The sequence below is a fragment of the Methylobacterium sp. CCH7-A2 genome, from assembly GCF_001557075.1.
GTDB lineage: Bacteria > Pseudomonadota > Alphaproteobacteria > Rhizobiales > Beijerinckiaceae > Allobosea > Allobosea massiliensis.
The window spans coordinates 1-54,356 of record NZ_LSKN01000039.1; the positions used below are offsets into that span (position 1 = coordinate 1).

Genomic DNA, 54,356 nt, shown 5'->3' on the forward strand with positions numbered 1-54,356 from the left:
CCCCCAGCCCCCCAGGCCCCCCAGCCAAACGGGAGCGGACTTAGAACCGGTAGGTGACACCGGCGCCGATCAGCCACGGATCGATCTTGACCTTGCCGGCGATGAGGCCGTTGTTGACCTTGACCTTAGGCTCGAGGAAGATCTTCTTGACGTCGAAGTTGAAGCCCCAGTTCTTGTCGATCATGTAGTCGAAGCCGGCCTGCAGGGCGAAGCCGAAGCTGTCCTTCAGATCGAAACTGGTGAAGCCGCCTTTGGCCTTCTCGTTGAAGAAGACGGTGTAGTTCACGCCGACGCCGACATAAGGCTTGAAGGCGCCGAAATCGGTGAAGTGATACTGCAGCATTAGGGTCGGCGGCAGCAGCCAGGCCGAGCCGATCTGCGCTCCGGCGAGCGCCCCAGCGCCCTTCACCTTGTGCGGGGTGACGCCGAGGATCAGCTCGACGGCGATGTTCTTGGTGAAGAAGTAGCTGATATCGAGCTCGGGGACGACCGAGTTGGAGATATCGACGTCGCCGCCGACAATCGGCGCGCCACCGAGCCGGAGCTTGGCGCTCTCCTGCGGCACCACCGCCAGCGCACGGCCGCGGATCATCCACGGGCTCCACTGCGTCAGCACCGGCGCGATCGGCGCGGTCTTGGCGGAAGGCAGGTCGGCCGCACCGGCCGAGGTCAGGGCGGTGCCGGCGAGCAGCGCGGCGCAGGCGGCGAGACGAAGTATGCGTGACATGGCGAAGGCCCCCAGAAACGAGACCGTGGCACGTCTGCGTGCTCGCGGCTCCCGTCCTCCAGAAGCCTCGATCCTGTCAACTTCGATTTGATCGGGATCAAATCCGGCGACAGTCCGGCCTGCTGTGGCCTCGACGCAACAGCCGCTGAGGCTGCTCAGCCGCGCGCGACCTTCTGATAGTCCTTGATGTCCGAGAAGGTGACGTCGGGCACGCGCTCGGCGTCGTATTTCAGCGTGAACTGGCTGGACGCCATGAAGACCGGATCCCCGTCGAGATCGTCCGCCATGGAAGAGGGCTTGGAGGCGACGAATTTCTGCAGTGCCGCCTTGTCCTCGGAGGAGACCCAGCGCGCAATCGAGAACTGGCAGGGCTCGAAGTCGACCGGTAGCGAGTACTCCACATCCATGCGCTCCTTGAGCACGTCGAGCTGGAGCGCGCCGACGACGCCGACGATGGCGGGGGCGCCGTCATGGGGCAAAAAGATCTGGACGACACCTTCTTCTGCCATCTGCTGCAGGGCCTCGCGCAGCTTCTTGGCCTTCATCGCGTCCTTGAGCTTCACGCGGCGCAGGATTTCCGGGGCGAAGCTCGGCACACCCTTGAAGACGACGTCCTCGCCCTCGGTCAGCGTGTCGCCGATGCGCAGCGTGCCGTGGTTCGGCAGGCCGACGATGTCGCCGGCGAAGGCCTCCTCCGCGATCGAGCGGTCGCGCGCGAAGAAGAATTGCGGCGCATTGAGCGGCATCGGCTTGCCGGTCCGCACGAGCTTCGCCTTCATGCCGCGCGAGAGCTTGCCCGAGCAGACGCGCATGAAGGCGATGCGGTCGCGGTGGTTGGGATCCATGTTCGCCTGGATCTTGAAGACGAAGCCGGTCATCTTCGGCTCGTCCGCCTGGATGGCGCGCTTGTCGGCTACCTGGGCACGCGGGCTGGGCGCCAGCGCGCCGAGCGCGTCGATCAGGTCGCGCACGCCGTAGTCGCGCAGCGCCGCGCCGAAATAGAGCGGCGTCAGATGTCCCTCGCGGAAGGCCTCGAGGTCGAAGGGCTTCAGCCCTTCGCTGGCGAGGAAGACCTCCTCGCGCCAGGTCTCGGCGGCACCGTGCGGCAGGAGCTCGTCGAAAAGCTTGTCGTCCGGGCCGGAGACGGCGAGATCCTCGGCGCTCTCGTCGCCCTTCTGGTTGCGGCGGAAGCTGTTGGCCTTGAGATCATAGGTGCCGACGAACTCGCGGCCGCGGCCGACCGGCCAAGTCATGGGCGCGACATCAAGGGCCAGCGTGGTCTCGATCTCGTTGATCAGGTCGAACAGGTCGCGGGTCTCGCGGTCGACCTTGTTGATGAAGGTGACGATCGGGATGTCGCGCAGGCGGCAGACTTCGAACAGCTTCTTGGTGCGCGCCTCGATGCCCTTGGCGGCGTCGATCACCATCACCGCGCTGTCGACCGCCGTCAGGGTTCGATAGGTGTCTTCCGAGAAGTCCTCGTGGCCCGGCGTGTCCAGGAGGTTGAAGACGTGGCCGCCATATTCGAAGGTCATCACCGAGGTGACGACCGAGATGCCGCGCTGGCGCTCGATCTTCATCCAGTCCGAGGAGGTCTGGCGCCGGCCCTGCTTGGCACGCACCTCGCCCGCGAGCTGAATCGCGCCGCCAAAATAGAGCAGCTTCTCGGTCAGCGTGGTCTTGCCGGCGTCGGGGTGGGAGATGATCGCGAAGGTGCGGCGGCGCGCATGCGGGGCGGCGTCGCCTGCCGGCGCGGCGGAGGTCTGAATGTCGGTCATGGCGGTGTGAGAACAGGATGGGGCGGGCGAAGTCAATCGCCGCGGCGGGTCCGGTGTCGCCATCGCGCGAGAAGCCGTGAGGTTAGCCCCCGTTAACCCTTTGATCCCATCATCCCGCCGAACCGGGGGAGCGTGATTCCCTTACGGAAGGCGTCTCGATGCTCGGCCCGAGGAAAATATCGACCCAGATCTTCGGCGCCTTTGCGGCGTTCGCGGTGGCCGCCATGCTGGCCGTCGGCATCGGAGCCCATGCGCTGTCGCGCTATGCCGCCATGACGAGCGAGATGGAGACGGTGACGCAGCGCACCATCCTGGCCGAACGAATGGACAGCCTCGTCAACGCGGTGGTGATGGAATCGCGCGGCATCTACATGGCGGCGGACGCCCGTGACGCCGAGCGTTTCGCGCTGCCGCTGCTCGCCGATCTCGTCCAGATCAAGCGGCTCGCGGCCGAGTGGCGCAACCTCTACGCCGCCCACGAGCTTGCGGCCTTCGAGGTGGTCTCGCGCCAGCTCGATGACTTCGTCGCCTTCCGCACCGAACTCGCTCGGCTCGGGCGCGAGCAGGGGCCCGCCGCCGCCAATGCCTTCGGCAACAACGAGACCAACCGCAACAACCGCAAGGTTCTCAATGCGGCGCTGAGGAATGTCGCCCTGCTCAACGAAAGCCGCGCCGCCGTGACGGATGCCGAGCGCGAGGTGCTGCAGAACCACAGCCTCTGGCTCCAGATCGTCGGCGGGGCCCTGGTGGTCGTCGGCTTCCTTGGTGCGCTCGCCCTCGTCCATCTGCGCGTGTCGCGGCCGCTGCGACGCCTCGCTACGACGATGCAGCGCCTGGCCGATGCCGAGGACGTTACGGAGATCCCCTCGATCCGCCAGCGCGACGAGATCGGCGATATGGCGCGCTCTGTGGCCGTCTTTCTGAAGACCGCGACGGAGCGCGCAGGCCTCGAGGCCGAGGCGACGGCGTCCGATGCGGCGCGGCTGCGCCGGCAGGCCAAGCGCGAGGAGCTCACGGCGGATTTCAATGTCAGGATCGATCAGGTTCTCGACACCGTTCGGCTCAGCGCCGACGAGATGGAGGAGACGGCGCGCAGCCTGAACGCCGTAGCAACGAGTGCGACGGCCCAGGCCAACGAGGCGCGCGCGGCCGCACTCGACGCTTCCGACAATGTCCGCTCCATCGCCGCCGCCTCGGAGCAGCTGTCGGAGTCGATCTCGGATATCGCGGAGCGGATCGGGCACACCGACAATGTCGTCCGGAGCGCAGCCGGAGACGCCGCACGGGCGCGAACCAACGTCGGCAATCTGCTCGGTGCGTCGGAAAGCATCGCGCGGGTCATCGGCCTGATCCGCGAGATTGCGGCCCAGACCAATCTGCTCGCGCTCAACGCGACGATCGAGGCGGCTCGCGCGGGCGAGGCGGGGCGCGGCTTTGCGGTCGTCGCCGGGGAGGTCAAGCTGCTGGCGGACCGGACTGCCCAGGCGACCGACGAGATCGCCGAGCGCATCGCCGCTTTCGAGAGCGAGACCAAGGGTGCCGTGGCCGCGATCGAGACGATCGCACGGGTCATGGGCGAGGTGGCGCAGCAGACGGTTGCCATCGCCGGTGCGACCGCGCAGCAGATGGGCGCGACCTCGGAGATCGCCAGCAGCGCCCAGGCCACCGCCGACGGCACAGCGGGCGTCGCCCGCCAGATGCAGGAGGTGACGGCGACTTCCCAGGCCGCGATGCTCTCGGCCAATCGCGCGCTCAGCACTGCGGAAAATCTGGCGCGGGAAGCCCATGCGCTGCGCAGCGCCGTCGGCACGTTCTTCGCCGAGATGAAGGCCGCCTGACGACCCAAATCATCTCCGACATCGTTCGAAAGCGCAGGTTCACGGGTCCGTGATCGCTTCGGACGGCTTCGTGACGCACTCTGTGCTGTCATATCGGCCCGTCATGCGTTTCCCTCGCTGCGCCAAACGCAGAAGGGGACAGGATGACCGAGCCGCACCGCAGCGACCCACAGCCGACGCTGTCGGTTTTCGACGCCGTCACGATCATGGTCGGGATCGTCGTGGGCATCGGCATCTTCAAGACGCCATCGCTGATCGCGGCCAATGTCGGCAGCGAAGCGGCCTTCCTCGGCGTCTGGGTCGCGGGCGGCCTCGTCACCCTGATCGGCGCACTCTGCTATGCCGAACTCGCGGCGGCCCATCCCCATGCCGGCGGCGAGTATCATTTCCTCGGGCGGGCCTATGGCCGGCCCGTCGCGGTGCTGTTCGGCTGGGCCCGCGGCTCGGTGATCCAGACCGGTGCGATCGCGGCGGTCGCCTTCGTCCTCGGCGACTATGCCGCGCAGGTGGTGCCGCTCGGCCCCTATGGTCCGGCGCTCTATGCGGCACTGGCGATCGTGGTGCTGACCGGCCTTAACGTCGCCGGGACGATCCAGAGCAAGACGCTGCAGATCGCGGTGACCTTCATCGAGGTCGGGCTGATCGCGGCGATCATCGGCTGGGGCTTGTTCGGCAGCGTGGGCGCAGCCGCCCCCGCCGCCGCGGCCGCGGCGACGCCGAATGCCGGCGCTCTCGGCCTGGCGATGATCTTCGTCCTGCTGACCTACGGCGGCTGGAACGAGGCGGCCTATCTCTCGGGTGAATTGCGCGATCCAGGCCGCAACATGGTCCGCGTGCTGGTGATCGGAACCGCGGTCCTGGTGGGTCTCTATGTCGCCGCCAATGCGGCGCTGCTGGCGATCCTGGGTCTCGACGGGCTGCGTGGATCGCAGGCGGTCGCGACCGACATGATGCGACGTGTCGCCGGCGAGTCGGGTGCGCTGATCGTCAGCCTCGCGATCGTGGTCGCCGCGCTGTCGACCCTGAATGCGACGATCTTCACCGGGGCTCGGGTCTATTTCGCAATGGCACGCGACATCACGCTGCTGCCGCGCGTCGGAGACTGGAACGAGCGCGGCCGTGCGCCGGCCAATGGGCTGATTGCGCAGGGGGCTGTCGCGCTGCTGCTGGTCGCGCTAGGCGCGGCCAGCCGCGACGGGTTCCAGGCCATGGTCGACTACAGCGCGCCGGTGTTCTGGGCCTTCCTGCTGCTGGTCGCCCTGGCGCTGCCGATCCTGCGCTGGCGCGAGCCGGATCGTGTCCGTCCCTTCAAGGTGCCGCTCTACCCGCTGACGCCCGCGCTCTTCGCGCTGACCTGCGCCTACATGCTCCACGCCAGTCTCGCTTACACGGGCAAGGGCGCCCTGATCGGACTCGGCGTCGTGCTGGCCGGCCTGCCTCTGCTGCTGTTCCAGAGCCGGCGCAGCGAGGACGAGCGCAGCCCCGCTTCCCCGCCGGCCGACGTCGCCCTCGCCGCGTCGCCTGCGCCGATCCTCGTTCAACCAGGAGAGAGACGATGAAAACGTTCCGGACATTTGCGGCCGCCTGCGCGGTCTCGATGCTCGCGCTGGGCACCGTCCCGTCGCATGCGCAGCCGGCTCAGGCCGGCAAGGACACGACGACGACGGCGCCGGCCTATGTCCCCCAGTCGGGCCAGGCCGGCAAGGACGTGGTCTGGGTGCCGACGCAGGACGCGCTGGTTCAGCGCATGCTCGACATGGCGAAGGTGACCAAGGAGGACAAGCTCGTCGATCTCGGCTCCGGCGACGGACGCACCGTCATCGCCGCCGCGAAGCGGGGCCTCACGGCCCGGGGCATCGAGTACAATCCCGATCTCGTCACGCTGTCGCAGCGCAACGCCGAGGCCGAAGGCGTTTCCGACCGCGCTCGGTTCGAGCGGGGCGACATCTTCGAGGCGGACTTCTCGGAGGCGACGGTGGTGACGCTGTTCCTGCTGCCGGAGCTCAATCTGCGGCTCCGGCCGACGCTGCTGAACATGAAGCCGGGCACCCGCGTCGTCTCCAACACCTTCACCATGGATGAGTGGACGCCGGACGAGACGGCCGTCCTGGCCGAGAACTGCGTCAATTTCTGCCGGGCGCATTTCTGGGTCGTCCCCGCCAAGGTTGCCGGCACCTGGCGTCTGGGCGATGGCGAACTCAGCCTGAAGCAGAGCTTCCAGATGCTCGAGGGCACGCTGACGCGCGGCGGCAAGGCGCTGCCCATCACCGAGGCGCGGATGCGTGGCAGCGAGATCAGCTTCGTCGCCGACGGCCGGCGTTACACGGGCACCGTCACGGACGGACGCATGAGCGGGCGCAGCGAGGGTGCTGGCCAGGCACAGGACTGGCAGGCGACGCGCAGCGCGAGCTGAATTTTCGACCGGCTACCGCCTCAGTTCTTGAGGCGGTAGCCGGTGCGGAAGATCCAGGCCGTGGCGACGGTGCAGACGAGCAGGAAGGCCAGCGTCATGCCCAGGCTGATGCCGACGCCGACATCGGCGACGCCGAAGAAGCTCCAGCGGAACCCGCTGATCAGATAGACGACCGGGTTGAACAGCGCGACCGTGCGCCAGAAAGGCGGCAGCATCTCGATCGAGTAGAAGGAGCCGCCGAGGAAGGCGAGCGGGGTCACCACCAGCAGCGGAATGACCTGCAGCCGCTCGAAACCGTCCGCCCAGATGCCGATGATGAAGCCGAACAGGCTGAACGTCACCGCCGTCAGCACGAGGAAGAGCAGCATCCAGAGCGGATGTTCGATCCGCAGCGGCACGAAGAATGTTGCTGTGAGCAGGATAATCAGGCCGAGGACGACGGATTTGGTCGCCGCCGCGCCGACATAGCCGATCACCACCTCCCACCACGCCACGGGCGCCGAGAGCAGCTCGTAGATCGTGCCGGTGAATTTCGGGAAGTAGATCGCGAAGGAGGCGTTGGCGATGCTCTGGGTGAGTAGCGTCAGCATGATCAGCCCCGGCACGATGAAGGCGCCATAGGCGACCCCGTCGATGGCCTGCATGCGGGAACCGATCGCGGCGCCGAAGACGACGAAATACAGCGAGGTCGACAGCACAGGTGAAACGACGCTCTGCAGCGGCGTGCGCAGGGTGCGCGCCATCTCGAAACGATAGATCGCGGCAATGGCGCGCCAGTTGAAGCGCGGAGCCACCGCATTGTCGAACGATGTCATGAGCGGCTCCTGACGAGACTGACGAAGATGTCCTCGAGCGAGCTCTGGCTCGTCCGCAAATCCTTGAAGCGGATGCCGGCCTCGCCCAGCGCCTGCAGCAGCGCGGTGATGCCGGTGCGCTCGGCCTTCGTGTCATAGGTGAAGACGAGTTCCTCGCCGCCGGCGGCGAGCGCGAGATCATAGGCCGCGAGGCTGTCTGGCAGGGCGGCGAGCGGCGCCTGGAGGCTGAGGGTGAGCTGCTTGCGGCCGAGCTTGCGCATCAGCTCCGTCTTGTCCTCGACGAGGATGATCTCGCCCTTGCTGATCACGCCGATCCGGTCGGCCATTTCTTCGGCCTCCTCGATGTAATGCGTGGTCAGGATGATGGTGACGCCGTTATCGCGCAGGCGGCGCACGAGCTGCCACATGTCCTGGCGCAATTCGACATCGACGCCCGCCGTCGGCTCGTCCAGGAAGAGGATGCGCGGCTCATGGGCCAGCGCCTTGGCGATCATGACGCGTCGCTTCATGCCGCCCGAGAGACGGCGGATCTGGGTGTCGCGCTTGTCCCAGAGCGAGAGGTCCCGAAGAATCTGCTCGATCAGGGCGGGGTCCCTCGGCCTGCCGAAGAGGCCGCGGCTGAAGGAGACCGTGGCGCGCACCGTCTCGAAGGCGTCGGTGGTCAGCTCCTGCGGGACGAGACCGATCTTGGCGCGGGCGGCGCGATAATCGCCAAGAATGTCATGGCCATCGGCACGGACGGTCCCTGTGCTCGGATTGACCAGTCCACAGATGATGCTGATCAGCGTCGTCTTGCCGGCGCCATTGGGACCGAGCAGGGCGAAGATCTCGCCGCGGCGGATGTCGAGATCGACGGTCTTCAGCGCTTGGAAGCCGGAGGCATAGGTCTTGGACAGGCCGGAAACCGAAATGATGGATGTCATGGGCGGCATATAGGTCGGGTCCTGCGACGGGGCGATGGCGCACGGACGCAGACCGGCAATGCGTCCTCGCCGCTCCTAGCACCCTCCTGCTGCCGCCTCCTGTCGGGAACGGCGATCGCCAACGCAAAATGGCCGGGCGAACCCGGCCATCTCGTCAGCGTGACGGGAGACCGTCAGCGCATGAAGAACCAGAGCAGGATGATGATCGGAATCGGAACGCCGAGCAGCCAGAGAGCAATCGAACGCATGGAAATCAGCCCCGGAAATTGGTGATGACGATGCGGATGCAACGCCGGCCGCGCGCCGAAGGTTCCTTGCCGGGGCTTGGGCGCCGCCGCCTATTTGAACGCGATGCTGTCGATCATGGCCTGCATCGCCTTGTCGTGCTTCACATGGCCTTCTTCCGAGGCCCAGTAAGTCATCATGATGATCTTGCCGCTGGCGACCTTGGGATTGATGGCGAGATAGCGGACGATCGAGGGGCCGTCGCTGCTCGTCGCCTTGAGTTCGGTGAAGGACCAGGGGCGCCCGTTGATCTCGCGTGTCAGGGTCTCGGTCGAGCCGGTGAACTTGACGCCTTCGCGGGCGAAATAGGCGTCGTGCTCCTTCTGGAGGGCGTCGAGCTGGTCGGCCGGGACCAGTTCGAACCAGACATAGATCTCCTCGTCGGGCGTCTTGATCTGGACACCGCGATCGACCTTGGACTGAGCCCAGCTGTCGGGGATCGTCACCACGGCCACGGGCTCCGCCGCGGTAATGGAAACCGCGCCGGCCATGGCCGCGCCGATCGCGGCCGGGCCGGCGAGAGCCGTGGCCAGTGCAAGCGCCCAAACGAGTTTCTTCATCGCGTTTCCCCCTGTCGTCCTGCGGTCATTCCGCTATGCGGGCGCTGATGGGGCAGGCGGTGCCGTAAATCAATGTCTTAGCCGGTGCTTCCCAAAAATGGTCAGGGCGCGGACCGGGCGCTCGGATGCCAGAGCGGGCTATAGCCCCACGACAGGGCGGCGAGCGAGGCCGGCGGCGTCAGCACCGACACCGGTCCCGCCGGCCGGAGCTGCTGGCCGACATAGCCGTCCGGCGACCAGAGCAGTGCCGCATCGGCGCGCAGCGCCAGGAAGCGACCCTCCTCGGCGATCATCGCGCCGTCCGGCAGGGTCTCGGCCGGCAGCCGATGCAGGCGTTTCGCCCGGCCGTCGCGGCGCTCGTCGTCCAGCAGCCGGTCGATCTCGGGAAAGAGCGGTGTCTCGTGCAGGCCCAGCCCCTGGACCAGCGCGGCTCGGTAGGCCAGCGCATCCTTACGGCGACATTCCATGCAGGGCCGATGCCCGGCCGCAAGCGCGGTGACCTCGTCGCAGAAGAACAGCTCGGTGTAGCCCCGACCCCAGACCTGGCGGAGGCGGTTCCTGAAGAACAGGACACAGCAGATCCATTGCCGGCTCGCCTGGATGCGGCGCGGCAAGGCGCGGGTCTGCGGATCATGGAAGCGCCCGCCGCGATTGCCCATGAGCAGGCCCCGGGCCGGCACGGCGAGCAGGCCGCCATCGGGCGCGACGCGATTGGGCAGGGGCATGACGGTCTCCTTGTCCGGTGCCCTATTCTAGGAGATCGGCTGGCCCGATCGCGACAGCAGGCTGCGCGCCTCAGGCTGCGGCGGTGCGTGGGGTTGGCAACCCGCCCCGCGATGACGCAAGCTTCCTGTGGGAGAGGGCGCAGACCCGCTCCGGAGGGGTGGAGCATGGCGGCCAGCAGTTTCGACGATCCGGCGTCGCTCGTTCCGCATCCGGAGCGCGGTGCCATCCTCGCGGAGGTCCATGCCCGGCCCTTCGCGCCGCTGGAGACGCCGCGGCGGCTTTTGCACTTCGCCTTCATGACCGATTCCCGCCAGGCGGCGGCCGACCGCGTGGCACTCTCCCGTTTCTGCGCCGAGCGCGGTGTGCCGGGGCCGCTCGACGACGCCAAGCATCACCGCGTCCGCTTCGGCGAAACCAGCCTGCGCTGGGAGCAGCACAGCGAGTTCACGACCTATAGCTGGGAGTTGCCGGGCACGGAGGCGACGCCTTTCCTGCCACCGACCGGCGCTCTGCCGCATGGCATGCGCGGCCTGCCGCAGCCGGGGCCGCATCTGGTCGCGGCGGATCTGCATCTGATGCCGGTCGCCGCCGAGCCCGATCTCGGGGCGCTGTTCGACCCCGCCAGCCTCGCGGCCTCGCTGGTCGACAATGGCGGGGCGATCGCGGCGACGGATTTCCGGGCGGGCGCGGACGGCTTCGTGCGCATCCTGGTGCTCGACCGCGAACTGACCCCGGCGCGGGCCGGGGCGCTGGCGCAGCGCCTGCTCGAGATCGAGACCTACCGGACGCTCGCTTTGCTCGGCATGCCGGAATCGCAGCGCATCGGCCCCTCCGTGCGCCGCGCCGAGGAGACGCTGGTGCGCATCGCGGGCACGATGACGCAGACGGACGGGCTCGCCGCCGACCATGCGCTGCTCGACGAGATGACGGCGCTCGCTTCGCGGCTGGAGGCGGAAGCCGCCTCCTCAAACTACCGCTTCGGGGCGAGCCGCGCCTATGACAACATCGTCCAGCAGCGGCTCGTCGCCATCGGCGAGCAGGGGCATGACGGCTGGCCGACGATCTCCGCCTTCCTGGCAAGGCGCATGGCGCCGGCGATGCGCACCTGCCAGATGCTTCAGGAGCGCCAGGCCGATCTCGCGACCAAGCTGGCACGCGCCGCCAATTTGCTGCGCACGCGCGTCGACGTCGCGCTCGAGCAGCAGAACCGCGACCTGCTGGCGGCGATGAACGAGCGCACGCGCCTGCAGTTGCGACTGCAGCAGACGGTCGAGGGGCTCTCGGTCGCGGCGATCGCCTATTACATCGTCAGCCTGTTCGGCTATCTCGCCAAGGGCGCGAAGGATTCGGGCTGGCTCAAGATCGAGCCCGGCCTCGCGACGGCGCTGTTCGTGCCGGTCGCGCTGCTCGGAGTCTGGGCGGCGGTGCGGCGCATCCGCCGCGGCCATGGCGAGGGCTGAGCGCCCCCGCCGCGGGGCTCAGGCTTCCTTGAAGCCATAATCGGGGATGCCCTGCTCGTTGCCGTAATATTTGTAGGGCAGGAACTTGCCGGACATGCCGATCTTGACGCGGTCGCCCTTCGGGTTTGGCTCGCGCTCGAACTCGATGTTGAAGTCGATCGCCGACATGATGCCGTCGCCGAACTCCTCCTCGATCAGCGCCTTCCAGGCCGGGCCGTTGACCATCACCATCTCGTAGAAGCGGTAGATCAGCGGATCGGTCGGCGGCATCGGCGTGCCGGTGCCGCGATAGGGCACCTCGTTGAGCATACGCTTCTCGTTCTCGGTCAGGCCGAAGAGGGCGGCGGCCTTTTCGGCGAGCGGCTTGACCAGCTTCATCTGGCCGAGCAGGGCGCCGACGATCAGCACCTCGGACATGCCACCGATTTCCTCGGTGATGTATTTCCAGCTCCAGCCCTTCTCGCGCTTGATGTCGAGGATCTTCTCGGTGAGCTCTTCGCGCTTCATGGGGTCGGTCTCCTTGGCGTGTCGGTTTCTTGAGGAGGTGGAGGAGGTGGTCGTCAGGCCGCCTTGCGGCCGGCGTCGGGGCCGGGCCCGTCGGCGCTGGGTCGCACGACCGGCGGGTGGCGGCGGTCGTAGCCCTCGGGGATGGCGTCCCTGAAGCTCTTCGAGCGCACCACGAGGAAGTCGATCAGGTGGTTGCGGATGGCGTAGTAGTCGCGGTGGTGGTGGACCTCGGTGCGGATGCGGTCGCGCGGCAGCGGGTTCTCGACGATCTCGGCGATCATCGCCTGCGGGCCGTTGGTCATCAGCACGATCCGGTCGGCGAGATAGATCGCCTCGTCGACGTCATGGGTGATCATGAAGGCGGTCTGGCCGGTCTCCAGGCAGATGCGGCGGACCTCGTCCTGCAGCGTGCCGCGGGTGAGCGCGTCGAGCGCCGAGAAGGGCTCGTCCATCAGCATCATCTTGGGCTCGATCGAGAGCGCGCGGGCGATGCCGACGCGCTGCTTCATGCCGCCGGAAAGCTCCGACGGCTTCTTCAGCTCCGAGCCCTTGAGGCCGACCTTCTCGATGAAGGCCATGGCATGGGCCGTGACCTTCGCCTTCGGCCAGTCGCGGTGTTTTGCAGCGACAGCATAGGCGACATTGCCCAGCACGCTGCGCCAGGGCAGCAGCGAATGGCCCTGGAAAATCACGGCGCGGTCGAGCGAAGGGCCCTCGATCGCCTTGCCGTCGACGATGGCCGCCCCGTCATCGGGCGCGTCGAGCCCATTGAGGATGTTGAGCACGGTCGTCTTGCCGCAGCCGGAATGGCCGATGACGCAAACGAACTCGCCCTTCCTCATCGAGAACCAGAGATCCTCGAAGACGGTGGTGGTGCCGCCGCCGGCCTTCGGATAGCGGCGGGCGATGCCCTCGATCGAGATGTAACGGTCGCTCATCGCCTCAATCCGGATAGGTCACGGCGCGCTGCAGGCGGGCGAGCGTCTGGTCCAGGATCATGCCCATCACGCCGATGACGGTGATGGCGACGATGACATTGGTGATCGAGAGGTTGTTCCACTCGTTCCAGACGAAGTAGCCGATGCCGGTGCCGCCCACGAGCATCTCGGCGGCGACGATGACGAGCCAGGCGATGCCGATCGAGATGCGCATGCCGGTCAGGATCGTCGGTGCGGCTGCCGGTAGGATGATGGTGAAGGCGCGCCGGACGGGCCCGACCTCGAGCGTGCGGGCGACGTTGAGCCATTCCTTGCGCACGGCCGAGACGCCGAAGGCCGTGTTCAGCAGCATCGGCCAGACCGAGCAGATGAAGATCACGAAGATCGCGGAGACGCTGGAGTCCTTGATCGTGTAGAGCGCGAGCGGCATCCAGGCGAGCGGGGAGATGGGTTTCAGAACCTGGATGAACGGGTCGAGCGCCTTCGAGATCAGCGGCGACATGCCGATCAGGAAGCCGAGCGGGACCGCGAGCAGTACCGCCAGCGCATAGCCGAGCAGGACGCGGCCGAGCGAATAGGCGAGCTGGATGCCGAGCCCCTTGTCGTTGGGGCCCTTGTCGTAGAAGGGGTCGCGCAGATGCCCCCAGATCGTCGCGGCGACGTCGAGCGGGCCGGGCATGGCCGATTTGCCCTGCGTCACCTCAAGGCCCATCAGCTTGGCGTATTCGGGGTCGATGTTGGCGGCCGGCCCGGCGCCGCCGGACTGGGTGCCGACATGCCAGCCCACGAGGAAGACGACGAGGATCGCCAGAGAGAGCACCAGCGCGCGCAGGTTGAGGGGGAGGGTCATGTCAGGACTCCGCCGTCATTGCAAGGAGGCGCAGCCGACGAAGCAATCCAGCGTCGGCGCGAGGCGCTGGATTGCTTCGCTTCGCTCGCAATGACGGTTGGCGTTTCGCGCGACACAGAACGCCTCACGTCCGCTTGATCGCGAAGCTCTTGATGTAGTCCTCCGGCTTGGTCGCGTCGAAGGTCTTGCCCATCACGACGATGGTCTTCGAGCCGGTCGGCGGCGTCAGCCCGACTTCGGTCATCAGCTTGGCGGTGTCGGTCTGGAGGAAGACCTCCTTGGCCACCTTGGCATAGTCGACATCGCCCTTGATCTGGCCCCAGCGCTTCATCTGGGTGAGGATCCAGACCGCGAAGCCCTCCCAGGGGAAGGGGTCGAAATCGATGCGCTTGGGGTCGCGCCTGACATTGCCGAGCCCGTCCGCATAGGTCCCGGTCAGCACCTGCTCGACCACCGTCACCGGCTGGTTGAGATAGTTTGCCGGCGCGATCGCCTCGGCGATTGCTTTCCGGTTCTCGGCCTTGGAGGCGAAGGCTGTGGCGTCGATGATCGCCTTCAGCAGCGCGGCATAGGTGTTGGGGGTCTGCGTCACGAACTCCCTGGAAGCCGCGAAGGCGCAGCAGGGATGCCCGTCCCAGATCTCCTTGGAGAGGATGTGGATGAATCCGACGCCGTCGAAGACCGCGCGCTGGTTGACCGGATCGGGCGCGAGGAAGCCGTCGATGTTGTCGGCTCGGAGATTGGCGACCATCTCCGGCGGCGGTACGGCGCGAATCTGGACATCCGTGTCGGGATCGATGCCGTTCTCGGCGAGATAGTAGCGCAGCAGGTAGTTGTGCATCGAATAGTCGAAGGGCACGGCGAATTTGAAACCCTTCCAGGACTTCGGATCGCGCTTGTCCTTGTGCTTCATCGCCAGCGTGATGGCCTGGCCGTTGATGTTCTCGACCGCCGGCATCGTATAGGGAATCGGGTTTGAGCCCGCGCCCATCGAGATCGCCAGCGGCATCGGCGAGAGCATGTGGGCGGCGTCGTATTCCTTGTTGATCGTCTTGTCGCGGATCACGGCCCAGCCGGCGGTCTTGATCACTTCGACGTTGAGACCGTGCTTGGCATAGAAGCCCATCGGCGAAGCCATGATGATCGGCGTCGCGCAGGTGATCGGGATGAAGCCGACCTTGAGGTCCTTCTTCTCCGGCACCGCCTGGGCAAAGGCCTCGGTGGCGGCCGCCAGCGGGAAGAGGCTCGAGATCGCGGCCAGGGCGGTCGAGGCGCCGACCTGCTTCAGGAAGAAGCGGCGCTGCGCATCCTGTGGAAACAGCGCCCGCATCACGGCGTTCTCGACGACGCGCTGATAGCGTCCATCCTCCGTCGCGGATACTTCGGCGGCCTCGGCCCGAATCGCCCGCTCATGCGCGGACTGGCTCTCGTGCCGGCCGCAATCACAGCCGCGGCGGATGCGGCGGTCGGCGTCGAACGGGTTCTTGAACAAGGCCATGCGCGTGTCCTCCGGCTGATCGAGTGGGCGGCTGGTCGCTGCAGTGGTTTTAGCAAGCGGCGGGCCAACCAGGCCGAGCGCAATGGGCGACGAAACATCAAGGACTTAGCGCGAGTTCGCGCTTGACGAATTCTCGTGAATCACGAAAAATCGTGTTCCAGATAACGAAAATTCGTGAGCTGCCGTGATCCCCTCGTCCGCTTCGCCGCAGACCACATGGCTGTTCGAGAGCATGGTCGACGCCGCGCTGGCGGTGGATGTGACGACCGGCCGGATCCTGGCGGCTAATGAGGAGGCGCGGCGCCTGCTGACGCCTGCCGAGCGCGAGCTCGTCGGCGCCTCGGTGCTCTCTGTGTTCCCGGGCCAGGCTGCGGCGCTGACGGTCTTCACCGAGGCGGTGCTGCACAAGGGCCGCTACTGGACACGCTCGCTTTCGCCGCAGCGGGCCGATGGCGAGGCGCTCCACGCCGAGTGCATCGGCGCGCGGCTCTTGACCCAGCCCGACCCGTCGATCCTGCTGACGCTCTACGATCTCGAGGCGCGGCACCGGCGCGATCTCGACGCCGACGCCGAGGAGCATCTGCGCGCCGGATTGACCGAATGGCGCCGCACCGAGCGGCTGTTCCAGGAGATCGAGCGCAGCAACCAGCTGATCCTGCGCGCGGCGGGCGAGGGCATCTTCGGGGTCAATGCGGAGGGCCGCACCACCTTCGTCAACCCGGCCGGCGAGGCGATGCTGGGGTGGGAGACGGGCGAGCTGATCGGGCGGGACATGCATGCCTGCGTGCATCACCACCGGCCCGACGGCACGCATTACCCGCATGAGGAATGCCCGATCTATGCCGCCTTCCGCGACGGGGCGGTCCACCATGTCGAGAACGAGATGTTCTTCCGCAAGGACGGCACGGGGTTCTGGGTCGAGTACACCTCGACGCCGATCCGCGACCGCGGCCGGCTCGTCGGGGCCGTCATCATCTTCCGCGACATCAGCCAGCGTCACGAGGCCGACGAGCGCCTCCGGGCGGCGCTGGCCGAGGTCGACAGCCTGCGCGAGCGGCTGCAGCAGGAGAACGCCTATCTGCAGGAGGAGATGCGGCTGGAGCGCAACCATCGCGGCGTCGTCGGGCGCTCGGGCGCGATCCAGAAGATCCTGAGCCAGGTCGAGCTGGTGGCGCGGACGGATGCCGCGGTGCTGATCACCGGCGAATCCGGCACCGGCAAGGAGCTGATCGCCAGCGCGATCCACGAGGCGAGCGAGCGCCATGTGCGCCCGCTGATCCGGGTGAACTGTGCCGCCATCCCGCGCGAACTGTTCGAGAGCGAGTTCTTCGGCCATGTGAAGGGCGCCTTCACCGGCGCGCTGCGGGACCGCATCGGCCGCTTCGAGCTCGCCGACGGCGGCACGCTCTTCCTCGACGAGGTCGGCGAGATCCCGCTCGAACTGCAGGGCAAGCTGCTACGCGTGCTGCAGGAGGGGCAGTTCGAGCGCGTCGGCGAGGAGCGCACGCGGCACGTCAATGTCCGCATCATCGCGGCGACCAACCGGGATCTGCGCCGCGAGGTGCGCGAGGGCCGCTTCCGTGAGGATCTCTATTTCCGGCTCGACGTCTTCCCGATCGTCTCCGTGCCGCTGCGCGAGCGGCCGGAGGACATTCCGCTGCTGGCGCTGCATTTCCTTGGCGGGGCGCAGCGCAAGCTCAAGACCGAAGGTCTGAAGCTGAGCGAGGGCGATGTCGCGCGGCTGCGCGCCTATGATTGGCCGGGCAATGTCCGCGAGCTCCAGAACGTCATCGAGCGTGCGGCGATCCTGGCGCGCAACGGGCGGCTTTTCATCGCGCTGCCGGAGAGCGGGCGGCCACCCGCGGCTGTCCCGGCGCCCGCGGCGACGGGTGCGGGGATCCTCACCGAGGCAGAGCGGCGCGAGCGCGACCGGGCCAGCATCATGGCGGCCCTGGAGACCTGTCGCGGACGCGTCAGCGGCCCGCAGGGCGCCGCCGCGCTTCTCGGTCTGCCTCCGACGACGCTGGCCTCGCGGATGAAGATCCTGGGCATTGCGGCGCGGGCCCTGCGCCCGGCGGCGGAGCGGGCCGGCGGGTAGCTGGCGTCTTTCTGAGATCCTGTCAGGATCATCTTAACGTTACAGCGAGGTAAGACCCGCGGCGCAACGCATTTGAAGTATTTTACGCTCCATCCAAGAGCCGCACGACATGCCTGTCGCGGGATGACCTTGGAAAAGCGGATGACCTTCAAAGAGTTTCTGCGCCGATGAACGCCTATCTTCCTCTCATCCTGTTCACGGTGCTGACCAACGCCGCGGCGCAGCTGATGCTGAAGCGCGGCATGACCGGCGTCGGGACGCTGGACGTGGCGGGCGACGGACTGATCTCGACCGTCTTCCGGGTGGTCTTCAATCCCTTCGTATTTGCGGGGCTGTGCACCTTCGTCATCAGCATGGCCTCGCATCTGATCGTGCTCTCGAAGGTGCAGATCTCCTACGCCTACCCCTTCCTGAGCCTCGCCTATGTCGTGGTCGCGGCCTACGCCTTCTTCGTCTTCCACGAGGATCTCGGACCGGCGCGCATCGCCGGCATCGGTCTCATCGTGCTCGGCACCATCTTCATCGCACAAAGCTGAGGGACATCATGGATCTGATCGTTCGCCTGTTCATGCGCCTCGGCGCCCTGCTCGAACCGCAGCCGGTTCCCGTCCCCGTGCCAGTGCGCGCCCAGCGTCCGCTTCGGCCGCGCTGAACCAGAGGTGCCATCCATGAAGCACATCATCATCGGCGGCGACGGCTTCGTCGGCTCGCATCTGGCGGCTGACCTTTCGGCCATGGGCGAGGAGGTGCTGGTCGCCGACATCGTCAAGAGCCGGCATCCGCATTACGCCAAGGTGCCGTTCCACCGCATCGACGTGACCGATGCCGAGAGCGTCGCCGGGATTCCGCTCGGCCAGGACGACCTCGTCTACAACCTCTCGGCCAAGATGCTCTCGCCGATCGTCACCCGCGCCGAGCGCCACGACTTCTTCTGGCCGGTGAACTATCACGGCACGCAGAACATCCTGAGCTGGATGGAGAAGGCGGGCGCCCACAAGCTCGTCCACTTCACCACCGACATGATCTACGGCCATTCGGTGACGGTGCCGCAGGACGAGACGCATCCCGCCAAGCCGCTGGGCGAATATGGCGAGAGCAAGCTCGCGACCGAGACGCTGGCCCAGACCTATCGCGACCGCGGCTTCCAGATCCCGATCTTCCGGCCGCGGCTGATCATCGGGCCCGGGCGGCTGGGCATCCTCGTCAAGCTGTTCAAGCTGATCGACCTCAACCTGCCGGTGCCGATGATCGGATCGGGCAAGAACCCCTACCAGTTCATCTCGGTGTTCGACTGCGCCAGCGCCTGCGTTGCGGCCTGGAAGGCCGATTTCCCGAATTCGGCCTACAATCTCGGCTCGGACGATCCGCCGCCGGTGAAGAAGCTGCTCGGCGACCTGATCAAGCATGCCGGCTCGAAGTCGATCCTGCTGCCGACGCCGGCGCCGCTGGTCAAGCTGACGCTGAACGCGCTCGACGCGATCAACCTGCCGATCATGGACCCCGAGCAGTACATGATCGCCGACGAGATCTGCATTCTCGACACCTCCAAGGCCAAGCGCGAGCTGGGCTGGAAGCCGCTGCACCGCGACGAGGACATGCTGCTCGCCGCCTACACCGAATATCGCAAGGCCAAGGATCCGCAGGTCCAGGCCCAGAGGAGCCTCGCCGCATGAGCATGCCCGCTTACAAGACCGCCGACGCGGCCACCCCGGCGCGCCCGAAGCTCTACAGCGTCGAGGAGGCCAAGCAGCTCGACGTCGCCACGGTGAAGGAGCTCTTCACCAACCATATCAACCCCGGCCAGGTGCATTTCCTGAAGCTGCTCGGCTTCGACAAGATCCTCGTCGAGCGCGCCGAGGGCATGCACTACATCACCAAGGACGGCCGCAAGATCCTCGATTTCTTCGGCGAGTTCTGCTCGGTCGCCTTCGGCCACAACCATCCGCGCATCGTCGCGGCCCGGAAGAAATTCCAGGACGAAAACCGCCATGAGATCTGCATGGCGTTCATGTCGCAATACGCCTCGGCGCTCGCGGCCAATCTCGCCGCGATCTCGCCCGGCGATCTCGACATGGTCTTCCTCGGCTCGACCGGCTCGGAGGCGATGGAGGCGGCGCTGAAGGTCGCCGAACAGGCGCAGGGGCCGGGCAAGTCCAAAATCCTGCATGCCGCGAACTCCTTCCACGGCAAGACCAAGGGCGTGCTCTCGGTCACGGATTCGACGCTCTACCAGTCGCAGTTCAAGCTGGTCGAGAACCGGGTCAAGGTGCCCTTCGGCGACATAGAGGCCGTGCGCCAGGCGCTGGAGAGCGACCCGTCGATCGGCATCGTCGTGATGGAGACCATCCAGGGCGGTGGCGGCATCGTCGAGGCGCCGCTCGGCTTCTGGCGGGAACTGCGCGCGCTCTGTGACAAGCACGGCGTGCTCTGGGTCGCCGACGAGGTGCAGTGCGGGCTCGGTCGCACCGGGCAGTTCTTCGCCTTCGAGCGCGACGGCGTCGTGCCGGACGTCACCGCGCTCGCCAAGGCGCTGGGCGGCTCCAAGGCCGCGATGGGCGCGATGATCGCCCGTCGCGAGCTATACATGAAGGCCTATGGCAAGCCGAAGACGGCGCTGATCCATGCCCAGGCCACGTTCGGCGGCATGGGCGAGGCCTGCGTCTCGGCGATCGAGGCGCTGAACGTGCTCTATGAGGAAGACCTCATGGGCAATGCGCAGCGGCAGGGCGACTACCTGATCGAGCGGCTGAACGGCCTGCGCGCCAAGCATCCTAGCCTGCTGAAGGAAATCCGCGGGCGCGGCCTGATGATCGGAGTCGAGTTCCAGGACATCAGCGAGACCATGCCCTTCGGGCTCAAGCACATGGTCGCGCTGCTCGACGACAAGCTGAAGGGCTCGCTCTGCGGCTTTGTCGGGGCGCTGCTGCTGAAGGACTACGACGTGCTCGTCGCCTTCACCGAGTACAACCGCAACGTCATCCGCCTCGAGCCGCCACTGATCGCGACGCGCGAGGATTGCGACACCTTCATCAACGCCCTGGACGATCTGCTCTCGCGCGGCATCACCCGCATCGTGACGGATTACCTGCGCAAGGTCGCTGTCTCGAAGGGCTGAGGCCTTTCGCCTCGGCGCCGGCTTTCCAAATGCAAAACGCCCGCTCCGGGAGACTGGGGCGGGCGTTTCGATTCGCGCGGATGGCGGTTGCTCAGGCGCTTTCGCCGACGGCCTGGAGATAGAGATCGAGAATCGCCTCTTCCTCGGCGCGCTCATTGGCGTCGCGCTTGCGGATGGCGATGACCTTGCGCAGCACCTTGACGTCGTAGCCGTTGCCCTTGGCCTCGGCATAGACCTCCTTGATGTCGTCGGCGATGGTCTTCTTCTCTTCCTCGAGACGCTCGATGCGCTCCACGATGCTCTTGAGCTGGTCGCCCGCGATCGGATCGTCCATCTGAATGTCCTTCTCGGTGATGGGGAGATTTGGCCGGAGGGTTCGCACCGCACCGCCCCCGGCGTCAAGCCGGCTGCGCCCGGCGGCGGGCCGCTCTCAACAGCCGCGTGGCCTGGAAGGGGCCGCGCAAGCCTCCGACCTAACGATAAGTATGATTATTGCCGCAAAACGCTGGTGACGGCGGCGCGACGCGCACTTAAAAGATTCGGCAATGATACCAGCGGGCCGAAGGGCCCGCGGAACCGGGGGAGACGAGGGGGCCTTGAAGCACGCCGACCACCAGCAGCGGATGCGCGCGACCGCGCGTGCGATCTTCGACGCGGCGGTGGCGCGGGCGCATCCATCGGGCTGCCTGAAGGCGCATCTTCCGCCCGCGCCCGAAACGGGCCGGCTGATCCTGCTCGCGGCCGGCAAGGCGGCCGGCAGCATGACCGCGCTGGCCGAGGCGCATTATCTCGATGCGGGCTTTCCGCCGGAGCGGCTTCTCGGCCATGCGGTGGCGCGGCACGGCTACGAGACCGCCACCCGCCATATCCCGATGGTCGCCGCCGGCCACCCCGTTCCGGATCAGGGCAGCATCGACAGCGCCACTCGCGCGCTGGACCTGGCAGCCGCCGCGACGGCCGACGACCTCGTGCTGGTGCTGCTGTCGGGCGGCGGCTCGGCGAACTGGGTCGCGCCGGCCGGTGCCCTCACGCTGGCGGAGAAGCAGGGGGTCAACAAGGCGCTGCTGCGCTCGGGTGCGCCGATCGGCGAGATGAACATCGTCCGCAAGCGCCTGTCGCGGATCAAGGGCGGGCGGCTGGCGCTGGCGGCCGCTCCGGCCCGGCTCATGACGCTCGCGATCTCGGATGTTCCCAATGACGAGCCGACGGCGATCGCCTCAGGGCCGACGGTGCCGGATCCGACGACGCTGGCGCAGGCGCGGGAGATCGTCGCGCGCTACCGTCTCGACCTGCCGGCGGCGGCAAAGGCGCTGCTCGAAGACGACGCCAGCGAGACACCCAAGCCCGGCCACCCCGCCTTTGCCAACAGCACGTTCCGGATCATCGCCCGGCCGTCAGAAGCGATCGCCGCTGCCCATGCCGCGGCGGTCGCGGCCGGGTACCACGTCCATGATCTCGGTGCCGACTTGGAAGGCGAGGCACGCGATGTCGCGTCGCGCCATGCGGAACTGGCCTTGTCCCTGAAACAGGCGGGCAAACGCGCTGCCATCCTCTCCGGCGGAGAACTGACCGTGACGCTGCGCGGGCAGGGCCGTGGCGGGCCGAACCAGGAATATGCGCTGGCGCTGGCGATCGCACTCGGCGGGGCGCCCGGCATCGTCGCGCTCTCGGGCGATACCGACGGCACGGATGGCGGCGGCGGCGAGGCGAGCGACCCGGCCGGTGCCGTGATCGACGCGACGACGCTCGCGCGCGCCGCTGCGCTCGGCCTTGATCCCGCCCGATCCCTCGCGGAGAACGATTCCACCGGCTTCTTCGAGCCGCTGGGCGATCTGTTGCGGACCGGACCGACCCTCACCAACGTCAATGACTGCCGCGTCATCCTGATCGAACCCTGAGATGAGCCGGACCTCGACCTCCACCCTGCGTCTGCTGCTCCTCGCGGGCGCTCTGCTGGCTGGCAGCTCGCCTGCGCTAGCGGATCTGCGCATGTGCAACACCACGGGCAGCCGCGTCGGCGTCGCGATCGGATATCGCGATGCCCAGGGCTGGACGACGGAAGGTTGGTGGAACATCGCGCCGCGGGCCTGCGAGACCCTGTTGCGCGGCACGCTGGCGGCGCGGTTCTATTATGTCCATGCGGTCGATTACGACCGCGGCGGCGAGTGGACCGGCAAGTCCGTCATGTGCACCCGCAACAAGGAATTCACGATTCGCGGCATCGAGGACTGCCTGGCACGCGGCTATGAGCGCGCCGGCTTTTTCGAGGTCGACACCGGCGAACAAAAGAGCTGGACGATCCAGCTCACCGACACCACCGGCGGCGCCCCCGCCCGCCCCTGAGGACATGTTTCCATGAAGCGCGAGCGCCGCATCAAGATCATCGCCACGCTGGGTCCGGCCTCGTCGACGCCCGAGATGTGCGCAAAGCTGTTTGCGGCCGGTGTCGACGTCTTCCGCATCAATATGAGCCATACCCAGCGCGAGACGCTGCCCGAGAAGGTCGCGATGCTGCGCGCGCTGGAAGGCCAGTTCCGCCGCCCCGTCGGCATCCTGGCCGATCTGCAGGGGCCGAAGCTGCGCGTCGGCGCCTTCGGCGGCGATGGCGGCGTGACCCTGGAGAACGGCGCCCGCTTCACGCTCGATTCCGACCCGACGCCCGGCACGGTCAAACGCGTGCATCTGCCCCATCCCGAGATCCTGACCGCGCTCGAGCCCGGCCACACGCTGATCCTGGACGACGGCAAGCTGCGTCTCGTCGTCGAGAAAGCGAGCGAGACGCAGGCGGTGACGCGCGTCGTCGTCGGCGGGCGGCTGTCCTCGCGCAAGGGCGTCAGTCTGCCGGACACCACGATCGCGGTTTCGGCCATGACCGAGAAGGACCGCTCCGATGCGGAAGCGGCGGCCGAGGCGGGGGTCGACTGGATCGCGCTCTCCTTCGTGCAGCGCCCCGAGGACATGGCCGATCTGCGCAAGATCGTGCGTGGGCGGGCGCTGGCCCTGGCCAAGATCGAGAAGCCCCAGGCGTTGAACCGGTTGGAGGAGATCATCGAGGCGTCCGACGCGATCATGGTCGCGCGCGGCGATCTCGGCGTCGAGATGCCGCTGGAGAAGGTGCCGGGCACGCAGAAGCGCATCACGCGGATGAGCCGGCGCATGGGCAAGCCCGTGGTCGTGGCGACCCAGATGCTGGAGAGCATGATCACCAGTCCAGTGCCGACCCGCGCCGAGGTGTCGGACGTGGCCACCGCCGTGTTCGAGGGTGCGGACGCGGTGATGCTCTCGGCCGAGAGCGCCGCCGGGCAGTTCCCGATCGAGGCGGTGACGATGATGAACCGCATCGCCGAGGAGGTGGAGGGCGAATCGGTCTACCGCTCGATCCTCGAGGCACAGCGCGCCGAGCCGGAGGCGACGGGGGCAGACGCCATCGCCAAGGCCTCGCACGAGATCGCCGACACATTGAACCTCAAGGCCATCGCGGCCTGGACCTCCTCGGGCTCGACGGCCTTCCGCCTTGCTCGGGAGCGGCCGAACTCGACCGTGATCGCGCTGACCCCGAACCGCGCGACGGCGCGGCAGCTCACTCTGGTCTGGGGCGTGCATTCGGTCGTGACGAAGGATGCCAGCGACGTCGACGACATGGCCTCGCGCGCCTGCAAGTTCGCGGTGCGCGAGAAGTTCGCCAAGCTCGGCGACCGCATCATCGTCGTCGCCGGCGTGCCCTTCGGGACGCCGGGCGCGACCAATATGGTGCGCATCGCCTTCGTGGCGAAGGAGCATGTCGAGAAGGCCTGATCAGCCGGGCAGGACGAAGGAGCCGAGGAAGCAGAGTGTGCCGCCGATGCCGAAATATCGTGCGAACCGGCGGTAGACCTCCTGCAATGTCCCGCCGATGAGCTGTTGGGCGAATTCGGCGCGCGGCCTTTCGGTCGGGGGCAGCAACACCCAGACCTCCGTTCGCTTATAGGGTTTGCGAGGCGCGATATCCGCCTTCAGCACGAGAAAGGCGGCCGTTCCCATCATCAGGACGGCGCCCGTCTGCATGGCGACCTGCGGATAGCCCGCCAACCCGATCATGAAGCAGATGATGGCGAGGCCGACGAAACCGCAGCCGCGGGAGACGGACAACAATGCCAGTTCGCGCACCCGCGCCGGATCCATGCCAGGGCCCTTCCATTGACGAAAGGCTAGAGCGGTCGCGCCCCGATGCGCATCACAAAACCGCGTGAGCGGCTCGCTGTCGCCTCAGGCCGGGCGCGCCGTCATCTGCAACAATGTCGGGATCGTCAGCAGCACGATGGCGCCGAACCAGATCCACATCGAGGTGGTGCTGCTGGACGCTTCGCCCTTGCTGCGCTCGTAGATCGCCGCCGGAATGCCGCCGAAAGCCAGCGTCAGGGCCGAGAGAAAGAGCGAGGTGAAGTAGAACACCAGCAGCGGTGACGTGATGAAGAAGCCGGGCGCGAACTGCTTCATCAGGATATAGGCCGGGTCGAACCAGGCCGAGAAATGCATGCCGTTGAGGAGCGACGTCCCGGCGATGCCGATGATGATGCCGTCGCGGCGCAGAATATCCTCGCGATCATCGGTCATGGCTTGGCGACTCCCGTGATCGCGGGCAGCCAGCCGGCGGCGGCGAAGCCGACGAAGACCAGCATGCGGATGAAGAGCAGCCAGACGAAGGCGAGCAGGACCAGAATCCGCTCATGCACCGCGGCGGGAGTGACGATCCGCACCGCTTCGATCACCGGCTGCGTGATCTGCCGGAAGGTCCGCCAGATCACCTTCTCGCTGTCGTCCGGAAAGACCAGCGACAGCAGGAAACGGCCGAGCAGCGTGTACATCAGCGCGGCGAGGGCGAGGTTGGGAGCCTGGTAGAGCCAGAACAGGCCCTGGCTGTCGACATCGGCCATTCAGGATGGGTCCTTGCTGTGTCGAGATCCGTCGAGCCTGTGCCCGACATCGGCTTGTCAGGCAAGCTTCCGCATAGGCCTGCCTCATGAAAAAGGGGGCGGACTGTCGTCCGCCCCCGATCTCTCAGGAGCCGCGGGCAGGCGCCCGCGGCCCGGTCTTATTTCTCGACCATGACCGTATCGCCGCGGGGCTGGCGGATCCGGTCGATGAAGTCCTGAAGCTCCTTCGTCGGCGCCGTGGTGAACTTCGAGACAATGTACATCGTCAGGAAGCCGATCGGCATGCCGAACAGGCCGGCCGAGATGTTGGCGACGTTGAAGTAGCCGACCTTCGAGGCCAGCGGGTGGCTGATCGCCACCCAGCCCTGCTGGAAGATCTGCGGCTGCTCGGCCTTGAGCTTGGCGATGTCGACGAGCGCGGCTCCGGTGACCGGGTTCACGTTCGAGTACATGCCGAGCACGTTGACGCCGAAGCCCGGGAAATAGCGGGTCACGACGAGGTAGACGAGCGTCGTCAGGAAGCCGGCCCAGATGCCTGCCACGGCCGCGGCCGCGGTGGTCTTCTTCGACCAGATGCCCATGACCAGCGCCGGGAAGAGACCGGCCGCCGCCAGCGAGAAGGCCCAGGCCACCATCGCGACGATGTCGGCAGGACGTCCCGAGGCCACCCACGCGGCAACCAGCGCGACGGCGACCAGGATGACGCGGGCGATGATGAGCTTCCTCGCCACCGGCGCGTCCTTGTTGATCATCCGGGCGTAGACGTCGTGCGAGAGCGCGTTGGCGATCGCCAGCAGCAGGCCGTCGGCGGTCGAGAGCGCCGCAGCGAGGCCGCCGGCGGCGACGAGGCCGGAGACGACATAGGGCAGGCCCGCGATCTCGGGCGTGGCGATGACGATCGCGTCCGCCTGGATCGAGAAGTTGGCGAGTTGCAGGATGCCGGTATGCCCGGCGATCTTGCCGCAGGCCGCGGTGATGGTCGCGACATCGACGGCGTTGGTGCCGCAGATTTGGACGAGTCCGATCTTGCCATAGGTGTAGACCCAGCCCGGCAGCTGCGCGAGCGGCTTGCCGATGACGTTCTCGAACACCTCGAGCTTCGCGAAGGCGGCATAGGCCGGCGCCGTGAAGTACAGGATGAAGATGAACAGCAGGGTCCAAGCGACGGAGGAGCGCGCCTCACGCACGGAGGGCGTGGTGAAGTAGCGCATCAGCACGTGGGGCAGCGACGCCGTGCCGACCATCAGGCAGAGCACGAGCGCGAAGAAGTTCAGGGGGTCGTAGCGGGCGAAGGGCACGACATGCGAGGCCGCCGCCGAGACGCCGAGCGCCGCTTCCTTGGTCTGGATCTCGGAAAGAACCTGGCCGTAGGTGAGCTGCGGAATCGGGATGCCGAACTTCTGGGTCGAGAGGATGATCACCGGGATGAGATAGGCGACGATCAGCACGATGTACTGCGCGACCTGCGTCCAGGTGACGGCGCGCATGCCGCCCAGCATCGAGCAGACCAGGATGCCGACGAGGCCGACGAAGACCGCCAGTTCGAAGCTCATGCCCAGCAGGCGTGCGCCGATCAGGCCGGTGCCGACGATCTGCGCCACCACATAGGTGAAGGAGCAGCTCATCAGCACGACGATGCCGGCGATGCGCGCCGCGTTGCCGCCGAAGCGGAACGCCAGGAAGTCCGGCACGGTGTAGCAGCCGAACTTGCGCAGATAGGGCGCGATCAGCGTCGCCACCAGCACATAGCCGCCGGTCCAGCCGAGGATGAAGGCGAGACCGTCATAGCCGAGCAGATAGAGCGTGCCGGCCATGCCGATGAAGGAGGCCGCCGACATCCAGTCCGCCGCCGTGGCCATGCCGTTGTAGAAGGACGGTACCTTGCGGCCGGCGACGTAGTATTCGTCGACCTGCATGGTGCGCGACATGATGCCGATCGCAGCATAGACGCCGATGGTGAAGGCGACGAAGAGATAACCGAGAATGTGGTTGGGGACGCCGGCACGCTCCAGCACGCCGATGAAAACGACAAAGGCGACAAAGCCGCCTGTATAGACACCGTAGATGCGGCCGAGATTCGAGGTGAAGTCGCCCTTCTGAGCTCCTGCAGACATGGATCCGTTCCCCCTCAATCGTCTTCGGCCATGCCGTACTTGCGATCCACCTTGTCCTGGGCCTTGGCGAACCAGAAGAGCTGGAGCACGAATACGATCAGGGAACCCTGGGCCGCCATGTAGAAGCCCATCGGGAAGCCGGCGATCTTCACGCCGTTGAGCACGACGGCGAACATGTGGATGAAGAAGGCAAAAAAGGCCCAGACGCCGAGCATGATATAGGTGAGGCGCTGGGTTTCGGCCCAGTGGGCTTTGACTTTGTCATCTGGTGGCATGGCGTTCCCCCGTTGTGACGCGCGAATACGTCTTCCACCCCGTGCCTGGGAGCGCGGGGCCGGCATCGTTACGTCGGTTTTGTTGACTAGAGCGCCCGGTAACGTGGCGGAAACCAAGGTTTCCGAGAAGGGCGACAAAAGTCTTATACCCTTAGTCGTAAGGGCCTCGGGGAGCTGTCGCGGCCGGCAGGGCCGCCAGGCCGGAACGGGACGTCGAGAGTTCATCGACGGCCGCGGCGACGATCTCCGGCGCCGCATGATGCGGCATGTGCCCGACGCCCGGCAGCAGCACGAAACGCCCCTGCGGCGCCTGCCGCGCGATCGCGGCCGAGTGGATCACCGGCGAGACGATGGCGTCGCTGTCGCCGGTGATGGCGATCACCGGCACCTGCAGGTCGCGGTAGCGCGGCGCCTGGGCGGTGACGAAATCCAGCGTTGCGGCAATGTCCTGGGAGTTGGCGCGGAAGGTCGCCGGGCGCAGCAGCAGCGCGATCTGCGCCGCATCGAGATAGCCGGGCGTGACAGGCCGCGGCGCGAAAACGCTTTCCGCCCCGCCTTCGAGCAGGTTGCTCGCCGCCGGCACGCCGACGAGCCGGGTAAAGAGCGGGCCGATCACCGGCCAGACTGTCAGATGGTGATACCAGGCGATGCCACCGGGCCAAGGATGGGTCACGGCGCCAAGCAGCACAAGGCCGCGCAGGCGATCGGGATGGTCCAGAGCCATCCGTGTCGAGGCGGCGCCGCCGAGGGAATGGGCGACGAGGACGAAGCGTTCCGGCACCACGGCGTCGATGGCGCGCATCAGGGCCTCCGCCTGGCGGGCCGGGTCGGCCATCGTATCGCCGTCGAGCCGGTCGCTCCAGCCATGGCCCGGCCGATCGAAGGCGACGAGACGGTAATGGGCGAGTTCCGGCCCCAGCGTCGCCAGCATGTCGGCATGGCTGGAGGAGGCGCCGTGGATCAGCACGACCGTGCCGCGGGAGGGCCCGTCCGGGCGGCGCTCGCGGTAATGCAGGCGGCCGGAGTCGAAGGAGACGAAGCTGCCGGTCGGCGGGTAGCGGCGGGCTGCCTGGGCGCCGAGCCATTCGGACCAGAGGATCAGGCCGGCGATGGCGAGAACGGCGATGACGAGCAGGGAGCGGATCAGCATGATGCGGATACGCGCCACAGCCCGTCGTGGTTCTGCTGTGGACTCAGGCGTCGCGACCGTCGACTTGGGTCTTGAGCGAATCGACGGCGTTCTTCACCGGCTCGAGCTGCGGATAGATTTCCAGCGCGCGGCGATAGGCGACCATGGCGCGTTTGTCGTCGCCCTGCTGGCGCAGGATCGTGCCCAGCCCCATCATCGCACCGTAATGGCGCGGCTCGCGCTTCAGCGTCTCGCCGATGTCGAGCATGGAGCGGATCGGATCGCCGGCGAGAAAGAGCGCGTTCGCCCGCTGGTTCCAGCCTTCCGCCCAGTCCGGCTCCAGGCTAATCACGCGATCGAGCAGTTCGATCGCCAATTCGAGGCGTTTTTCCTTCATTGCGGTCTGGGCCCGCGTCATCAGCAGGTCGGCTGTCGAGGAGCCGGAGCGCGCCCAGCGGCGCTGGATCAGATTGGCGATACCCTTTGCTTCCTCGGGCGAGGTCGCGGCGGCCAGCCGCTCGAAGAGCTTGTCGAGCGTCGCAGCAGGTGCGCGCGAGGGGCCGGTGGAGGCCGCGGGATTGTCGTCCCGGTCGGAGGGGGCGACAGCACCCGGCCGCTGCGGCGGGGCGGGCTGCTCCGATGGGACCGGTGCCTGGGCATCAGCCAGCGAGGGAGCGGCCACCAGCGCAACGAGAAGGGCGGCGGCCGTAAGCGAGCGCGCGATCATCATCGCGTCAGTCTAGCCGCGGCCACGGGCAGGTCAATTCACGGAGCGGCGACCCGCCAACGCAAAAAGCGGGCGCGCCCGAGGGCGTCCCGCTTTGCGATCTTCGCAGGATGGGCCGAGGGCGGGCGCAAGCCCGCCGAGGCCTCAGCCCTGGCGCGCCTTGAAGCGCTTCTGGACCTTGTTGATGATGTAGACGCGGCCCTTGCGGCGCACGAGCTGGTTGTCGCGGTGACGGGCGCGCAGCGACTTCAGCGAATTGCGGATCTTCATAATCTCAACTCCATCGATCCGCTCTGTCGAGGGGCGAACCGGTCAAAACGGAACCTGCCAAAACAAGATAAGCGACGCGGGCCGAAGCGAGCCCTCATCGACCACGCGAATGGTGCGGCTGATGCGATGCCGGCTGTATACGGATTTTTCGGAGATCGCAAGGGCGGATGGCGAGAGCGGTCAGGAAAAGCGGGGGTCGTTCTCTCGTTTCCCTCACCGTTCACGGTGGAGGGGCGGAACCAAGGTCGTGATCGCCGCGTTCCGGCTCACCATCATCCTGGGGATAGCATCATGAAGATCTCGACCATCGGTATGCTCGCTGCCGCTTCGATCGCGCTCGGCGCCTGCGGCAACACGACGGAACAGCGCATCGGCGGTGCCGCGGCCGGCGCCGGCACGGGTGCCATCGTCGCAGGCCCGGTGGGCGCAGTCGTCGGCGGTGCGGCCGGCGCCATCACCGCACCGGCCGTCGTGCGCGAAACGCGCCGCGCGACGCGCTGAGCCAGACGGCTGGCGGCCTCAGGGGTGCCAGCCGGTTTCCTCGACGGGGGCGTTCTGAGCGTCCTCGTCCTTGCGGGCCTGCTCGACATGGCTGAAGAGCGCGCGCAGCGCCGCTTCCACGCCCTCGCCCGATGCCGATGACAGCACGATCGGCATCCGCTTGGCGGCGCGCTTCAGCCGCGCGACCTGCTCCTTGAGCAGTTCCGGCGAGAGCGCGTCGGCCTTGGACAGCGCCACGATCTCCGGCTTCTCGTCCAACCCTTCGCCATAGAGACTGAGTTCTTTGCGCACGGTCTTGTAGGCCTTGCCGGCATGCTCGCTGGTGCCCTCGACGAGGTGGAGCAGCACGCGGCAGCGCTCGACATGGCCGAGGAAGCGGTCGCCGAGGCCATGGCCCTCATGCGCGCCCTCGATCAGGCCCGGAATATCGGCCAGCACCATCTCGCGCCCATCGACCCGCACCACGCCCAGTCCCGGATGCAGCGTGGTGAAGGGGTAGTCGGCGATCTTGGGCTTGGCGGCGGTCACGGTCGCCAGAAAGGTCGACTTGCCGGCGTTGGGCAGGCCGATCAGTCCGGCATCGGCGATCAGCTTCAGCCGCAGCCAGACCCAGCGCTCCTCGCCAGGCAGGCCGGGATTGGCATGGCGCGGCGCCTGGTTGGTCGATGTCTTGAAATAGGCGTTGCCGAAGCCGCCATTGCCGCCCTTGCACAGGACGAAGCGCTGGCCAGGCTCGGTCAGGTCGGCGATCAGCGTTTCGCCATCCTCGTCGAAGACCTGGGTTCCGGGCGGGACCTTGAGCACCTTGGTCTCGCCATTGGCGCCGTGGCGATCGGCGCCCATGCCGTGGCCGCCGATCTTCGCCTTGAAATGCTGCTGGAAGCGGAAGTCGATCAGGGTGTTCAGGCCCTGCACGCATTCGATCACGATGTCGCCGCCGCGCCCGCCGTCGCCACCATTGGGCCCGCCGAACTCGATGAACTTCTCGCGACGGAAGGAGACGCAGCCGGCGCCGCCATCTCCCGCCTTCACATAGATCTTGGCCTGGTCGAGGAATTTCATGGGCTCTCAGTAGTGTTCGCAGGGGGAAAGGGCAATGCGGCGCCGGCGACAGCCTCACGCTGCGAGCCGCGGTGCCGCCATCTCCTCGCGCAGCGCATCGGCGAAGCGGCGTGCCGCCAGCCCCGGCTGCGGGCCCATGATCAGCCCGACCGAGAGCTCGAACAGCGCCGGCAGGCCCTCGACCGGGCCGAGCCGTCGCGCGGTCGGCGGCACGGCGCTCTCGGTGACGGCGGTGACGCAGAAGCCCGCTTCGACCGCCGAGAGCATGCCCGAGGTGTGCGAGCAGGAGAAGACGAGGCGATGATCCTTGCGGGCCTCGGCCAGCGCCGCGAGCAGGCGCGGGCGGACCCGGCAGCCCTCCGAGAACAGCGCCAGCGGCAGGGGCTCCTGCAGTTCCGGCCGGTGCCCGCGCGCCGCGATCCAGACGACCGGCTCGCGCCTGACAACATCGCCGACAGGGCGTCGCGGGTCCTGCGTCACGACCCCGAGGTCGAACTCGCCGGCCGCGACGGCGGGTTCGATCCGCTTCGAGAGGTCGCAATGGAGTTCCAGCTCGACCCGGGGATGCTCGGCGGCGAAGCGTGCGATCAGCGGCCGCAGGAACGCGTCGACATAGTCGTCCGGAATCCCGATCCGCAGCCGACCCGAGGCGCTGCTGCCGCCGAGATCATCGAGCGCCTCGCGCTGGATGGCCAGCAGGCGCCGCGCATGGGCGAGCAGCCGCTCGCCGGCCGGCGTCGGGACCACGCCGCGGCGCGAGCGTTCGAGCAGCCTGTGGCCGAGCTGGGTCTCGAGATCCTGGATGCGGACCGAAATCGCCGATTGCGTGCGTCCGAGCCGCACGCCCGCTGCGGTGAAGCCGCCGCTCTCGACCACCGCTACCAGCATGTCGAGCGCCGCCAGATCGAAATGCGTGGACATGGCGCGATCTCCGTCGATCGATTTTAAGAATGGTTAAATCAGAATAATCCGTTTTTCCGATGGATAGAAGCGGGGTAGGACGATGATCCATCGAACCGCTCGAACCTCGCGTGATCCCGGATGGAGCGAAGCGGAACTCCGGGATGACGCGAAGGTCGGATCCAAACCTCTCGAAAGCCCACCCATGTCCACCCCGGCGACCGTCATGCCCGCCCCGACCGCGCCAGCGCTTGCGATGTTCGTCGCGCTGCTCACAGGGGCGACCTGCATCGGCTTCTCGGGCGTGTTCGTGCGCTTCGCCGATGTCGGGCCGGCGGCGGCCGGGTTCTGGCGGATGATCTTCGCCCTGCCGGTGCTCGCGCTCTGGACGGGGCTGGAGCGGCGTCGTCCCGGCCAGCCGGCCGCGACCTCCGCCGCGCTGCTGCCGATCGTGCTCGCCGGTCTCGCCTTCGGCGTCGACGTCGTCCTCTACAACGCCGCGCTCGGCTTCACGACGATCGCCAACGCCTCGCTGCTCGGCAATCTCTCGCCGGTCGCGGTGGTGCTGGGCGGCTGGCTGCTCTTCGCCGAGCGTCCGAGCCGGCGCATCCTCGGCGCGCTGGCGCTGGCCATCGGCGGCGCGCTGATGCTGGTGCTGCCCAAATTGACAGCCACTTCGGCGGCTGTGCCCGGCAGCCTGTTCGGCGATAGCCTGGCGGTCGGTGCCGCGCTGTCCTACGCCGCCTACATCATGGCCGTGCGCCGCGCCCGGAATGGGGTCGATGCGGGCCGCATCAGCCTGATCTCCAGCGCGATCTGCGCGGTCTTCTGCCTCGTCGCCGCGCTGGCGCTGGGCGAGGCGATCCTGCCGTCCAGCCTGCAGGGCTGGCTCGCGGTGATCGCGCTCGGCCTCGTTTCCCACGCGCTGGGCCAGGGGCTGATCACGCTCTCGCTCGGCCAGTACGGCGCCAGCGCGGCCTCGCTCGTCATGGTCTGGCCGGCGCTGGTGTCGGTGCTCGCCGCCTGGGCGATCTTCGGCGAGCAGCCCTCTCCCGCGCAGGCCTTCGGGGGCGTCGCGATCCTCGCGGCGGTGCTGATGGTCCGCAAGGGCTGAAAGCGCGCGCCGCTAGAGCGCCGCCGCCAGCACCTCGATCTCGACCTTGAAGGCCGGGAGGGTGAAGCCCGAGACGATCATCAACGTCGAGGCGGGCGGCGGCGTGCCGACATGGGCGTCGCGCGACTCCATGTAGCCCTTCATATGGGCGCGGTCGGTGACATAGGCGTTGAGGCGCACGATGTCGGCCAGCGTCATGCCGGCCTCGGCCAGGATCGCGCCGATGTTCGCGAAGCAGAGATCGGCCTGCGCCCGGGCATCCTCGGGGATCGAGCCATCGCGGGCCATGCCGAGCTGGCCCGAGCAGGCGACGAGCCGATGGCCGGCCGGCACGGCGATGCCGTGGCTGTAGCGCGCGAAGGGCGGCGCGATCGTGGTCGGCAGCAGGGGCCGAAGCGACGCGGCAGGCGCGGGCGAAGGGGGGGACGTCATCCGGTCTCTCCTGTGGCCGCGGGATCCGATCGGGTGACGAACGGGAACCGGAGCGCGCGCGGCGGGTTCGCAAACCAGGTCGGCTGGGCTATGGACGCCCGGCACGATCATACTCATGTGACGTTCACGGGAATGATCTAGGATTCAACCATTTCCTGCGACGCGTTCGCCTGCCTGCACCGCACGATCGATCGGAACCGACGCCTCATGACCAAGAAGACCGCGACCATGGCCATGACCCTCAAGGCCGCCGGACTGCTCCCGCTGTTGGCGCTGACCGCCTGCGCCGGCTCGCAGCGCTTCGTCGGCGGCGCGCCGCAATCCTACGGGCAGCCGAGTCTGCCGCCGGCCCCGGCGATCAGCTCGGCACCGGTGATCTCGGAGCCGCTGCCGCCTCCGGGAGGCTATCCTGTCGCTTCTGCGCCTGCGGTAGGCCAGCCCGGTGCGCTGCCGCCGCCGCAGGACCCCTATTACAGCCCGTCGCCCGCCGCTCCCGGCATGCCGCAGTCGACGCCGACGGCTCCCGCGGCGCCGCAGGCCACGGATGTTCCGACGCTGCGCGGCGGTGGCGGGCAGGTCGCGACGCTCGGCGCCGGCAGCAATGCCGCCCGGCCCGCCGTGACCTCGCGCGACGGGGTGATCGGCAACTGGACGGCGCGCGAGGCCACCGGCGGGTCCTGCCGCGTCCAGCTCTCCAGTGCGCCGGCGCTCGATCTCTATCGCGCCAGCGCTGCCGGCTGCTCCAACCGTGACCTGCAGAAGGTGACGGCCTGGGACTACCGCGATGGCGAGGTCTATCTCTATCAGCAGGGCGGAACAGTGGTGGCGCGGCTGCGCACCAGCGGTGGTGGCGCCATGGACGGCGCCGTCACCAAGTCGGGCGCGGCGCTCTCGCTCAGCCGCTGAGCGGTCAGGCGCCGGCCGAGCGGCCGAACAAGGCCGGCCGCCAGAAGCGCCGCTGAAACGACAGTGCCATCGCGGCGAAGCCGCGGGCCGTGTCGAGCGCCTCGTCGAGGATGGTGAAGGGAGTCGGTCCGCCGGTGGCGATCACGCCCTCGACATCGGCATAGCCGCCGGCGAGATCGGCCTCGAACTTGCGGGCGAGACGGCGCATCGCCGCGTTCTCGGGCAGGCACGTCATGTAGAGCGTGCGGATGCTGCGGTTGCGCGCGGCGGTGATCAGCCGGCCGAAGAGCGTTCCGCCGATGCCGCGCCGACGCCAGTCGCGCTCGACGCTGAAGGCGGCCTCGCCGGTCTGGGCCATGATGTCCTCGAGACCGCGCAGCTCGGCCGCGCCGCGCACCGCGCCATCCTCGATATAGGCATAGACGAGCCCGCCGACGCCGAAGGTGGTGACCGCGTAGTTCTCGAGAAAATCGTCATTCACCGCGGTGCCGAAGCGCTCGCGGCGGGTGACCTCGTCGAGCCGCAGCAGATGGGCCTTGAAGAGGTCGCGTTCCGCGGGCCAGAGCCGACGGACTTCGCCATGGCCGGTCGTGGTGCCGGCCTTGCTGGAACGAGCCAATTGTCATCTCCTGTTGTCAGCGCTGGATGCGCGGGACCGACCAGGAGGCGATTCTTCCCTAACTCGTTTCGGAAGATGCGTCTGTTGCGCCCGATTGCAAGGGGGCGCGAGCGGCCCCGATGCAGCAATTTTCGGCATGATGAACGTCAAGACGCCGATTTGGTCGATCGGGAGCCCTATTCCCGATCGATCGGCCACTGCCTGAAGACGTCGAGGGTCTCGCAGGCGGCGGCCTGCTCCGCCAGCGCCGGCCAGCGCTCGGCCGGAACAACATCGGGGAGCGCGAAGCGGCAATAGCCCCACGCGATCGCCGCGGCGAGGTCGCTCGGCAGCAGTTCCGGGCCGTCGGTCAGCTCGCCCCGGCCCGCCGCTGCATCAAGCTGGTCCAGCGCGGTGTGGAGCTGGGACAGGATGCGCTCCTGCCAGACGGCGTCGCGCCGGTCCTCGGGCCGTCTGTGCTCATATCCCATGGCGACCGCCTTCTCCGCCGCGACGATGCCGATGCCGGTCAGCGAGAGGTCTCGCGTGCGGGCGCTCGCCTCGACCGGGCGCAGCGAGCGGCCGGCGAGATCCTCGAAATGCTGGATGATCAGCAGGGATTCGGCGATTACCGTGCCATCGTCCGCGATCAGGGTCGGTGCCTTGATCAGCGGGTTGATGGTCCGAAACTCGTCCATGTGCCGCAGCACCGAGACCGAGCGGTGCTCGAACTCCAGTCCGAGCAGTGTGCCCGTGACCGCGGCGCGGCGGACATAGGGGCTGTCGAGCATTCCCACGAGCAGCATGGGCGGCCTCCTCAGAATCGGACCCGCAGAGTGCCGGCTCAGCGCCATCGAGCCACGCGAAATCGGGTGATGGGGCCGATCACGCCGGCTGATGGGCCTCCGCCTCATCCTCGAACTCGGGCGTAAAGCCGAGCGTGACGCCGCGCTCGCGCGCCGCGGCCTGGCAGGGGTCCCAGTAGGGCGCGCCGCCGAAGCGCTCGACCAGCAGGTCGATCAGCACGCGGACCTTGCCCGGCACATAGGCTCCTGGCGGCCGCACGACGAAGAGGGCGTGTTCCTGTAGCGGGAACTCCCAGAGCAGCGGCTCCAGCGCGCCGTCGCGAATGGCGTCGCTCGCGATGAAGGTCGGCAACTGCACGATGCCGAGCCCGGCCTTGGCCCACTCCATCAGCGTCTCGCCGCTATCGGAGCGCAAGCGCCCGGCGGGTCGCACCGAGACGCGACGCCGGCCGACCCGGAAGGTCCAATCCGGCTGGCTGGTGCCGGTGTAGAGCAGGCAGTCATGGCCGGCGAGGTCGGCCGGCGTGGCGGGCCGCCCCCGCGCAGCGAGATAGGCCGGGCTCGCCAGGATGACGCCGTGGATCGGCGCGATCCTGCGGGCGATCAGGCTCGAATCCTTCAGCGTGCCGATGCGGATGGCGGCGTCGAAGCGCTCGCCGATCAGGTCGACATAGCGGTCGCTGGCTTCGACATCGAGTTCGAGGCCGGGATGGCGCCGGGCGAGTTCGCCCAGGATCGGCGCGACATGGCGGTTGCCGAAGGTGAGTGGCATCGACAGGCGCAGCCGCCCGACGACCCCGCCTGACTGCTGCGCCACCGCATCCCGGGCCTCGGCCAGATCGGCCAGGATGCGCTCGCCGCGCGCCTTGAATTCGAGCCCCGCCTCGGTGGCGGCAATGCCGCGCGTCGTGCGGCTCAGCAGGCGCGTGCCGAGGTCGGCCTCGAGCCTCGCGATGCGGCGGCTGATGATCGACTTGGACAGGCCGAGCCGCTGCCCGGCACGCCCGAAGCCGCCGCTCTCGACCACGGCGACGAAGCTGCGGATGTCGTCGAGCTCGGACATGAGGGCGTTCCTCGCAATGCAACAGTCTGGTGCGCAGAGCGGGCATTCCGTTGCTGGACGCGTGCCGCTACATCGACGGCATCGAACCCGTTCCCGGTTGCAGGATCAAGCACCATGTCCCATCTTCTCGTCATCAACAGCAGTGCCGCCGGTGCGGCTTCGGTCTCGAAGCAGCTCATCGACGAGACGGTCGCCCGCCTGCGTGCCGCCGACCCGGCGCTGGTCGTGGTCGAGCGCGATCTCGGCGCCAACCCGGTGCCGCATCTCACGATCGATTCCACGGCGGCGATCCGTGGCGCGGAGCCGGCCAACGACGCGCAGCGTGCCGCGAAGGCCCTCTCGGACTCGCTCGTCGCCGAGCTGAAGGCGGCCGACACCCTGATCATCGGCGCACCGATGTATAATTTCGGCATCCCCTCGACGCTGAAATCCTGGTTCGACCATGTGCTGCGGGCCGGCGTGACCTTCAAATATGGCGAGAGCGGCCCGGTCGGCCTGCTCGAAGGCAAGCGCGCCATCGTCGTCGAGAGCCGCGGCGGCCTCTACTCCTCCGGCCCGACCCAGGCGCTGGATTCGCAGGAGCCGCATCTGCGCACGATGCTGGGCTTCATCGGCATCAAGGATGTCACCTTCGTTCGTGCCGAAAAGCTCGGTTATGGACCGGAAGCGCGCGAACAGGCGATCAACGACGCCAAGGCGGAGCTCGCCCGCGTCGCCTGACGCGGCTGCCGCGAGCGCCAAAGAAAAAGGGCTCTCCGGATCACCGGGGAGCCCAAGTCGTATCGGGAGGTCTCGAAACGGTGGAGGCGGCACGCCCGGGGTTCCTGGGCCCCGGGAAGGCCGGATCAGTAGTAGCCGCAGACGCGGCGGTAGCCGACGACCTCGCCATAGCGGTTGATGCGCTCGACCATGTCGCACTGGCGCACCGGGGCGTAGCCGTAGTAGCCGTGAGCATAGGCCGGGCGGGTGGCGGCGGCGACCAGCGCACCGGCGGCGATCGCGCCCACGATGCCGGCGCCGATGGCCGGGCCGCGGCCGTAACCCCAGTAGCGCGGGCGCGCTTCGGCGGACGTGGCGGCGAGCGTGGTGGCGAGGGTCAGCGCGGCGAGGGTGCCGGTCGCGATCATCTTGAAGCGGGTCATCGTCAGGGTCTCCCTGAGGCTTCGGGAGCGAACCATTCGCCCTCCATGCCTCTTGGTCGCGGCCGGTGGCGGGGAGGTTCAAGGCGAGGTCGCATTTTTTCCCGTCGGCGCCGGCGTGATCTCAGCCGGCCGTGACGCGGCGCCAGAAGCTCGACGAGAAACCCGGGTCGACATGGGCGGAGAAGTCGCGCCAATGCGGGAAGGAGGCCGCGAAGGTCGCAGGCGACATCCGCGCATCCTTGTAGGGGTTGACGCGCCCGCCGGCCGCGAGAGTCACGGCATCCAGTTCAGCGAGCAGGCGCTCGGTGCGGGCGCCGCGGTTGGGGAAGTCCAGCGTCAGGGTCGCCCCCGCGATGGGGAAGGACATCATCCCGGGCGAGGGCACGTCGCCGAAGAGCTTCAGTACGGTCAGGAAGGAGGCTTCGCCCGCCGCGAGCGTTCGGCGCAGCATCTCCTCCACGGCCTGCCGGGCGTGTGCCATCGGAATCGCGCACTGGAACTGGCGCAAGCCCCCCGGGCCGTAGGCGCGGTTCCAGTGGGCGACGCGGTCCAGCGGATAGAAGAAGGGGCGGTAGGGAATGCGGCGCGGCTCGGGCGAGCGCGGCTGGGCGGCCCGGTAGAGCCAGTTGAAGGCGCGCAGCGTCAGCCCGTTGATCAAAGGGATCGGCGGCTGGATGGGAAAAGTCAGGCGGCGTGTCGGGCGGGGCTCAGGGTCTTCCGAAGCCGGGGCGTGATTGGCGCGGAAGAAGACGCCGCGGCCGAAATCACGCCCCGATGCGAGCGAATCGATCCAGGCGACGGTGTAGTCATGCGTCGCGTCGGATGCGGCCGCGATGGCGAAGAAGTCGTCGAGCCCGCCGAAGCGGATCGCTTCCTGCCGCATCTGCGCCGAGGCGACCGGCATGAGCTGGAGCGTCACCTGCGTGACGAGCCCGGTGAGCCCCATGCCGCCGATGGTAGCGGCGAAGAGATCCGTGTTGAGGTCGGGCGCACAGGTCAGGCGCTGCCCGTCCGAGCGGACGAGTTCGAAGGCGCGGACATGGCGGCCGAAGGTGCCGGCGCGATGGTGATTCTTGCCGTGGACATCGTTGGCGAGGGCGCCGCCGATGGTGACGAAGCAGGTTCCCGGCGTGACGGGCGGGAACCAGCCGGCCGGCACCACGACGTTCAACAGGTCGTCGAGCAGGACGCCGGCCTCGCAGGTCACGACACCGCTCTCGCGATCGAAGGCGAGGATGCGGTCGAGGCTGCGGGTCAGAATCAGCCGCCCGCCGTCGTTCAGGCAGGAATCGCCATAGGATCGGCCGTTGCCATAGGCGAGCACGGCGCCGTCTTGCGGTGCGGGCTCGGCGATCCAGGCGTCGGGCTGAAGCAGGCGGCTGTCGCGCGCGCGCAGGCCGCCCCAGGAGCCGGGCGCGGGGCGCGGGGCGGTCACGGGAGCAGGGTCGCTGCGATCATGATCACGACGACGGCCGCGCCGGTGACCTGGCTGCGCCAGTCGCGGATCATGAACACCAGCGGATCGTCCGGCACCTGGCCGCGACGGGCGAGGAACCAGATCCGCGCCATCTGGTAGAGAATGATCGGGCAGATCAGCCAGATCAGCTCGGGATGGCGATAGAGTTCCTTGACGGCGGCGCTGTCGACATAAAGCGCCATGATCAGCGCGCAGGTGCAGCCCGAGGCCATGCCGAGCTGCGACAGCGCCTCGATGTCCTCCGCATGATAGCCGCGGCCGGCCTTCTTCAAGCCCGACTGGTCTTGCGTGATGCGCAGCTCGGCATAACGCTTCACCAGAGCCAGGCTGAGGAACAGGAACATCGAAAACGCGAGGAGCCATGAGGAGAGCGGGATGGCGGCTGCGGCGTTGCCGGCGAGAATGCGCAGCGTGTGCAGCGCGGCGAGCCCGAGCACATCGACTAGCAGCTTGCGCTTGAGCACGAAGAGATAGGCCAGCGCCAGGACGAGATAGGCGCCGAGCGCCATCACAAAGAGCTGAGGCCGGGGCAGGAGCCACGACAGCGCGAAAGAGGTGATGACCAGGAGTGGCACGGCTGCATAGGCCTGCGCCTCGCTGATTTCGCCGGCCGCGAGCGGCCGCTTGCATTTGGTGGGGTGGCGCCGGTCGGCCTCGACATCGACGATGTCGTTCAGGAGGTAGATGGCCGAGGCGAGCAGGCTGAAGGCAAGGAACGCGACGGCGCCGTGGCCGAGCGCGGCAACATCGAACACGTCATGGTTCAGGAGGATCGGAACAAAGACCAGCCCGTTCTTGAGCCAGTGATGCGGGCGCATCGCCCTGATCATCTCTTTCGCCGACATGATCTCGTCTTTCCCTCCCACGCGTCGTTACTGCAGCCGGCGGGTCCGAAAGACGGTTCCGGGCGAGCATCAGGCAGCCTTACGCCGTTCTGGCGCCTGCCTTCCTCGCCGATAAATCCTAAACCTCCGTGGATGACTGTGACGGCGGACCGCGATTTGACGCGGATGCTTAACGGCGCCCTGACGGGGCAGCGCCGTTCTGCGGCGCCCCGTCAGGGCTCAGGCAGAACAGGCCGCCCCGTTTCAGGCCTTGGCGGCGCTGGCCGCGACGTCGATATTCGCGACAAGTTCGGCGTCGAGGCCGAGCGACGCGGCCAGGCCGGCGAGGAAGTCCTTCTCCTTCGGCGTGTCCGGATTGATGGCAATTCGCGCGGCCGTGTAGATCTGTGCCGCGACTTCGGGGCTCTGGGCGCCCTGGGCCAGCGCCTCGATCGAGGCCGGACTGGCCATCTCGCCCTCCAGCCATTCATTGGCTTCCTGATCGAACCCCGCCTCGCGAAGGCCGCCGAGAATGGCGGTGCGCTCCTCCGCGTCGATGGCGCCGTCGGCTGCGGCTGCGGCGATCATGGCCCGGATGAAGAGCAGTGCGGTGGCCTCGCTCGCGGCCTCCGGCTCAAAGCCGGTGCCGCGCGGCGGCGGCAGGAGCTCGGGATTGCCGACCTCGAGCAGCGGCTTGCCGGACTGGTAGTTCTGATAGGCCTTGTAGGCGAGGCCGCCGATCAGGGCCATGCCGCCGAGCCTGGCGGCGGAGCCGATCACCGCCCGGCCGCTGGAGGTGCCGAAGACGAGTGCGCCGAGGCCGCCGAGCACGGCGGTCGCCATCGCCGGGTTCTTGTCGAACATCGCCTTGGCCTGGGCCAGCACATCCTGCGCCGAGCGACCGCCCGTGACCTGGCCGACGACGTCGCCTGCCTTCTGCTGAACGCCGGTCTGGCGGGCGGCGTCCCCGACACCCTGGGAGGCCTGGGTCAGGATCTGCCCGGCCATCCCGGCGAGGCCACCGAGGCCACCGCCCTGCTGCACCTTGCCGGCCAACCCACCGAGAATCTGCCCGAGCGATCCGGTCTGGCCCTGGCCGCCGGGCTTGCCGGCCTGCGTGCCGGCGCTGACGAGGGCATCGAGAAGCGACTTGGCGTTGAACATCGGGCTCTCCTCCGGTCGGCGCCGGAGTTTCGGGCGCCCGCAGCGCATCTAGGAACGATGTCGCCCGATCGCCAGTGAGACCGTGCCGGAGTGCGGCATCGGTTCGCGGCCGCAAGCCATGTCAGGGCTGGAGGCGTCGCAGCATCAGCGGCGCGCCGACGGCCGGGTCCTTGCGCCACAGGCCGTCCTCGAAGACCAGATCGACGCTGTGGCCCTTGCGCGCGAGCAGACTCAACCGGCCGGCCTCATAGCGCCAGCCGGCAGGATCGAAAATCGTGATGCCGGTATCCGCACATTGCCCCTCGAAGCCCGCGGTCGCAGGACGCCCCTCGGCGGCAGGCGCGAGGCGAAGACGGCAGGCTTCGCGGCCCGGCTGCCGCATCAGCGCATAGAGGCCGGGCAGCGTGTCTGGCGCGGGCGCCCTGGCGGGATCGACGATGGTCGGGCGCTGGGCGGCCGTTGCCGCGGCTTCGGCGGGGCTCGGCGGAGACCGTGGCGCCGCGCGGGCGAAACCGGCAGCGTCGAGCGCGTAGTCCCTGCCATCGGAGCCGCGGCCCTGGCGGCGCGTGCTTGCGGCGGGGCCGAACCGGATGACAGGCTTGCCGCCGGCATCGCTCAGCGAAATCCCGCCATCGGGCGTCGGCGACCAAGCGGTGACGCCGTCGAGGATCGGCAGAGCGCGCCGGCAGGTGGCGGGAAAGCGGATCTGGCGCCCCAGTCCCGCGGCTTCCGCTCCCAGCGTGACCGTGCATTGGCGCGGGGCGCCGACCTGCTCGAGCGTCCAGGCGCCGAGCAGGGATGCGATGGCGGCCGGGGCCCGGTCCGCCCCGCGCGGCAGCGGCGGAGCCTGCGCCGCGGCGGCCTGGCCCCAGAGAGCCAGACCGACCAGGGCGAGCGCGCGTCGCAGCCCGCCGGCCAACCCGCTCAGCCCTTGGGCCAAGGCGTCTCGGCGACGGGCGTCAGCGGACCTTTGCCCTCGAACCAGGAGACGAGGTTGTCGACGACGAGCTGGCCCATCTGTTCACGGGTGTGGACCGAGGCCGAGCCGACATGCGGCAGAAGCACGACATGATCGATCGCGATCAGCTCGGCCGGTACGCGCGGCTCGTCCTCGAAGACATCGAGGCCGGCGGAAAGGATGGTCTTGTCGCGCAGCGCCGCGATCAGCGCCTGCTCGTCGACGACGGTGCCGCGGCCGACATTGATCAGGATGCCGTCGGGGCCCAGCGCCTTCAGCACCTCCGCATTGATGATGTGGTGGGTCGAGGCACCGCCGGGGGCGACCGAGATCAGCGTGTCGACATCGGCCGCCATCTCGACCAGCGAGGGGTAGTAGCGGTAGGCGACGTCCGCCTGGCGCGAGCGGCCATGGTAGACGACCGGCAGCCCGAACGCCTCGACGCGCTGCGCCACGGCCTTGCCGATTCGGCCGAGGCCGACGATGCCGACCTTACGCTTGCGCAGCGAGGTGGTCAGCGGATAGGGCGCCTTGAGCCACTTGCCCTCGCGCAGATACCGATCGACCTGCGGCAACTGGCGGACGGTTGCGATCAGCAGGCCGATGGCGAGATCGGCGACCTCATCGGTGAGAACGTCGGGCGTGTTCGACACGACCAGGCCGCGGCGACCGGCCTCGGCGGCATCGACATTGTCGTAGCCGACGCCGAAATTGGCGATCATCTCGAGCTTCGGCAGCGCGTCGAACAGCGCCCCGTCGATGCGGACATGGCCGCCGCCGGCGATGCCGCGGACCTTGTCCGCGACCTCGCGCAGGAAGGCCGCCTTGTCCTCGGCCTTCCAATATTCGTGCACAGTGAAGCGCGCCTTCAGCTGGTCGGCCGCATAGGCCATCATCGGGCCGGTCATCAGAATGTGGGTGGCGTCTGGCCGTGTCATGGGAGCGTTTCCAAAGGCTTCTGAGAGGAGGGGCGGCTTGATCGGGTCCGGGTGAATCGATTAAATGCGCTTCTCGGCGGTCGATGGGATGCCCGGTCGATCTTGTCCAGCCATGGGCCATTCCACCACGCCGGACCGACCCGCGGAAGTCGCGCGGACGCATTTATAATATGACTTAATCACGCGCTTTTCTGAATGGCGGCCGCTGAAAGAGGCGTCAGCATCGCCAGCGTGGTGTTCAAACTGTCGATCACCAGAGCCTTCATCCGGGCTGCCGCGAGTTCGCCGTCGCGCTGGACGATCGCATCCAGGACACGCTCGTGATCGACCAGCGAGGCGACGAAGAACTCGCGGTCGTCGATCGATTTCAGCAGCAGCGACCATTGCAGCGTGGCCGCGACGGCGCTGGAGAGGCACATCAGCGTGGCATTGTGGGAGGCCGCGAAGACCGCCTCGTGAAAGGCGAGGTCGGCCCGGATCGTGACGTCGTCATAGGGCTGATTCTCGGCCATGCCGCGATAGGCGGCCTCGATCCGCGCGATGTCGGCCGGGGTGCGCCGCTGCGCCGCCAGCCGCGCTGCCGCGGGCTCGGCGAAACGCCGCAACTCGAAGAGATCGCGGATGAATTTTTCGTTCGGGTCGGCTTCGAAATGCCAGGCCAGCACATCGGGATCGAGCAGATTCCAGCTCTCGCGCGGTGCGGCGCGCGTGCCGCTCTTGGGCCGCGCCTCGACCAGCCCCTTGGCCGTGAGCACCTTCACCGCCTCGCGATAGGCGGTGCGCGAGACCGAGATGTCGCCCCGCAGATCGTCCTCGTCGGGCAGCACTTCGCCGGCCTTGACGGCCCCTGTGATGATGGCGACGGCAAGCTTCTGCGCGACCTGACCGAAGAGTCGGTCCGGGTTGAGCGTGGTCGGCCGCGAATAGTCGCGCACCCTCATCGTCAGGCTTCTCCTCCTCCCCCGGGTCCGGCGCTTGACACGCCTGCATGTATGGTATGACTTTATCGCAGATGAAGGCCGGTGCAAGCGACCGTTCCTCTCCGGAACGGGGTGGTGCTTAGCCGACCGCAACCTTCATCGATCGGTCGCAACAGGCCGATAGACGATGCGGCCCGGACCCCGCCCGACAGGGTGGATCACCGGGTCCACGGGGAAACGACGACGAGGAGACAGGCCCGATGGCCTCAGTGCAGATTGCCGACGTGCGCAAGGCGTATGGCGCCACCCAGGTGATTCACGGTGTCGACATCGACATCGAGGACGGCGAGTTCGTCATCCTGGTGGGCCCGTCGGGCTGCGGCAAGTCCACCCTCCTGCGCATGATCGCGGGACTCGAGAACATTTCGGGCGGGGAGATCCGCATCGGTCCGCGCGTCGTCAACGACGTGCCGCCGAAAGAGCGCGACATCGCGATGGTGTTCCAGAACTACGCGCTCTATCCGCACATGACGGTGGCCGACAACATGGCCTTCTCGATGAAGCTGCGGAAGGCTCCGAAGGAGGAGATCGCCGACCGCGTCGGCAAGGCGGCCGCCATCCTCGGACTCGAAAAGCTGCTCGACCGCTATCCGCGCCAGCTCTCCGGCGGCCAGCGCCAGCGCGTCGCCATGGGTCGCGCCATCGTGCGCGATCCGCAGGTCTTCCTGTTCGACGAGCCGCTCTCCAATCTCGATGCCAAGCTGCGCGTGCAGATGCGCACCGAGATCAAGGAGCTGCACCAGCGCCTGCGGACGACCACGGTGTACGTTACGCACGACCAGATCGAGGCCATGACCATGGCCGACAAGATCGTCGTGATGCATGACGGCATCGTCGAGCAGATCGGTGCCCCTCTCGATCTCTACGACCGACCCGCCAATCTCTTCGTCGCGGCCTTCATCGGCTCGCCCTCGATGAATCTGCTCAACGGCAAGATCACACCGGCCGGGTTCGAGACGGAGGGCGGCGTCGTCTGGCCGATCGGCACGCATCCGCCGGGTTCCGACGGCAAGGCGGCGGTTCTCGGCATCCGGCCCGAGCATATCCAGCTCGACGAGAACGGCCTCAAGGCCGAGGTCGTCGTGGTCGAGCCGATGGGGTCGGAGACCCAGGTCGTCGTCCGCTGCGGCGGGCAGAGCCTCACCTGCGTGTTCCGCGAACGCATCACCGCCAAGCCGGGCGAGCTGATCGGGATCACGCCCGACATCAATGTCACGCATCTCTTCGACGCCGGCACGGGGAAGAGCCTGGCTGCGTGACGGGATCATTCGGGCTCACGGGGGATAAACCCCCGGGGCACGATGTAGCGCAGGGCCGCATGGGGCGTTCCAGACCCCGGGCCGAACAACCGAGTCCATGGGAGGACGCTGATGACCAAACCGACACGACGTTCCGCATTGAAGGGTCTCGCCGGCGTGGCGGGTGCTGGCGCCCTCGTCGGCTCCGGCATGACCGAATGGGCCAAGGCCTGGGCTCAGGCTTCGCCCTTCAAGCCCGAGGCGGGCGCGGCCCTCAACCTGATGCGCTGGCGCCGCTTCGTCGTCGCCGAGGACGAGCAGTTCAACAAGATCGTCGCGGCCTTTACTGCGGCCACGGGCGTGCGCGTCACCGTCACCTCCGAATCCTTCGACGATATGCAGCCGAAGGCCTCCGTCGCGGCCAATACCGGCACCGGCCCGGACATCTTCTGGTCGCTCTATTCGACGCCGCATCTCTTCCCGAACCGCTGCGTCGACGTCAGCGACGTCGCCGACTATCTCGGCAAGAAGTATGGCGGCTGGGTGCCGGTGGCCGAGGCCTATGGCAAGCTCGGCAACAAGTGGATCGCGATCCCCGCCGCGATCAACGGCGGCTACATCAACTACCGGGTCTCGCAGATCAAGGCGGCGGGCTTCAACGAAGTGCCGAAGGATACGGCGGGCTTCCTAGAGCTCTGCAAGGCGCTGAAGGCCAAGAACACGCCGGCCGGCTTCCCGCTCGGGCGCGCCACCGGTGACGGCAACTCCTATGCCTACTGGCTGCTGTGGTCCCACAACGCCGCGCAGGTCGATGAGAACAGCAAGGTGATCATCCGCTCGCCGGAGACGGAAGCGGCGCTCAACTACGCGAAGTCGCTCTACGACACCTTTATCCAGGGCACGGCTGCCTGGAACGACGCCTCCAACAACCGTCTGTTCCTCTCGGGCGAACTGGCGCTGACCGCCAACGGCATCTCGATCTATGCCGCGGCCAATGCGTCCAACGATCCGAAGCAGAAGGAGATCGCGGCGGATATGGATCATGCCTACTGGCCGATCGGCCCGGCGGGCCGGCCGACCGAGATCCAGCTCTGCTTCCCGATGATGGCGATGACCTACTCGAAGTTCCCGAACGCCTGCAAAGCGTTCATGGCCTTCATGCTGGAAGCCGAGCAGTTCAACCCGTGGCTGGAGGCTGCCGCCGGCTACCTCACGCACACGCTGAACGCCTTCGACAACAACCCGGTCTGGACGAAGGACCCGAAGAACACGGTGTTCCGCGACGCCTCCAAGCGCAGCCTCGTCGCCGGTTATCGCGGCAAGCTCGACGAGAAGGCGGCGACGGCGATGGCCGACTTCATCGTCGTCGACATGTTCGCAAGCTTCTGTACCGGCCGCGAGACTGCCGCCGGCGCGATGCAACTCGCCGAACGGCAGCTGCAGCGCATTTATCGCTGACGAACCCCATCCGGCCGGCGTCGTCGCCGGCCGGAGCGCCCTAAGGGCGCCGGGGACCGACGTTCATCAACATCTGCGGGCCTCCTCCCCGGCGACGGTCGCGTCACCGGGGAGGGTGGCACCCCTTTATCGAGGAAGCGCTCGCGATGGCTGCAGGCTCGTTCGCCGCTCCGCCGGAGACCACCGCCTGGTCGCGGCTGATGGTCAACCGCAACTGGCTGGGCTTCTGGTTCATGGTTCCGACCATGATCTTCCTGTTGCTGTTCCTGGCCTGGCCGCTCGTGCTCGGCATGTGGATGAGCATGACCGACATGCGCATCGGCCGCGGCGGCGTGTTCATCGGGCTCGAGAACTACCAGTTCCTGCTCGACGACCGGGATTTCATCAACGCGACCGTCTTTACCCTCGTCTACACGGCGGTGGCGTCGGTGGTGAAGTTCGCGGTCGGCCTGTATCTGGCGATCCTGCTGAACAACCACATGCCGTTCAAGGCGTTCATCCGCGCCATCGTGCTGATCCCCTTCATCGTGCCGACCGTGCTGTCGGCGGTGGCGTTCTGGTGGATCTTCGACACGCAGTTCTCGATCTTCACCTGGCTGCTGCAGAAGGCGGGCATCCTCGACAAGGGGCAGTACATCAACTGGCTCGGCGACCCCTTCCTGGCGCAGTGCAGCGTGATCTTCGCCAATATCTGGCGTGGCATTCCCTTTATCGCGATCACGCTCCTGGCCGGCCTGCAGACCGTGTCGCCCTCGCTTTACGAGGCCGCGACCCTCGACGGCGCCTCGGGCTGGCAGCGCTTCCGCTTCGTCACCTATCCGCTGCTGACGCCGATCATCGCGGTGGTGATGACCTTCTCGGTGCTGTTCACCTTCACCGATTTCCAGCTGATCTGGGCCATGACCCGCGGCGGCCCGGTCAATGCAACGCAGCTGATGGCGACGCTGTCCTATCAGCGCGGCATCCTGGGCGGGCGGCTCGGCGAGGGGGCGGCGATCGCCACCGCCATGGTGCCGTTCCTTCTGGCCGCGATCATGGTGAGCTGGTTCGGCCTTCAGCGCCGCAAGTGGCAGCAGGGAGAGAGCAATGACTGACGCCGCCCTGAAATCCGGCACCACCCCGGGGACGCTGTCCGACCATCGCGAGGGCATGGCCTATCTCGAGACGCTGCCGCGGAAGCTGGTGACCGTCTACATGCCGCTCGCGATCATCCTCTTCGTGCTGCTGTTCCCGTTCTACTGGATGGTGATCACCTCGATCAAACCGGACTCGCAGCTGCTCGACCTCGACAACAGCAATCCGCTCTGGGTCAGCCAGCCGACCTTCCAGCACATCTACAAGCTGCTCTTCGACAGCGCCTATCCGCGCTGGCTGCTGACGACGATGACGGTCGCCACCGCCGCCACCTTCCTGTCGATCTTCGCGAGCGTGCTTTCGGCCTATGCGATCACCCGCATTCGCTACAAAGGCGCGGCGACGGTCGGCGGGCTGATCTTCCTCGCCTATCTCGTGCCGCCCTCGATCCTGTTCATCCCGCTCTCGGCGGTGATCCACGCCTATGGGCTGTTCGACACGCCGTTTGCGCTGATCCTGACCTATCCGACGATCCTGATCCCGTTCTGCACCTGGCTGCTGATGGGCTATTTCAAGACCATTCCCTATGAGCTGGAGGAATGCGCCCTGATGGATGGGGCGAGCCGCTGGCAGATCCTCGTCAAGATCGTGCTGCCGCTGGCGATCCCCGGGCTGATCTCGGCCTTCATCTTCGCCTTCACCCTGTGCTGGAACGAGTTCATCTACGCGCTGACCTTCATTTCCTCGGACCACAACAAGACGGTGCCGGTGGCGATCATCTCCAACTTTGTCGACGGCGACATCTTCCGCTGGGGCTCGCTGATGGCGGGTGCGCTGATCGGCTCGCTGCCGCTGGTGATCCTCTACGCCTTCTTCGTCGAGCATTACGTGTCGGCGATGACGGGAGCGGTGAAGGAGTAAGGTCCCCGCGGCGCGGGTGGTTCCCGCCTGCGCCGCCATGCGGAGCGCGACGGTGAGACCGCACGGATCGGCGCTCGCCTCGCGGGGCGCGATCGTCCAGTCTCGCGACCTGACCCTGGACGGCGCCTGAAGGCGCCGGGGGACGTCAACAGAGGACCTGATCACAAGATGCCGACCTCCATCGCCTTCGTCGGGCTCGGCGCCATGGGCGCGCCGATGGCCGAGAACCTCGTCAAGCGTCAGTTCCGTGTCACCGGATTCGACATGCGTGAGAGTGCGCGCGAGGCGCTGGTCGCCGCCGGCGGCCACGCGGCGGAGAGCGCCGCGGCTGCGGCTGCGGGTGCCGAGGCGCTGGTGCTGATAGTGGTCAACGCCGCCCAGGCGCGCGTCGTGCTGTTCGAGGGCGGGGCGCTAGAGGCGCTTGCGCCCGGCGCCGTCGTCATCCTGATGGCGACCTGCCCGCCCGGCGAGGTCGAGGCGATCGCGACGCAGGTCACGGCGAGCGGTCGGCGCTTCGTCGATGCGCCGGTTTCGGGCGGCGTCGTCGGAGCGCGGGCCGCGACACTGTCGATCATGGTCGGCGCGCCCGATGCCAGCTTCGCCGTGGCGAAGCCGATTCTCGATGCGATGGGCGACAAGGTCTTCCATGTCGGCCAGTCCGCGGGGCAGGGCGCGACGGTGAAGACGGTCAACCAGTTGCTCTGCGGCGTGCACATCGCGGTCGCTGCCGAGGCGCTGTCGCTCGCCGAGAAGGCCGGCATCGACGGGCGCGTGCTGTTCGAGATCATGGGGGGGTCTGCCGCCTCCTCCTGGATGCTGAAGGATCGCGGACCGCGCATGCACGAGGCCGAGCCGACGGTTTCCAGCGCCGTCGACATCTTCGTCAAGGACCTGTCGATCGTGCTCGATGCCGGCCGGGCGGCGCGCACAGCGCTGCCGCTGGCGGCCGCAGCACACCAGATGTTCCTGGCAGCGTCGGGGCTCGGCCATGGCGGCCGCGACGATTCGCAGGTGGTGCGGGCCTATCGCGCGCTCAACGCCAAGCCGGCAAACGATGCCTGAGCCGCCGCCTGCGTCAGCCGCGGGGCGTCGTCGTCGTGCCGCGGATGACGAGCGCCGGCGTCAACAGATGGCGCCGGGGCGGGGCGTCCGGATCCGCGATGCGGCTGATCAGGAACTCCGCCGAGGTGCGGCCCATCCCGTCCTGGAAGTTCCGGATCGTGGTCAGGGCAGGGTACCACTGCGCCGCCTCCTGCACGTCGTCGCAGCCAATGATCGAGAAGTCGATGCCGGCCTCTCGGCCGCGATGGCGCAGGCCGAGCATCGCGCCGAAGGCGGCGAGGTCGTTCATGCAGACGGCGGCTGTCGGCGGATCGGCCGCGTCGAGCACCGCGTGCATGCCCTTCAAGCCGTTCTCCCGCGTGCCGTAGCCGGAATAGACCAACGCCGGATCGAGCGTCAGACCATGGCGCGCCAGGGCCTCGCAATAGCCGCGATAGCGATTGCGCCCGGTCGAGATGCGCTCATTGGCGCAGATGAAGGCAATACGGCGATGGCCGAGGCCGATCAGATGCTCCATCGCGAGCGTGGTGCCATGGCGGTCGTCCGAGCCGACGAAGTCCAATGCGGGCGTGATCTCGCGGGACAATTGCACGATCGGCACGCCGGCGGCGGCGAGATGGGCGAAGGTCTCGGCGGTCGAGCCGCCCGCGGCGCAGAGGATCATGCCATCCGGCCGGTATTCCTTCAGCGTGGTCAGCACCCGGTCCTGGCGCTCGAGATCCTCGCCATAGGTGCCGAGCAGGATCGAGCGGCCATGGGCCGTGGTGGTCTCTTCGATGGCGGCGAGGAGTTCGGCGAAATAGGGGTTGGTGATGTCGTGAAAGCCGACGCCGAGGATGTTGGTGCGGTCGGTGCGGAGCGACGCGGCGCTGCGGTTGTAGCTGTAGCCCATGTCGCGGGCCATCTGCTGGACGCGGCCACGCGTTGCCTCAGCCACCAGTGGCGACCCGCGCAGAGCGAGCGACACCGTCGCGGTCGAGACCGCCAGCCGGTCCGCGATGATCTGCAGCGTGACGCGGCTGCGAGGGCCCGCAGCGGCCGCCGGCGGCTTGAGGGATTGCCCTGCCCCGCTGGGCCCGCTGTTGGTCATGACGCTCTTCTCCGGCGTCGGAAACACGAGCTTGCGACCGGTTCGGGGTCGGGCGTTCCGTCACGTCGATCCGTCATTCTCATATAAACTGGAGAAATTGAAGATGAGTGCAACCAAAGAATCAGTCGGCTTCATCGGCGTCGGGTTGATGGGGCAGGGCATGGCCCAGAGCCTTCTCAACAAGGGCTTTCCCCTCACCGTCATGGGGCATCGCAACCGCAAGCCGGTCGAGACACTCGTGGCCGGCGGCGCCAGGGAAGCCAAGACCCCTCGGGAGCTCGCCCAGAACGCCACCATCATCTTCCTGTGCGTGACGGGTTCGGCGCAGGTCGAGGCCGTGGTGAACGGGCCGGACGGTATCGTCGCAGGTGCCGCACCGGGCACGGTCGTCGTCGACTGCTCGACCTCCGACCCGACGGTGACAGTGCGGATCGCTGCGGAACTCGAGGCCAAGGGCCTGCATCTGGCCGATGCGCCGCTCGGCGGGACGCCGGCCCAGGCCGCGCTCGGTCAGCTCTCGGCGATGGTCGGGACGACGCCTGAGGTGTTCGCGCGGATCAAGCCGGCGATCGAGGCCTGGGCGGCGAAGGTGGTGCATCTCGGCCCGGTCGGCGATGGCCACAAGATGAAGCTTCTGAACAACTTCCTCTCGATGGGCTATGCGGCGATCTATGCCGAGGCGCTGACGCTGGCCTCGAAGATCGGCATCACGCCGCAGACCTTCGACAGCGTTCTGCGCGGCAGCCGGATGGATTGCGGCTTCTACCAGACCTTCATGCAATATGTGCTGGAGCGGGACCGCGACGCGCACAAATTCACGCTCGTCAACGCGCTGAAGGATGTGCGCTATCTAGAGAGCGTGGCGAACGCAGCAGGCGTGCCGAACCCGATCGGCAATGCCGTCAAGAACAGCTTCGCCCGTGCGGTCGCCGCGGGGAAGAGCGACGATTACGTGCCGATGCTGTCGGACTTCATCGCCGCCGAGAACGGCGTGTCGCTCGGCCGGAAGGGCTGAGGCCGCCCGCCCGGTTCAGGGGCGACCGGCCAGCGACGGCGCGGCGAGACGGGCCGCGAGGCTCTCGCCGAGGCCGATGCTGGCGATCCCCGCGGGAAAGGCGAGGTCGCCCTGCGGCGGCTTGGGCGGCCGTGTCGTCAGGGCGGCGAGCACGGCCGAAAGCCCGGCCTCGACCGAGCAGATCACCTCGACCTCGACCCGCGGGCGGATCCGCGCCGCGAGCCCGGCGAGACCGGCTCCGCCGAGAATGACGGTGGCCGCGCCGGTTCGCGCGGCCACGTCCCTGCAGGCCTGAGCGAGCAGCTCGACCGCACCGTCCGGATCGCGCGCGATCTCGGCACCCGTCGGGGCGACGGTCTCGATGCCGGCGAGCCGATCTCCCAACCCGAGCGTGCCGACGAATTCCTGCAGCATCGGGCCCCAGCGTTCGCCCCCTGTGACGATGGCGAAGCGCCCGGACCGCGCCGCGGCTTCGAGGCAGCTGGCCTCGGCCATGCCGATCACCGGCACAGAGGCGAGCTCCTTCAGGGCCAGCAGCCCGGGGTCGCCGAAACAGGCGAGATAGACCGCGTCGCAATCGCCGCCATGTTCGGCGAAGGCATCGAGCGCGGCATGTCCGGCAATCGCGGCGGCGCTGCGGCTGGCGATGTAGCGCGCCCCGAAGCGGCCAGTGACGGGCTTCAGCGTCACGCCCGGCGGCAGTTGCGGCTCGAGCAGGCGCGCCATCAGCGCCGTCACCTCGGCGGTGGTGTTGGGATTGATCAGAAGGATGCGCAAGGCGGGTCGTTGTCCGGTGGCCACCGCTTCACTCTCCGCGATCGGCCAATGCGCGGCAATCCCGCGGGCGCATCGCTGACCGGGTATGTTGCAACGCAACATAAACCGCTATGGTCGCGTTGAGGATCAGGGCCGTCGTCATGTCGTCGCGGCCGGCGCAGGAGCGCATCATGCCCCGACTGTCCGACACCATTGCCCGCCTCGCCGCCACGCGCGGTCCGGGACCCGGCGCTGCGCAGCCATCCCGTCTGATCGAATGGGCCGGGTTCGGCGCCAACCGGGGTGCGCTACGGGCCTATCGCTACCGGCCCGAGGGGCTGAAACCCGGAGCGCCGCTGGTGGTCGTGCTGCATGGCTGCACGCAGAGCGCCGCCGCCTATGATCTCGGCTCCGGCTGGTCGCGGCTGGCGGACCGGCATGGGTTCGCGCTGCTCTTTCCCGAGCAGCAGCGCAGCAACAACGCCAATCTCTGTTTCAACTGGTTCGAGCTCGGCGACATCCGCCGCGATGCGGGGGAGGCATCGTCCATTGCCGAGATGATCGCCGGCACGCTCACCGGCTACGGTCTCGATCGCCGCCGCGTCTTCGTCACCGGCCTGTCCGCGGGCGGGGCGATGGCTGCGGTCATGCTGGCGACCTATCCGGAGTTCTTCGCCGGCGGCGCGGTGATCGCCGGGCTGCCTTATGGCAGCGCTTCCACCGTGCCGGAAGCGCTGGAGCGAATGCGTGGTCAGGGTCTTCCCGGTGAGGACGCGCTGCTGCGGGCTGTGCGGGCGGCCTCGCCCCATGGCGGCCCCTGGCCCCGGCTCTCGGTCTGGCATGGCCAGCAGGATCATGTCGTGGTGCCGGCCGCGGGCGAGGCCGTCCTGTCGCAATGGCGTGGGCTGCACGGCCTGG

Annotated in this window: 56 protein-coding genes (1 of these 56 running past the window's edge); 22 read left to right on the plus strand and 34 right to left on the minus strand. The window is 67.7% G+C overall.

Annotation, left to right across the window (positions count from 1 at the left end; genetic code table 11):
* Window positions 1–40: 40 nt before the first annotated feature.
* Window positions 41–727: an OmpW family protein gene (locus tag AX750_RS03375; RefSeq protein WP_066717200.1), complete on the minus strand. Its 687-nt coding sequence runs from the start codon at window positions 725–727 to the stop codon at window positions 41–43.
* Between the two features lie 155 nt (window positions 728–882).
* Entirely contained in the window at window positions 883–2,505 is a 1,623-nt protein-coding gene (locus AX750_RS03380) for a peptide chain release factor 3 (protein ID WP_066717203.1), read from the minus strand.
* Window positions 2,506–2,663: 158 nt separating this feature from the next.
* Here AX750_RS03380 and AX750_RS03385 point away from each other — a divergent pair, with 158 nt between their 5' ends.
* The 3 genes from AX750_RS03385 to AX750_RS03395 all read left to right on the plus strand — a co-directional run bounded on the left by AX750_RS03385 (window position 2,664) and on the right by AX750_RS03395 (window position 6,756).
* Complete coding sequence (locus tag AX750_RS03385) at window positions 2,664–4,343, plus strand: HAMP domain-containing methyl-accepting chemotaxis protein (protein ID WP_066717206.1); 1,680 nt, start codon at window positions 2,664–2,666, stop codon at window positions 4,341–4,343.
* A gap of 143 nt (window positions 4,344–4,486) precedes the next feature.
* Window positions 4,487–5,902, plus strand: coding sequence for an amino acid permease (locus tag AX750_RS03390; RefSeq protein WP_066717209.1), 1,416 nt, complete (start codon window positions 4,487–4,489; stop codon window positions 5,900–5,902).
* Entirely contained in the window at window positions 5,899–6,756 is an 858-nt protein-coding gene (locus AX750_RS03395; protein ID WP_066717212.1) for a class I SAM-dependent methyltransferase, read from the plus strand. The genes AX750_RS03390 and AX750_RS03395 overlap by 4 nt, the downstream gene beginning before the upstream one ends.
* Before the next feature lie 20 nt (window positions 6,757–6,776).
* On the opposite strand, the gene AX750_RS03400 is transcribed toward AX750_RS03395, so the two are convergent.
* From AX750_RS03400 to AX750_RS25820, 4 genes are all read right to left on the minus strand, one after another.
* Window positions 6,777–7,571: an ABC transporter permease gene (locus AX750_RS03400; protein WP_066717215.1), complete on the minus strand. Its 795-nt coding sequence runs from the start codon at window positions 7,569–7,571 to the stop codon at window positions 6,777–6,779.
* The gene (locus AX750_RS03405; protein ID WP_066717250.1) at window positions 7,568–8,494 is read right to left on the minus strand and encodes an ABC transporter ATP-binding protein; all 927 of its coding nucleotides are present in this window, start codon (window positions 8,492–8,494) and stop codon (window positions 7,568–7,570) included. The genes AX750_RS03400 and AX750_RS03405 overlap by 4 nt, the downstream gene beginning before the upstream one ends.
* 338 nt (window positions 8,495–8,832) lie before the next feature.
* Entirely contained in the window at window positions 8,833–9,339 is a 507-nt protein-coding gene (locus tag AX750_RS03410) for a hypothetical protein (RefSeq protein ID WP_066717218.1), read from the minus strand.
* A 101-nt stretch (window positions 9,340–9,440) separates the two neighbouring features.
* Window positions 9,441–10,064 carry a hypothetical protein gene (locus AX750_RS25820; RefSeq protein ID WP_066717222.1) on the minus strand — a complete coding sequence of 208 codons (624 nt, stop codon included), beginning with the start codon at window positions 10,062–10,064 and terminating at the stop codon, window positions 9,441–9,443.
* Window positions 10,065–10,229: 165 nt separating this feature from the next.
* Here AX750_RS25820 and AX750_RS03420 point away from each other — a divergent pair, with 165 nt between their 5' ends.
* Window positions 10,230–11,525, plus strand: a complete 1,296-nt coding sequence (locus AX750_RS03420; protein ID WP_066717225.1) for a DUF3422 domain-containing protein — start codon at window positions 10,230–10,232, stop codon at window positions 11,523–11,525.
* An 18-nt stretch (window positions 11,526–11,543) separates the two neighbouring features.
* Here AX750_RS03420 and cynS read toward each other — a convergent pair whose 3' ends face one another.
* The 4 genes from cynS to AX750_RS03440 all read right to left on the minus strand — a co-directional run bounded on the left by cynS (window position 11,544) and on the right by AX750_RS03440 (window position 15,318).
* Window positions 11,544–12,032, minus strand: a complete 489-nt coding sequence (gene cynS / locus AX750_RS03425; protein WP_066717228.1) for a cyanase — start codon at window positions 12,030–12,032, stop codon at window positions 11,544–11,546.
* Window positions 12,033–12,085: 53 nt separating this feature from the next.
* Entirely contained in the window at window positions 12,086–12,970 is an 885-nt protein-coding gene (locus tag AX750_RS03430; protein ID WP_066717231.1) for an ABC transporter ATP-binding protein, read from the minus strand.
* A 4-nt stretch (window positions 12,971–12,974) separates the two neighbouring features.
* Window positions 12,975–13,820 (minus strand): nitrate ABC transporter permease, encoded by an 846-nt coding sequence (gene ntrB / locus AX750_RS03435; protein ID WP_066717235.1) that lies wholly within the window; start codon window positions 13,818–13,820, stop codon window positions 12,975–12,977.
* Window positions 13,821–13,944: 124 nt separating this feature from the next.
* Entirely contained in the window at window positions 13,945–15,318 is a 1,374-nt protein-coding gene (locus tag AX750_RS03440; protein WP_066717238.1) for a CmpA/NrtA family ABC transporter substrate-binding protein, read from the minus strand.
* Window positions 15,319–15,550: 232 nt separating this feature from the next.
* On the opposite strand from AX750_RS03440, the gene AX750_RS03445 reads away from it, so the two are divergent.
* The 4 genes from AX750_RS03445 (at window position 15,551) to AX750_RS03460 (ending at window position 20,531) form a co-directional block, all read left to right on the plus strand.
* Window positions 15,551–17,416: a sigma 54-interacting transcriptional regulator gene (locus tag AX750_RS03445; protein ID WP_082734957.1), complete on the plus strand. Its 1,866-nt coding sequence runs from the start codon at window positions 15,551–15,553 to the stop codon at window positions 17,414–17,416.
* A gap of 167 nt (window positions 17,417–17,583) precedes the next feature.
* Window positions 17,584–17,952, plus strand: coding sequence for a transporter (locus tag AX750_RS03450; RefSeq protein ID WP_066717243.1), 369 nt, complete (start codon window positions 17,584–17,586; stop codon window positions 17,950–17,952).
* Window positions 17,953–18,084: 132 nt separating this feature from the next.
* On the plus strand, window positions 18,085–19,089 hold the full coding sequence (locus AX750_RS03455; protein WP_066717247.1) for an NAD(P)-dependent oxidoreductase: 1,005 nt from the start codon (window positions 18,085–18,087) through the stop codon (window positions 19,087–19,089).
* Complete coding sequence (locus AX750_RS03460) at window positions 19,086–20,531, plus strand: aminotransferase class III-fold pyridoxal phosphate-dependent enzyme (RefSeq protein ID WP_067253518.1); 1,446 nt, start codon at window positions 19,086–19,088, stop codon at window positions 20,529–20,531. The genes AX750_RS03455 and AX750_RS03460 overlap by 4 nt, the downstream gene beginning before the upstream one ends.
* A 91-nt stretch (window positions 20,532–20,622) precedes the next feature.
* On the opposite strand, the gene AX750_RS03465 is transcribed toward AX750_RS03460, so the two are convergent.
* Window positions 20,623–20,865, minus strand: a complete 243-nt coding sequence (locus tag AX750_RS03465; RefSeq protein ID WP_066717565.1) for a DUF2312 domain-containing protein — start codon at window positions 20,863–20,865, stop codon at window positions 20,623–20,625.
* A gap of 289 nt (window positions 20,866–21,154) precedes the next feature.
* Between AX750_RS03465 and AX750_RS03470 the strand changes: the two genes are divergently transcribed.
* The 3 genes from AX750_RS03470 to pyk are packed head-to-tail and all read left to right on the plus strand — an operon-like array spanning window position 21,155 to window position 24,326.
* Entirely contained in the window at window positions 21,155–22,429 is a 1,275-nt protein-coding gene (locus AX750_RS03470; RefSeq protein ID WP_066717659.1) for a DUF4147 domain-containing protein, read from the plus strand.
* Between the two features lies 1 nt (window position 22,430).
* Window positions 22,431–22,874: a DUF1036 domain-containing protein gene (locus tag AX750_RS03475; protein WP_066717566.1), complete on the plus strand. Its 444-nt coding sequence runs from the start codon at window positions 22,431–22,433 to the stop codon at window positions 22,872–22,874.
* Between the two features lie 12 nt (window positions 22,875–22,886).
* Entirely contained in the window at window positions 22,887–24,326 is a 1,440-nt protein-coding gene (pyk, locus tag AX750_RS03480; RefSeq protein ID WP_066717568.1) for a pyruvate kinase, read from the plus strand.
* Here the strand turns inward: pyk and AX750_RS03485 are convergent, their stop codons facing one another.
* The 8 genes from AX750_RS03485 to ykgO all read right to left on the minus strand — a co-directional run bounded on the left by AX750_RS03485 (window position 24,327) and on the right by ykgO (window position 29,959).
* The gene (locus AX750_RS03485) at window positions 24,327–24,692 is read right to left on the minus strand and encodes a hypothetical protein (protein ID WP_066717570.1); all 366 of its coding nucleotides are present in this window, start codon (window positions 24,690–24,692) and stop codon (window positions 24,327–24,329) included. It abuts the gene before it with no gap.
* Window positions 24,693–24,776: 84 nt separating this feature from the next.
* A complete protein-coding gene (locus AX750_RS03490) occupies window positions 24,777–25,124 on the minus strand; it encodes a hypothetical protein (protein WP_066717573.1) in 348 nt (115 codons plus the stop codon).
* Window positions 25,121–25,444, minus strand: coding sequence for a YggT family protein (locus tag AX750_RS03495; protein WP_066717577.1), 324 nt, complete (start codon window positions 25,442–25,444; stop codon window positions 25,121–25,123). The genes AX750_RS03490 and AX750_RS03495 overlap by 4 nt, the downstream gene beginning before the upstream one ends.
* A gap of 158 nt (window positions 25,445–25,602) precedes the next feature.
* Entirely contained in the window at window positions 25,603–27,558 is a 1,956-nt protein-coding gene (locus AX750_RS03500) for a sodium:solute symporter family protein (protein WP_066717580.1), read from the minus strand.
* 14 nt (window positions 27,559–27,572) lie between these two features.
* Entirely contained in the window at window positions 27,573–27,833 is a 261-nt protein-coding gene (locus tag AX750_RS03505; RefSeq protein ID WP_066717584.1) for a DUF4212 domain-containing protein, read from the minus strand.
* A 151-nt stretch (window positions 27,834–27,984) separates the two neighbouring features.
* On the minus strand, window positions 27,985–29,001 hold the full coding sequence (locus tag AX750_RS03510) for an alpha/beta hydrolase (RefSeq protein ID WP_066717586.1): 1,017 nt from the start codon (window positions 28,999–29,001) through the stop codon (window positions 27,985–27,987).
* Between the two features lie 25 nt (window positions 29,002–29,026).
* A complete protein-coding gene (locus AX750_RS03515; RefSeq protein WP_066717588.1) occupies window positions 29,027–29,692 on the minus strand; it encodes a tetratricopeptide repeat protein in 666 nt (221 codons plus the stop codon).
* 141 nt (window positions 29,693–29,833) lie between these two features.
* The gene (gene ykgO, locus AX750_RS03520) at window positions 29,834–29,959 is read right to left on the minus strand and encodes a type B 50S ribosomal protein L36 (RefSeq protein ID WP_038363015.1); all 126 of its coding nucleotides are present in this window, start codon (window positions 29,957–29,959) and stop codon (window positions 29,834–29,836) included.
* Between the two features lie 291 nt (window positions 29,960–30,250).
* On the opposite strand from ykgO, the gene AX750_RS03530 reads away from it, so the two are divergent.
* On the plus strand, window positions 30,251–30,460 hold the full coding sequence (locus AX750_RS03530; protein ID WP_066717591.1) for a hypothetical protein: 210 nt from the start codon (window positions 30,251–30,253) through the stop codon (window positions 30,458–30,460).
* A gap of 18 nt (window positions 30,461–30,478) precedes the next feature.
* Here the strand turns inward: AX750_RS03530 and obgE are convergent, their stop codons facing one another.
* Window positions 30,479–31,522 (minus strand): GTPase ObgE, encoded by a 1,044-nt coding sequence (obgE, locus tag AX750_RS03535; RefSeq protein WP_066717592.1) that lies wholly within the window; start codon window positions 31,520–31,522, stop codon window positions 30,479–30,481.
* Window positions 31,523–31,576: 54 nt separating this feature from the next.
* A complete protein-coding gene (locus AX750_RS03540) occupies window positions 31,577–32,443 on the minus strand; it encodes a LysR family transcriptional regulator (RefSeq protein WP_066717594.1) in 867 nt (288 codons plus the stop codon).
* Window positions 32,444–32,648: 205 nt separating this feature from the next.
* On the opposite strand from AX750_RS03540, the gene AX750_RS03545 reads away from it, so the two are divergent.
* On the plus strand, window positions 32,649–33,536 hold the full coding sequence (locus AX750_RS03545; protein WP_197426528.1) for a DMT family transporter: 888 nt from the start codon (window positions 32,649–32,651) through the stop codon (window positions 33,534–33,536).
* A gap of 12 nt (window positions 33,537–33,548) precedes the next feature.
* On the opposite strand, the gene AX750_RS03550 is transcribed toward AX750_RS03545, so the two are convergent.
* The gene (locus AX750_RS03550; protein WP_066717599.1) at window positions 33,549–33,968 is read right to left on the minus strand and encodes a RidA family protein; all 420 of its coding nucleotides are present in this window, start codon (window positions 33,966–33,968) and stop codon (window positions 33,549–33,551) included.
* Window positions 33,969–34,175: 207 nt separating this feature from the next.
* On the opposite strand from AX750_RS03550, the gene AX750_RS25330 reads away from it, so the two are divergent.
* On the plus strand, window positions 34,176–34,874 hold the full coding sequence (locus tag AX750_RS25330) for an AprI/Inh family metalloprotease inhibitor (RefSeq protein WP_245282295.1): 699 nt from the start codon (window positions 34,176–34,178) through the stop codon (window positions 34,872–34,874).
* Between the two features lie 4 nt (window positions 34,875–34,878).
* Here the strand turns inward: AX750_RS25330 and AX750_RS03560 are convergent, their stop codons facing one another.
* The 3 genes from AX750_RS03560 to AX750_RS03570 all read right to left on the minus strand — a co-directional run bounded on the left by AX750_RS03560 (window position 34,879) and on the right by AX750_RS03570 (window position 37,341).
* On the minus strand, window positions 34,879–35,493 hold the full coding sequence (locus AX750_RS03560) for a GNAT family N-acetyltransferase (protein ID WP_066717602.1): 615 nt from the start codon (window positions 35,491–35,493) through the stop codon (window positions 34,879–34,881).
* Between the two features lie 176 nt (window positions 35,494–35,669).
* Window positions 35,670–36,278, minus strand: coding sequence for a glutathione S-transferase family protein (locus AX750_RS03565; RefSeq protein WP_066717605.1), 609 nt, complete (start codon window positions 36,276–36,278; stop codon window positions 35,670–35,672).
* A gap of 79 nt (window positions 36,279–36,357) precedes the next feature.
* Window positions 36,358–37,341 carry a LysR family transcriptional regulator gene (locus AX750_RS03570; RefSeq protein ID WP_082733274.1) on the minus strand — a complete coding sequence of 328 codons (984 nt, stop codon included), beginning with the start codon at window positions 37,339–37,341 and terminating at the stop codon, window positions 36,358–36,360.
* Between the two features lie 114 nt (window positions 37,342–37,455).
* On the opposite strand from AX750_RS03570, the gene AX750_RS03575 reads away from it, so the two are divergent.
* Window positions 37,456–38,061: an FMN-dependent NADH-azoreductase gene (locus AX750_RS03575; protein ID WP_066717607.1), complete on the plus strand. Its 606-nt coding sequence runs from the start codon at window positions 37,456–37,458 to the stop codon at window positions 38,059–38,061.
* A 125-nt stretch (window positions 38,062–38,186) separates the two neighbouring features.
* On the opposite strand, the gene AX750_RS03580 is transcribed toward AX750_RS03575, so the two are convergent.
* The 7 genes from AX750_RS03580 to AX750_RS03610 form a co-directional block, all read right to left on the minus strand.
* A complete protein-coding gene (locus AX750_RS03580; protein WP_066717611.1) occupies window positions 38,187–38,483 on the minus strand; it encodes a hypothetical protein in 297 nt (98 codons plus the stop codon).
* Window positions 38,484–38,604: 121 nt separating this feature from the next.
* Window positions 38,605–39,918, minus strand: coding sequence for an FAD-binding oxidoreductase (locus AX750_RS03585; protein WP_066717614.1), 1,314 nt, complete (start codon window positions 39,916–39,918; stop codon window positions 38,605–38,607).
* Window positions 39,915–40,805, minus strand: a complete 891-nt coding sequence (locus AX750_RS03590; RefSeq protein ID WP_066717617.1) for a UbiA family prenyltransferase — start codon at window positions 40,803–40,805, stop codon at window positions 39,915–39,917. Before AX750_RS03590 ends, AX750_RS03585 begins: the two co-directional genes overlap by 4 nt.
* A gap of 243 nt (window positions 40,806–41,048) precedes the next feature.
* On the minus strand, window positions 41,049–41,948 hold the full coding sequence (locus AX750_RS03595) for a DUF533 domain-containing protein (protein ID WP_066717620.1): 900 nt from the start codon (window positions 41,946–41,948) through the stop codon (window positions 41,049–41,051).
* A 121-nt stretch (window positions 41,949–42,069) separates the two neighbouring features.
* On the minus strand, window positions 42,070–42,888 hold the full coding sequence (locus AX750_RS03600; RefSeq protein ID WP_156446426.1) for an AprI/Inh family metalloprotease inhibitor: 819 nt from the start codon (window positions 42,886–42,888) through the stop codon (window positions 42,070–42,072).
* A complete protein-coding gene (locus AX750_RS03605; RefSeq protein ID WP_066717626.1) occupies window positions 42,873–43,844 on the minus strand; it encodes a 2-hydroxyacid dehydrogenase in 972 nt (323 codons plus the stop codon). Before AX750_RS03605 ends, AX750_RS03600 begins: the two co-directional genes overlap by 16 nt.
* A 179-nt stretch (window positions 43,845–44,023) precedes the next feature.
* The gene (locus AX750_RS03610) at window positions 44,024–44,785 is read right to left on the minus strand and encodes a FadR/GntR family transcriptional regulator (protein ID WP_066717629.1); all 762 of its coding nucleotides are present in this window, start codon (window positions 44,783–44,785) and stop codon (window positions 44,024–44,026) included.
* Between the two features lie 239 nt (window positions 44,786–45,024).
* Here AX750_RS03610 and ugpC point away from each other — a divergent pair, with 239 nt between their 5' ends.
* The 5 genes from ugpC to AX750_RS03635 all read left to right on the plus strand — a co-directional run bounded on the left by ugpC (window position 45,025) and on the right by AX750_RS03635 (window position 50,577).
* Window positions 45,025–46,083, plus strand: coding sequence for a sn-glycerol-3-phosphate ABC transporter ATP-binding protein UgpC (gene ugpC, locus AX750_RS03615; RefSeq protein ID WP_066717632.1), 1,059 nt, complete (start codon window positions 45,025–45,027; stop codon window positions 46,081–46,083).
* A 111-nt stretch (window positions 46,084–46,194) separates the two neighbouring features.
* Window positions 46,195–47,520 carry an ABC transporter substrate-binding protein gene (locus tag AX750_RS03620; protein ID WP_066717634.1) on the plus strand — a complete coding sequence of 442 codons (1,326 nt, stop codon included), beginning with the start codon at window positions 46,195–46,197 and terminating at the stop codon, window positions 47,518–47,520.
* A gap of 146 nt (window positions 47,521–47,666) precedes the next feature.
* A complete protein-coding gene (locus tag AX750_RS03625) occupies window positions 47,667–48,614 on the plus strand; it encodes a sugar ABC transporter permease (RefSeq protein ID WP_066717636.1) in 948 nt (315 codons plus the stop codon).
* A complete protein-coding gene (locus AX750_RS03630) occupies window positions 48,607–49,515 on the plus strand; it encodes a carbohydrate ABC transporter permease (RefSeq protein WP_066717638.1) in 909 nt (302 codons plus the stop codon). Before AX750_RS03625 ends, AX750_RS03630 begins: the two co-directional genes overlap by 8 nt.
* Before the next feature lie 168 nt (window positions 49,516–49,683).
* A complete protein-coding gene (locus AX750_RS03635) occupies window positions 49,684–50,577 on the plus strand; it encodes an NAD(P)-dependent oxidoreductase (RefSeq protein ID WP_066717641.1) in 894 nt (297 codons plus the stop codon).
* A 13-nt stretch (window positions 50,578–50,590) separates the two neighbouring features.
* Here the strand turns inward: AX750_RS03635 and AX750_RS03640 are convergent, their stop codons facing one another.
* On the minus strand, window positions 50,591–51,667 hold the full coding sequence (locus AX750_RS03640) for a LacI family DNA-binding transcriptional regulator (protein WP_066717644.1): 1,077 nt from the start codon (window positions 51,665–51,667) through the stop codon (window positions 50,591–50,593).
* Window positions 51,668–51,770: 103 nt separating this feature from the next.
* Between AX750_RS03640 and AX750_RS03645 the strand changes: the two genes are divergently transcribed.
* Window positions 51,771–52,682: an NAD(P)-dependent oxidoreductase gene (locus AX750_RS03645; protein WP_066717647.1), complete on the plus strand. Its 912-nt coding sequence runs from the start codon at window positions 51,771–51,773 to the stop codon at window positions 52,680–52,682.
* Between the two features lie 15 nt (window positions 52,683–52,697).
* Here AX750_RS03645 and AX750_RS03650 read toward each other — a convergent pair whose 3' ends face one another.
* Window positions 52,698–53,459: an aspartate/glutamate racemase family protein gene (locus AX750_RS03650; protein ID WP_066717650.1), complete on the minus strand. Its 762-nt coding sequence runs from the start codon at window positions 53,457–53,459 to the stop codon at window positions 52,698–52,700.
* A 170-nt stretch (window positions 53,460–53,629) separates the two neighbouring features.
* Here AX750_RS03650 and AX750_RS03655 point away from each other — a divergent pair, with 170 nt between their 5' ends.
* A protein-coding gene (locus AX750_RS03655; RefSeq protein ID WP_066717662.1) for a PHB depolymerase family esterase crosses the window boundary here: on the plus strand, window positions 53,630–54,356 show its 5' portion. The gene runs 335 nt beyond the window's last position; the window shows 727 of its 1,062 coding nt (coding positions 1–727); it begins with the start codon at window positions 53,630–53,632; its stop codon lies off the right edge, out of view.

Excerpts from the sequence above, each read along its gene's own strand:
- AX750_RS03375 (WP_066717200.1), bottom strand. The coding sequence starts at position 727 with ATGTCACGCATACTTCGTCTCGCCGCCTGCGCCGCGCTGCTCGCCGGC.
- AX750_RS03380 (WP_066717203.1), bottom strand. The coding sequence starts at position 2,505 with ATGACCGACATTCAGACCTCCGCCGCGCCGGCAGGCGACGCCGCCCCG.
- AX750_RS03385 (WP_066717206.1), top strand. The coding sequence starts at position 2,664 with ATGCTCGGCCCGAGGAAAATATCGACCCAGATCTTCGGCGCCTTTGCG.
- AX750_RS03390 (WP_066717209.1), top strand. The coding sequence starts at position 4,487 with ATGACCGAGCCGCACCGCAGCGACCCACAGCCGACGCTGTCGGTTTTC.
- AX750_RS03395 (WP_066717212.1), top strand. The coding sequence starts at position 5,899 with ATGAAAACGTTCCGGACATTTGCGGCCGCCTGCGCGGTCTCGATGCTC.
- AX750_RS03400 (WP_066717215.1), bottom strand. The coding sequence starts at position 7,571 with ATGACATCGTTCGACAATGCGGTGGCTCCGCGCTTCAACTGGCGCGCC.
- AX750_RS03405 (WP_066717250.1), bottom strand. The coding sequence starts at position 8,494 with ATGACATCCATCATTTCGGTTTCCGGCCTGTCCAAGACCTATGCCTCC.
- AX750_RS03410 (WP_066717218.1), bottom strand. The coding sequence starts at position 9,339 with ATGAAGAAACTCGTTTGGGCGCTTGCACTGGCCACGGCTCTCGCCGGC.
- AX750_RS25820 (WP_066717222.1), bottom strand. The coding sequence starts at position 10,064 with ATGCCCCTGCCCAATCGCGTCGCGCCCGATGGCGGCCTGCTCGCCGTG.
- AX750_RS03420 (WP_066717225.1), top strand. The coding sequence starts at position 10,230 with ATGGCGGCCAGCAGTTTCGACGATCCGGCGTCGCTCGTTCCGCATCCG.
- cynS (WP_066717228.1), bottom strand. The coding sequence starts at position 12,032 with ATGAAGCGCGAAGAGCTCACCGAGAAGATCCTCGACATCAAGCGCGAG.
- AX750_RS03430 (WP_066717231.1), bottom strand. The coding sequence starts at position 12,970 with ATGAGCGACCGTTACATCTCGATCGAGGGCATCGCCCGCCGCTATCCG.
- ntrB (WP_066717235.1), bottom strand. The coding sequence starts at position 13,820 with ATGACCCTCCCCCTCAACCTGCGCGCGCTGGTGCTCTCTCTGGCGATC.
- AX750_RS03440 (WP_066717238.1), bottom strand. The coding sequence starts at position 15,318 with ATGGCCTTGTTCAAGAACCCGTTCGACGCCGACCGCCGCATCCGCCGC.
- AX750_RS03445 (WP_082734957.1), top strand. The coding sequence starts at position 15,551 with ATGGTCGACGCCGCGCTGGCGGTGGATGTGACGACCGGCCGGATCCTG.
- AX750_RS03450 (WP_066717243.1), top strand. The coding sequence starts at position 17,584 with ATGAACGCCTATCTTCCTCTCATCCTGTTCACGGTGCTGACCAACGCC.
- AX750_RS03455 (WP_066717247.1), top strand. The coding sequence starts at position 18,085 with ATGAAGCACATCATCATCGGCGGCGACGGCTTCGTCGGCTCGCATCTG.
- AX750_RS03460 (WP_067253518.1), top strand. The coding sequence starts at position 19,086 with ATGAGCATGCCCGCTTACAAGACCGCCGACGCGGCCACCCCGGCGCGC.
- AX750_RS03465 (WP_066717565.1), bottom strand. The coding sequence starts at position 20,865 with ATGGACGATCCGATCGCGGGCGACCAGCTCAAGAGCATCGTGGAGCGC.
- AX750_RS03470 (WP_066717659.1), top strand. The coding sequence starts at position 21,155 with ATGCGCGCGACCGCGCGTGCGATCTTCGACGCGGCGGTGGCGCGGGCG.
- AX750_RS03475 (WP_066717566.1), top strand. The coding sequence starts at position 22,431 with ATGAGCCGGACCTCGACCTCCACCCTGCGTCTGCTGCTCCTCGCGGGC.
- pyk (WP_066717568.1), top strand. The coding sequence starts at position 22,887 with ATGAAGCGCGAGCGCCGCATCAAGATCATCGCCACGCTGGGTCCGGCC.
- AX750_RS03485 (WP_066717570.1), bottom strand. The coding sequence starts at position 24,692 with ATGGATCCGGCGCGGGTGCGCGAACTGGCATTGTTGTCCGTCTCCCGC.
- AX750_RS03490 (WP_066717573.1), bottom strand. The coding sequence starts at position 25,124 with ATGACCGATGATCGCGAGGATATTCTGCGCCGCGACGGCATCATCATC.
- AX750_RS03495 (WP_066717577.1), bottom strand. The coding sequence starts at position 25,444 with ATGGCCGATGTCGACAGCCAGGGCCTGTTCTGGCTCTACCAGGCTCCC.
- AX750_RS03500 (WP_066717580.1), bottom strand. The coding sequence starts at position 27,558 with ATGTCTGCAGGAGCTCAGAAGGGCGACTTCACCTCGAATCTCGGCCGC.
- AX750_RS03505 (WP_066717584.1), bottom strand. The coding sequence starts at position 27,833 with ATGCCACCAGATGACAAAGTCAAAGCCCACTGGGCCGAAACCCAGCGC.
- AX750_RS03515 (WP_066717588.1), bottom strand. The coding sequence starts at position 29,692 with ATGATGATCGCGCGCTCGCTTACGGCCGCCGCCCTTCTCGTTGCGCTG.
- ykgO (WP_038363015.1), bottom strand. The coding sequence starts at position 29,959 with ATGAAGATCCGCAATTCGCTGAAGTCGCTGCGCGCCCGTCACCGCGAC.
- AX750_RS03530 (WP_066717591.1), top strand. The coding sequence starts at position 30,251 with ATGAAGATCTCGACCATCGGTATGCTCGCTGCCGCTTCGATCGCGCTC.
- obgE (WP_066717592.1), bottom strand. The coding sequence starts at position 31,522 with ATGAAATTCCTCGACCAGGCCAAGATCTATGTGAAGGCGGGAGATGGC.
- AX750_RS03540 (WP_066717594.1), bottom strand. The coding sequence starts at position 32,443 with ATGTCCACGCATTTCGATCTGGCGGCGCTCGACATGCTGGTAGCGGTG.
- AX750_RS03545 (WP_197426528.1), top strand. The coding sequence starts at position 32,649 with ATGCCCGCCCCGACCGCGCCAGCGCTTGCGATGTTCGTCGCGCTGCTC.
- AX750_RS03550 (WP_066717599.1), bottom strand. The coding sequence starts at position 33,968 with ATGACGTCCCCCCCTTCGCCCGCGCCTGCCGCGTCGCTTCGGCCCCTG.
- AX750_RS25330 (WP_245282295.1), top strand. The coding sequence starts at position 34,176 with ATGACCAAGAAGACCGCGACCATGGCCATGACCCTCAAGGCCGCCGGA.
- AX750_RS03565 (WP_066717605.1), bottom strand. The coding sequence starts at position 36,278 with ATGCTGCTCGTGGGAATGCTCGACAGCCCCTATGTCCGCCGCGCCGCG.
- AX750_RS03570 (WP_082733274.1), bottom strand. The coding sequence starts at position 37,341 with ATGTCCGAGCTCGACGACATCCGCAGCTTCGTCGCCGTGGTCGAGAGC.
- AX750_RS03575 (WP_066717607.1), top strand. The coding sequence starts at position 37,456 with ATGTCCCATCTTCTCGTCATCAACAGCAGTGCCGCCGGTGCGGCTTCG.
- AX750_RS03580 (WP_066717611.1), bottom strand. The coding sequence starts at position 38,483 with ATGACCCGCTTCAAGATGATCGCGACCGGCACCCTCGCCGCGCTGACC.
- AX750_RS03590 (WP_066717617.1), bottom strand. The coding sequence starts at position 40,805 with ATGTCGGCGAAAGAGATGATCAGGGCGATGCGCCCGCATCACTGGCTC.
- AX750_RS03595 (WP_066717620.1), bottom strand. The coding sequence starts at position 41,948 with ATGTTCAACGCCAAGTCGCTTCTCGATGCCCTCGTCAGCGCCGGCACG.
- AX750_RS03605 (WP_066717626.1), bottom strand. The coding sequence starts at position 43,844 with ATGACACGGCCAGACGCCACCCACATTCTGATGACCGGCCCGATGATG.
- AX750_RS03610 (WP_066717629.1), bottom strand. The coding sequence starts at position 44,785 with ATGAGGGTGCGCGACTATTCGCGGCCGACCACGCTCAACCCGGACCGA.
- ugpC (WP_066717632.1), top strand. The coding sequence starts at position 45,025 with ATGGCCTCAGTGCAGATTGCCGACGTGCGCAAGGCGTATGGCGCCACC.
- AX750_RS03620 (WP_066717634.1), top strand. The coding sequence starts at position 46,195 with ATGACCAAACCGACACGACGTTCCGCATTGAAGGGTCTCGCCGGCGTG.
- AX750_RS03625 (WP_066717636.1), top strand. The coding sequence starts at position 47,667 with ATGGCTGCAGGCTCGTTCGCCGCTCCGCCGGAGACCACCGCCTGGTCG.
- AX750_RS03630 (WP_066717638.1), top strand. The coding sequence starts at position 48,607 with ATGACTGACGCCGCCCTGAAATCCGGCACCACCCCGGGGACGCTGTCC.
- AX750_RS03635 (WP_066717641.1), top strand. The coding sequence starts at position 49,684 with ATGCCGACCTCCATCGCCTTCGTCGGGCTCGGCGCCATGGGCGCGCCG.
- AX750_RS03640 (WP_066717644.1), bottom strand. The coding sequence starts at position 51,667 with ATGACCAACAGCGGGCCCAGCGGGGCAGGGCAATCCCTCAAGCCGCCG.
- AX750_RS03645 (WP_066717647.1), top strand. The coding sequence starts at position 51,771 with ATGAGTGCAACCAAAGAATCAGTCGGCTTCATCGGCGTCGGGTTGATG.